The sequence below is a fragment of the Maribacter sp. 6B07 genome (assembly GCF_002700155.1).
GTDB lineage: Bacteria > Bacteroidota > Bacteroidia > Flavobacteriales > Flavobacteriaceae > Maribacter > Maribacter dokdonensis.
In genome coordinates this window covers 461374-519044 of the sequence record NZ_PDUT01000004.1, presented here as the reverse complement: position 1 = coordinate 519044, position 57671 = coordinate 461374, and the positions used below count along the sequence as shown (strand labels likewise).

60 protein-coding genes and 1 riboswitch (2 of these 61 only partly in view) are annotated in these 57671 nt (G+C 35.0%); of the genes, 33 read left to right on the top strand and 27 right to left on the bottom strand.

Translation table 11 applies throughout. The annotated features are described in order from the left end of the window. The 3 genes in view from CSC80_RS16540 to CSC80_RS16530 are tightly spaced (at most 46 nt apart) and all read right to left on the bottom strand, a layout consistent with a single transcriptional unit that may run on beyond the window. Positions 1 to 157 carry the beginning of a phospho-sugar mutase gene (locus CSC80_RS16540; RefSeq protein WP_099193100.1) on the bottom strand. 1553 nt of this gene lie to the left of the window's left edge, so only the first 157 of its 1710 coding nucleotides appear in the window; it begins with the start codon at positions 155 to 157; its stop codon lies beyond the left edge, outside the window. Between the two features lie 42 nt (positions 158 to 199). Then, the gene (locus tag CSC80_RS16535) at positions 200 to 1159 is read right to left on the bottom strand and encodes a glycosyltransferase family 2 protein (protein ID WP_099193099.1); all 960 of its coding nucleotides are present in this window, start codon (positions 1157 to 1159) and stop codon (positions 200 to 202) included. Between the two features lie 46 nt (positions 1160 to 1205). Next, positions 1206 to 1727, bottom strand: coding sequence for a DUF4199 domain-containing protein (locus CSC80_RS16530; RefSeq protein WP_099193098.1), 522 nt, complete (start codon positions 1725 to 1727; stop codon positions 1206 to 1208). A gap of 181 nt (positions 1728 to 1908) precedes the next feature. Here CSC80_RS16530 and CSC80_RS16525 point away from each other — a divergent pair, with 181 nt between their 5' ends. The 3 genes from CSC80_RS16525 to mtaB all read left to right on the top strand — a co-directional run bounded on the left by CSC80_RS16525 (position 1909) and on the right by mtaB (position 4905). Beyond that, on the top strand, positions 1909 to 2169 hold the full coding sequence (locus tag CSC80_RS16525) for a type B 50S ribosomal protein L31 (protein ID WP_058103056.1): 261 nt from the start codon (positions 1909 to 1911) through the stop codon (positions 2167 to 2169). A 145-nt stretch (positions 2170 to 2314) separates the two neighbouring features. Continuing rightward, positions 2315 to 3490, top strand: a complete 1176-nt coding sequence (locus CSC80_RS16520; protein ID WP_099193097.1) for a GlmU family protein — start codon at positions 2315 to 2317, stop codon at positions 3488 to 3490. 86 nt (positions 3491 to 3576) lie between these two features. Continuing rightward, the gene (gene mtaB, locus CSC80_RS16515; RefSeq protein WP_099193096.1) at positions 3577 to 4905 is read left to right on the top strand and encodes a tRNA (N(6)-L-threonylcarbamoyladenosine(37)-C(2))-methylthiotransferase MtaB; all 1329 of its coding nucleotides are present in this window, start codon (positions 3577 to 3579) and stop codon (positions 4903 to 4905) included. A gap of 38 nt (positions 4906 to 4943) precedes the next feature. Here mtaB and CSC80_RS16510 read toward each other — a convergent pair whose 3' ends face one another. Continuing rightward, positions 4944 to 5240 (bottom strand): N-acetyltransferase, encoded by a 297-nt coding sequence (locus tag CSC80_RS16510; RefSeq protein WP_058103053.1) that lies wholly within the window; start codon positions 5238 to 5240, stop codon positions 4944 to 4946. A gap of 175 nt (positions 5241 to 5415) precedes the next feature. On the opposite strand from CSC80_RS16510, the gene CSC80_RS16505 reads away from it, so the two are divergent. After that, entirely contained in the window at positions 5416 to 6078 is a 663-nt protein-coding gene (locus tag CSC80_RS16505; RefSeq protein WP_099193392.1) for an alpha/beta hydrolase, read from the top strand. A 64-nt stretch (positions 6079 to 6142) separates the two neighbouring features. Beyond that, the gene (locus CSC80_RS16500) at positions 6143 to 7099 is read left to right on the top strand and encodes a lytic transglycosylase domain-containing protein (RefSeq protein ID WP_099193095.1); all 957 of its coding nucleotides are present in this window, start codon (positions 6143 to 6145) and stop codon (positions 7097 to 7099) included. A gap of 4 nt (positions 7100 to 7103) precedes the next feature. Here the strand turns inward: CSC80_RS16500 and CSC80_RS16495 are convergent, their stop codons facing one another. Then, on the bottom strand, positions 7104 to 7619 hold the full coding sequence (locus CSC80_RS16495) for a hypothetical protein (protein ID WP_058103051.1): 516 nt from the start codon (positions 7617 to 7619) through the stop codon (positions 7104 to 7106). Between the two features lie 267 nt (positions 7620 to 7886). Between CSC80_RS16495 and rpmH the strand changes: the two genes are divergently transcribed. Continuing rightward, complete coding sequence (gene rpmH, locus CSC80_RS16490; protein WP_036155072.1) at positions 7887 to 8048, top strand: 50S ribosomal protein L34; 162 nt, start codon at positions 7887 to 7889, stop codon at positions 8046 to 8048. A gap of 89 nt (positions 8049 to 8137) precedes the next feature. Continuing rightward, positions 8138 to 10990, top strand: a complete 2853-nt coding sequence (gene carB, locus CSC80_RS16485) for a carbamoyl-phosphate synthase large subunit (RefSeq protein WP_099193094.1) — start codon at positions 8138 to 8140, stop codon at positions 10988 to 10990. Positions 10991 to 11037: 47 nt separating this feature from the next. Here carB and CSC80_RS16480 read toward each other — a convergent pair whose 3' ends face one another. Continuing rightward, positions 11038 to 12663, bottom strand: a complete 1626-nt coding sequence (locus CSC80_RS16480) for a long-chain fatty acid--CoA ligase (RefSeq protein ID WP_099193093.1) — start codon at positions 12661 to 12663, stop codon at positions 11038 to 11040. Positions 12664 to 12877: 214 nt separating this feature from the next. Between CSC80_RS16480 and CSC80_RS16475 the strand changes: the two genes are divergently transcribed. Further along, positions 12878 to 14155, top strand: coding sequence for a hypothetical protein (locus CSC80_RS16475; protein ID WP_236973421.1), 1278 nt, complete (start codon positions 12878 to 12880; stop codon positions 14153 to 14155). 61 nt (positions 14156 to 14216) lie between these two features. Next, positions 14217 to 15440 (top strand): Pycsar system effector family protein, encoded by a 1224-nt coding sequence (locus CSC80_RS16470; RefSeq protein ID WP_099193092.1) that lies wholly within the window; start codon positions 14217 to 14219, stop codon positions 15438 to 15440. A 7-nt stretch (positions 15441 to 15447) separates the two neighbouring features. On the opposite strand, the gene CSC80_RS16465 is transcribed toward CSC80_RS16470, so the two are convergent. Genes CSC80_RS16465 through gndA form a run of 3 tightly spaced genes read right to left on the bottom strand, consistent with a single transcriptional unit; the run spans position 15448 to position 17781 of the window. After that, positions 15448 to 15786 (bottom strand): GIY-YIG nuclease family protein, encoded by a 339-nt coding sequence (locus tag CSC80_RS16465; RefSeq protein WP_099193091.1) that lies wholly within the window; start codon positions 15784 to 15786, stop codon positions 15448 to 15450. A gap of 50 nt (positions 15787 to 15836) precedes the next feature. After that, on the bottom strand, positions 15837 to 16370 hold the full coding sequence (locus CSC80_RS16460) for a DUF3124 domain-containing protein (RefSeq protein WP_099193090.1): 534 nt from the start codon (positions 16368 to 16370) through the stop codon (positions 15837 to 15839). Between the two features lie 10 nt (positions 16371 to 16380). Then, entirely contained in the window at positions 16381 to 17781 is a 1401-nt protein-coding gene (gene gndA / locus CSC80_RS16455) for an NADP-dependent phosphogluconate dehydrogenase (protein WP_099193089.1), read from the bottom strand. A gap of 186 nt (positions 17782 to 17967) precedes the next feature. On the opposite strand from gndA, the gene zwf reads away from it, so the two are divergent. Further along, positions 17968 to 19500: a glucose-6-phosphate dehydrogenase gene (gene zwf / locus CSC80_RS16450; protein WP_099193088.1), complete on the top strand. Its 1533-nt coding sequence runs from the start codon at positions 17968 to 17970 to the stop codon at positions 19498 to 19500. 32 nt (positions 19501 to 19532) lie between these two features. Then, positions 19533 to 20258: a 6-phosphogluconolactonase gene (pgl, locus tag CSC80_RS16445; protein WP_099193087.1), complete on the top strand. Its 726-nt coding sequence runs from the start codon at positions 19533 to 19535 to the stop codon at positions 20256 to 20258. Here the strand turns inward: pgl and CSC80_RS16440 are convergent. The 6 genes from CSC80_RS16440 to CSC80_RS16415 form a co-directional block, all read right to left on the bottom strand. Next, positions 20239 to 20784 carry an acyl-CoA thioesterase gene (locus CSC80_RS16440; RefSeq protein WP_058103043.1) on the bottom strand — a complete coding sequence of 182 codons (546 nt, stop codon included), beginning with the start codon at positions 20782 to 20784 and terminating at the stop codon, positions 20239 to 20241. The genes pgl and CSC80_RS16440 overlap by 20 nt on opposite strands. Positions 20785 to 20809: 25 nt before the next feature. After that, complete coding sequence (locus tag CSC80_RS16435; protein ID WP_058103042.1) at positions 20810 to 21175, bottom strand: hypothetical protein; 366 nt, start codon at positions 21173 to 21175, stop codon at positions 20810 to 20812. Between the two features lie 20 nt (positions 21176 to 21195). After that, positions 21196 to 22557, bottom strand: coding sequence for a DNA recombination protein RmuC (rmuC, locus tag CSC80_RS16430; RefSeq protein WP_099193086.1), 1362 nt, complete (start codon positions 22555 to 22557; stop codon positions 21196 to 21198). A gap of 112 nt (positions 22558 to 22669) precedes the next feature. Beyond that, positions 22670 to 23383, bottom strand: coding sequence for an ABC transporter ATP-binding protein (locus CSC80_RS16425; protein WP_262497249.1), 714 nt, complete (start codon positions 23381 to 23383; stop codon positions 22670 to 22672). 83 nt (positions 23384 to 23466) lie between these two features. Beyond that, positions 23467 to 24498 carry an iron ABC transporter permease gene (locus CSC80_RS16420; RefSeq protein WP_180268632.1) on the bottom strand — a complete coding sequence of 344 codons (1032 nt, stop codon included), beginning with the start codon at positions 24496 to 24498 and terminating at the stop codon, positions 23467 to 23469. Next, positions 24499 to 25671 (bottom strand): ABC transporter substrate-binding protein, encoded by a 1173-nt coding sequence (locus tag CSC80_RS16415; RefSeq protein WP_236973420.1) that lies wholly within the window; start codon positions 25669 to 25671, stop codon positions 24499 to 24501. Positions 25672 to 25717: 46 nt separating this feature from the next. After that, positions 25718 to 25925, top strand: a riboswitch (cobalamin riboswitch). A gap of 33 nt (positions 25926 to 25958) precedes the next feature. Here CSC80_RS16415 and CSC80_RS16410 point away from each other — a divergent pair. Together CSC80_RS16410 and CSC80_RS16405 are read left to right on the top strand one after the other, a co-directional pair. After that, on the top strand, positions 25959 to 27785 hold the full coding sequence (locus CSC80_RS16410; RefSeq protein WP_099193083.1) for a TonB-dependent receptor: 1827 nt from the start codon (positions 25959 to 25961) through the stop codon (positions 27783 to 27785). Between the two features lie 2 nt (positions 27786 to 27787). Further along, positions 27788 to 29206, top strand: a complete 1419-nt coding sequence (locus CSC80_RS16405) for a DUF5074 domain-containing protein (protein ID WP_099193082.1) — start codon at positions 27788 to 27790, stop codon at positions 29204 to 29206. A gap of 177 nt (positions 29207 to 29383) precedes the next feature. Here CSC80_RS16405 and CSC80_RS16400 read toward each other — a convergent pair whose 3' ends face one another. Together CSC80_RS16400 and CSC80_RS16395 are read right to left on the bottom strand one after the other, a co-directional pair. Next, entirely contained in the window at positions 29384 to 30853 is a 1470-nt protein-coding gene (locus CSC80_RS16400) for a S41 family peptidase (protein ID WP_099193081.1), read from the bottom strand. 27 nt (positions 30854 to 30880) lie between these two features. Next, positions 30881 to 32407 (bottom strand): S41 family peptidase, encoded by a 1527-nt coding sequence (locus CSC80_RS16395; RefSeq protein ID WP_099193080.1) that lies wholly within the window; start codon positions 32405 to 32407, stop codon positions 30881 to 30883. Positions 32408 to 32628: 221 nt separating this feature from the next. Between CSC80_RS16395 and CSC80_RS16390 the strand changes: the two genes are divergently transcribed. From CSC80_RS16390 to CSC80_RS16365, 6 genes are all read left to right on the top strand, one after another. Beyond that, entirely contained in the window at positions 32629 to 33138 is a 510-nt protein-coding gene (locus tag CSC80_RS16390) for an RNA polymerase sigma factor (protein ID WP_058103033.1), read from the top strand. Then, a complete protein-coding gene (locus CSC80_RS16385; protein ID WP_099193079.1) occupies positions 33125 to 33562 on the top strand; it encodes a hypothetical protein in 438 nt (145 codons plus the stop codon). Before CSC80_RS16390 ends, CSC80_RS16385 begins: the two co-directional genes overlap by 14 nt. Before the next feature lies 1 nt (position 33563). Further along, positions 33564 to 34118 carry a DUF4252 domain-containing protein gene (locus CSC80_RS16380; protein ID WP_058103031.1) on the top strand — a complete coding sequence of 185 codons (555 nt, stop codon included), beginning with the start codon at positions 33564 to 33566 and terminating at the stop codon, positions 34116 to 34118. Positions 34119 to 34224: 106 nt separating this feature from the next. Then, positions 34225 to 34767: a DUF4252 domain-containing protein gene (locus tag CSC80_RS16375; protein ID WP_099193078.1), complete on the top strand. Its 543-nt coding sequence runs from the start codon at positions 34225 to 34227 to the stop codon at positions 34765 to 34767. A gap of 61 nt (positions 34768 to 34828) precedes the next feature. Then, positions 34829 to 35368 (top strand): DUF4252 domain-containing protein, encoded by a 540-nt coding sequence (locus CSC80_RS16370; protein WP_099193389.1) that lies wholly within the window; start codon positions 34829 to 34831, stop codon positions 35366 to 35368. A gap of 161 nt (positions 35369 to 35529) precedes the next feature. Further along, the gene (locus CSC80_RS16365) at positions 35530 to 36339 is read left to right on the top strand and encodes a mechanosensitive ion channel domain-containing protein (RefSeq protein WP_058103028.1); all 810 of its coding nucleotides are present in this window, start codon (positions 35530 to 35532) and stop codon (positions 36337 to 36339) included. Positions 36340 to 36445: 106 nt separating this feature from the next. Here CSC80_RS16365 and CSC80_RS16360 read toward each other — a convergent pair whose 3' ends face one another. The 3 genes from CSC80_RS16360 to CSC80_RS16350 form a co-directional block, all read right to left on the bottom strand. Then, complete coding sequence (locus CSC80_RS16360) at positions 36446 to 37327, bottom strand: mechanosensitive ion channel family protein (RefSeq protein ID WP_058103027.1); 882 nt, start codon at positions 37325 to 37327, stop codon at positions 36446 to 36448. Between the two features lie 126 nt (positions 37328 to 37453). Next, positions 37454 to 38797 carry an adenylosuccinate lyase gene (purB, locus tag CSC80_RS16355; RefSeq protein ID WP_099193077.1) on the bottom strand — a complete coding sequence of 448 codons (1344 nt, stop codon included), beginning with the start codon at positions 38795 to 38797 and terminating at the stop codon, positions 37454 to 37456. A 107-nt stretch (positions 38798 to 38904) separates the two neighbouring features. After that, positions 38905 to 39486 (bottom strand): adenylosuccinate lyase, encoded by a 582-nt coding sequence (locus CSC80_RS16350; protein WP_099193076.1) that lies wholly within the window; start codon positions 39484 to 39486, stop codon positions 38905 to 38907. A gap of 34 nt (positions 39487 to 39520) precedes the next feature. Between CSC80_RS16350 and CSC80_RS16345 the strand changes: the two genes are divergently transcribed. Continuing rightward, positions 39521 to 39994: a heme-binding domain-containing protein gene (locus CSC80_RS16345; protein WP_099193075.1), complete on the top strand. Its 474-nt coding sequence runs from the start codon at positions 39521 to 39523 to the stop codon at positions 39992 to 39994. On the opposite strand, the gene CSC80_RS16340 is transcribed toward CSC80_RS16345, so the two are convergent. Then, a complete protein-coding gene (locus CSC80_RS16340; RefSeq protein WP_099193074.1) occupies positions 39963 to 40643 on the bottom strand; it encodes an NAD-dependent deacylase in 681 nt (226 codons plus the stop codon). The two genes, CSC80_RS16345 and CSC80_RS16340, sit on opposite strands and share 32 nt — an antisense overlap. 48 nt (positions 40644 to 40691) lie before the next feature. Here CSC80_RS16340 and CSC80_RS16335 point away from each other — a divergent pair, with 48 nt between their 5' ends. Genes CSC80_RS16335 through CSC80_RS16325 form a run of 3 tightly spaced genes read left to right on the top strand, consistent with a single transcriptional unit; the run spans position 40692 to position 42286 of the window. Continuing rightward, positions 40692 to 41348 carry an RNA methyltransferase gene (locus CSC80_RS16335; RefSeq protein WP_099193073.1) on the top strand — a complete coding sequence of 219 codons (657 nt, stop codon included), beginning with the start codon at positions 40692 to 40694 and terminating at the stop codon, positions 41346 to 41348. A gap of 42 nt (positions 41349 to 41390) precedes the next feature. Continuing rightward, entirely contained in the window at positions 41391 to 41924 is a 534-nt protein-coding gene (locus CSC80_RS16330; RefSeq protein WP_099193072.1) for an SRPBCC family protein, read from the top strand. Then, the gene (locus CSC80_RS16325) at positions 41921 to 42286 is read left to right on the top strand and encodes a VOC family protein (RefSeq protein ID WP_099193071.1); all 366 of its coding nucleotides are present in this window, start codon (positions 41921 to 41923) and stop codon (positions 42284 to 42286) included. Before CSC80_RS16330 ends, CSC80_RS16325 begins: the two co-directional genes overlap by 4 nt. Before the next feature lie 8 nt (positions 42287 to 42294). Here the strand turns inward: CSC80_RS16325 and CSC80_RS16320 are convergent, their stop codons facing one another. The 5 genes from CSC80_RS16320 to CSC80_RS16300 form a co-directional block, all read right to left on the bottom strand. Next, positions 42295 to 43986 (bottom strand): alpha-amylase family glycosyl hydrolase, encoded by a 1692-nt coding sequence (locus CSC80_RS16320; RefSeq protein WP_099193070.1) that lies wholly within the window; start codon positions 43984 to 43986, stop codon positions 42295 to 42297. A gap of 51 nt (positions 43987 to 44037) precedes the next feature. Further along, a complete protein-coding gene (locus CSC80_RS16315; protein WP_058103019.1) occupies positions 44038 to 44808 on the bottom strand; it encodes a carboxypeptidase-like regulatory domain-containing protein in 771 nt (256 codons plus the stop codon). A 74-nt stretch (positions 44809 to 44882) separates the two neighbouring features. Continuing rightward, a complete protein-coding gene (locus CSC80_RS16310; protein WP_058103018.1) occupies positions 44883 to 46667 on the bottom strand; it encodes a DEAD/DEAH box helicase in 1785 nt (594 codons plus the stop codon). 160 nt (positions 46668 to 46827) lie between these two features. Continuing rightward, the gene (locus tag CSC80_RS16305) at positions 46828 to 47472 is read right to left on the bottom strand and encodes a DUF4337 domain-containing protein (protein WP_099193069.1); all 645 of its coding nucleotides are present in this window, start codon (positions 47470 to 47472) and stop codon (positions 46828 to 46830) included. Further along, complete coding sequence (locus CSC80_RS16300) at positions 47459 to 48046, bottom strand: non-canonical purine NTP diphosphatase (protein ID WP_099193388.1); 588 nt, start codon at positions 48044 to 48046, stop codon at positions 47459 to 47461. The genes CSC80_RS16305 and CSC80_RS16300 overlap by 14 nt, the downstream gene beginning before the upstream one ends. A gap of 110 nt (positions 48047 to 48156) precedes the next feature. Between CSC80_RS16300 and CSC80_RS16295 the strand changes: the two genes are divergently transcribed. The 6 genes from CSC80_RS16295 (at position 48157) to CSC80_RS16270 (ending at position 53777) form a co-directional block, all read left to right on the top strand. Next, a complete protein-coding gene (locus CSC80_RS16295; RefSeq protein WP_236973443.1) occupies positions 48157 to 48558 on the top strand; it encodes an isoprenylcysteine carboxylmethyltransferase family protein in 402 nt (133 codons plus the stop codon). A gap of 99 nt (positions 48559 to 48657) precedes the next feature. Then, a complete protein-coding gene (locus CSC80_RS16290) occupies positions 48658 to 49263 on the top strand; it encodes a SatD family protein (protein WP_058103015.1) in 606 nt (201 codons plus the stop codon). A 2-nt stretch (positions 49264 to 49265) separates the two neighbouring features. Continuing rightward, entirely contained in the window at positions 49266 to 49961 is a 696-nt protein-coding gene (locus CSC80_RS16285; protein ID WP_071339586.1) for a DUF3307 domain-containing protein, read from the top strand. 55 nt (positions 49962 to 50016) lie between these two features. After that, positions 50017 to 50760 (top strand): alpha/beta fold hydrolase, encoded by a 744-nt coding sequence (locus CSC80_RS16280; RefSeq protein WP_139254419.1) that lies wholly within the window; start codon positions 50017 to 50019, stop codon positions 50758 to 50760. A gap of 140 nt (positions 50761 to 50900) precedes the next feature. Next, positions 50901 to 52793 (top strand): phosphoglycerate dehydrogenase, encoded by a 1893-nt coding sequence (gene serA, locus CSC80_RS16275; RefSeq protein WP_058104257.1) that lies wholly within the window; start codon positions 50901 to 50903, stop codon positions 52791 to 52793. Between the two features lie 165 nt (positions 52794 to 52958). Beyond that, positions 52959 to 53777 carry a type IV pili methyl-accepting chemotaxis transducer N-terminal domain-containing protein gene (locus CSC80_RS16270; RefSeq protein WP_099193067.1) on the top strand — a complete coding sequence of 273 codons (819 nt, stop codon included), beginning with the start codon at positions 52959 to 52961 and terminating at the stop codon, positions 53775 to 53777. 17 nt (positions 53778 to 53794) lie between these two features. Here the strand turns inward: CSC80_RS16270 and rlmH are convergent, their stop codons facing one another. Then, positions 53795 to 54268, bottom strand: a complete 474-nt coding sequence (gene rlmH, locus CSC80_RS16265; protein WP_099193066.1) for a 23S rRNA (pseudouridine(1915)-N(3))-methyltransferase RlmH — start codon at positions 54266 to 54268, stop codon at positions 53795 to 53797. Between the two features lie 65 nt (positions 54269 to 54333). Between rlmH and nadC the strand changes: the two genes are divergently transcribed. The 4 genes in view from nadC to priA are tightly spaced (at most 2 nt apart) and all read left to right on the top strand, a layout consistent with a single transcriptional unit that may run on beyond the window. Next, positions 54334 to 55191 carry a carboxylating nicotinate-nucleotide diphosphorylase gene (gene nadC, locus CSC80_RS16260; protein ID WP_099193065.1) on the top strand — a complete coding sequence of 286 codons (858 nt, stop codon included), beginning with the start codon at positions 54334 to 54336 and terminating at the stop codon, positions 55189 to 55191. Then, positions 55192 to 56160: a YihY/virulence factor BrkB family protein gene (locus tag CSC80_RS16255; RefSeq protein WP_058103009.1), complete on the top strand. Its 969-nt coding sequence runs from the start codon at positions 55192 to 55194 to the stop codon at positions 56158 to 56160. After that, the gene (locus CSC80_RS16250) at positions 56157 to 56597 is read left to right on the top strand and encodes a DUF2147 domain-containing protein (protein ID WP_058103008.1); all 441 of its coding nucleotides are present in this window, start codon (positions 56157 to 56159) and stop codon (positions 56595 to 56597) included. The genes CSC80_RS16255 and CSC80_RS16250 overlap by 4 nt, the downstream gene beginning before the upstream one ends. 2 nt (positions 56598 to 56599) lie before the next feature. Then, positions 56600 to 57671 carry the start of a primosomal protein N' gene (gene priA / locus CSC80_RS16245; protein WP_099193386.1) on the top strand. Its footprint extends 1385 nt past the window's final position, so the window shows 1072 of its 2457 coding nt (coding positions 1-1072); its start codon is at positions 56600 to 56602; its stop codon lies off the right edge, out of view.

Here is a 57671-nt window from a genome sequence, read left to right as displayed (position 1 = left end):
CGCCTCTCATTCCACCGGTTCCAAATTCCATATTTTTATAGAAACGGTCGTTCAATTCTTCTTTGTCGTTGGCAATTAGGTGCTCAATTTCTTTTTTTACGGCTGGATCAAAAAAGTCGGTTAGCCAGGTTTTTGCGGTATCTAGGATGTTATCCATAGGTTTATAGTTTTATGTGCATTTAAGTTAATGAGAATTTTATTATTCTAAAAGAGTCGTATTCAATTCTTTGGAAATAATATATCTCTTTTCTTCTTTTTTAGAACGTATTAATATTTCTCCAATAAAACCGGCCAGGAACAATTGGGTTCCAATTACCATGGCTATAAGGGAAATATAGAATTGTGGTCGGTCCGTAATTAACCTGCCGAATTTATTTATAAATAGCTTGTCAATACCTAAATATATTGCAAATCCAAACCCAATTAAAAACATTAAAACGCCCAATGCTCCAAAAAGGTGCATGGGTCTTTTGCCAAATCTAGAAACGAACCAAATGGTCAATAAATCTAGAAAACCATTTATGAAACGTTCCATTCCAAATTTTGTTTTACCGTATTTACGTGCTTGGTGTTTTACAACCTTTTCTCCAATTTTTGAAAAGCCTGCATTTTTTGCCAATACCGGTATGTACCTGTGCATTTCACCAGATACTTCAATGTTCTTTACCACATCTTTAGCATAGGCTTTAAGTCCGCAATTAAAATCATGTAGGCGCACTCCAGAAGTGCGTCTTGCGGCCCAGTTAAACAGTTTTGAAGGAGTGTTTTTAAAAATGATTGAATCGTAACGTTTCTTTTTCCAGCCAGATACCAATTCGTAACCTTCATGGGTTATCATATGATATAACTCGGGAATTTCTTCAGGGTTGTCTTGTAAATCGGCATCCATGGTAATGGTGACATCGCCACTTACGGCTTTAAAACCGGCATGTAATGCTTGGGATTTTCCAAAATTGCGTAAAAAGTGAATTCCTTTTACAGAAGGGTTTTGCTGTGATAATTCTGTAATGATTTTCCAAGAATTGTCCGTACTACCATCATCTACGAAAAGTATTTCGTAAGAAAAATGATTGGATTGCATTACAAATACAATCCAATCATGAAGTTCTTTAAGTGATTCTTCTTCGTTAAGTAACGGAATTACTATTGATAATTGCATGCGCGACTTCTGGTATTCTCTCCAAAAATACTACAATTACTTAGTATTAATAAGCTGTATCTTCTTTTTTCAGAATTAATCCGGTGATTAAACCTGTGATTAGACCAACAATTACATTCATTATAATCAACACAGGGTACATAATCCAAGCAAAACTCTTATTCATTTCTATACCTTGGTCAATTTGCTCTTCAGTAAGGCTAGGGTTGTCGGCCATGGCTTTAATTTTTCCGATTTCATATACTTTATCCATGTAACCGGGCTCGATTACGTTTGAAAGTAAAAAGAAATATAATAATCCAACAATTGCAGCGATAAGAGCGACACCGGCTCCAACTTTTAATGATTCTGAAATAGTTAAAAATCCGCCACCAGCTTTTTTAAATTGTACGATTGCGAATATAATACCTGCAGCTAAAATTAAGGTCTGGGTAATTTGAATAGCAGCACCTTGTTCGTAGTGCATGTCCATTGCAAAAAGCATAATAGCAAATATTATACCGATAAGACCAGTGAGTATGCCATAGTTTAAAGCGAATTTTCCTGTTTTGGGTTGATTTTCTTCCATTGTATAAAGAGATTATAGGTTGTTTTATCTATTAGTATAGTGGTCCTCAATTTTGTTACAAATGTGATGAAATATTATTTTTGATTTTTTTACGATTTGTAATTGCTCATTTATAGATTTTCACTATTTTTGCAGCCTTAAAATGAGTGCCCGTCGGAATGGGTGCGTTAAAGTTTTTAAAATGAAAAAAGATATACACCCAGAAAATTATAGAATCGTGGCCTTTAAGGACATGTCTAACGAAGAGGTATTTTTAACAAAATCTACAGCGGATACTAAAGAGACTTTAGAGGTTGATGGTGTTGAGTATCCATTGGTTAAATTGGAAATCTCAAGAACTTCTCACCCTTTTTACACTGGTAAAGCCAAATTATTGGATACAGCTGGTCGTATTGATAAGTTCAAGAACAAGTACAAGAAATTCTCGAAAGAAGAGAAATAATCTTTTTCTTTCTTTTATAAATATAGCGCCTTCGAATTTTTTTTCGAGGGCGTTTCTTTTTCTTTTAACTTTTAAATAATGGAAGTCATCCATTATTTAAAAATGCTCAAGGGATAATTGTTAATTTTGAAAAAAATCATCTAGCATGAACTTTATTCTTTTTGATGGTCCGCGTAGAGATCATTTATTACCATTTACTTTTACCCGTCCGGTATCGGAAATTCGAGTTGGTATTTTGACTTTACGAGAAAGGTGGGAGGCTTATTTGAAAGTGGCTGTTTCTTCTCTTACAGAAGATTATTTAAGCATTAAATATCCTGTTAATATTGAAAGTGAAAATATATTTATAGATGCATCGGTTTTGCCTACTCCAGATTTGGTAAATGCCTTAAATGCATTGGAAGATGGGCAAGTCTTGAAATCCAAAAAATTAACGATTGCTTATTGTAGTAGTCATGTCAAGGGGGCGGAAGAGTTGGCTTCATTTTCTATTGTAGAATTTAATAATGATTTAGTCCAGATCAATAATACTTGGGATATTTTTGATAAGAATGCGGACATTTTACAAACGGACTTTGATTTTATTACAAAAGGAAGAAAGAGTCAGCCTATTTCAGAAACCAATCAATTAATACATCCTGAGCGTATATTTCTTGAAGAAGGGGCAAAAGTTGAATTCAGTATCCTAAATGCAACGGACGGACCTATTTACTTAGGTAAGAATGCTGAAATTTGGGAAGGAAGCCTTGTACGAGGTGCTCTTGCACTTTGTAACAATGCAATAATAAAAATGGGAGGTAAGCTTTACGGGGCAACAACTATTGGTCCGTATAGTAAAGTCTGTGGTGAAGTTAGTAATTCTGTTATTTTTGGCTATTCCAGTAAAGGTCATGAAGGCTATTTGGGTAATGCGGTATTGGGAGAGTGGTGTAATATTGGTGCGGATTCCAATAACTCTAACCTTAAGAATAACTACGCAAAAGTGCGCTTGTGGGACTACGCTACAGAGCGTTTTGAGCAAACAGGCCTCCAATTTTGTGGTTTAATGATGGGTGATCATAGTAAAACGGCCATTAATACTATGTTCAACACGGGAACTGTAATTGGGGTAAATTCCAATATTTATGTGCCAGGGTTTCCTAGAAATTTTGTTCCTAGTTTTAGTTGGGGCGGAGCTTCTGGTTTTACAGCTTATCAGCCTGCAAAAGCATTTGATGCTGCTAAGGTAATGATGGCTAGAAGAGGGGTGGAGTTCAATGAAATTGAAGCCGATATTCTTACCCATGTATTCGAGATAACTAAAAAATGGAGAAAGTATTAAGTCTTTAAATCTGAATATCAAATAGTTGTATTTTTTTAAACTAGTTGAAGTTTAAGTATTTTTGCATTCTCAAAAGAGAAGATTAGATGAAGAAAAAAGTGGCATTTTACACTTTAGGATGTAAGTTGAATTTTTCGGAAACCTCTACAATTGCCCGTAGTTTTGCAGATGAAGGATTTGAAAGGGTTGATTTTTCTGAAAAAGCAGATATGTATGTAATAAATACATGTTCTGTAACAGATAATGCAGATAAGAAATTTAAGACTATTGTTAAAAAAGCTCAGAAAATAAATGCAGATGCCTTTGTGGCCGCTGTTGGCTGTTATGCACAATTAAAACCTGAAGAGCTGGCAGATATTGATGGTGTTGATCTTGTGTTGGGTGCTACCGAGAAATTTAAGATTACCGACTATATAAATGATTTAACTAAAAATGACCATGGTCAAGTGCATTCTTGTGAAATTGCCGACGCCGACTTTTATGTAGGTAGCTATGCAATTGGTGACAGAACCAGAGCTTTTTTAAAGGTTCAAGATGGTTGTGATTATAAATGTACCTATTGTACAATTCCGCTTGCTCGTGGAATTTCTAGAAGTGATACCTTGGAAAATGTGCTGAAAAATGCTGCGGATATATCTGAACAAGGTATTAAGGAAATCGTATTGACAGGAGTAAATATTGGCGATTACGGTAAAGGTGAATTCGGTAATAAAAAGCACGAACATACTTTTTTAGATTTGGTAAAGGCGTTAGATGATGTAGATGGTATTCATCGGCTACGAATCTCTTCAATTGAGCCCAATCTTTTGAAAAACGAAACCATTGAGTTTGTTGCTCAAAGTAAAACTTTTGTACCTCATTTTCATATACCATTACAAAGCGGTAGTGATGATCTTTTGAAATTGATGAAGCGTAGGTATATGACCAATCTTTATAAGGAGCGCGTTGCAAAAATTAGGGAGGTAATTCCAAATTGCTGTATTGGTGTAGATGTTATTGTAGGTTTTCCAGGAGAGACCGAAGAACATTTTTTAGAGACCTATCATTTCTTAAATGATTTGGATATTTCATATTTACATGTTTTTACCTATTCGGAAAGAGATAATACGCCAGCTGCCACAATGAATGGGGTAGTGCCTAATAAAGTGCGTAATAAGCGAAGCAAAATGTTGCGAGGTTTGTCTGTAAAGAAAAGAAGGGCTTTTTATGAAAGTCAATTAGGTAATGATCTTACTGTTTTGTTTGAAGGCGAGAATAAAGAAGGTTATATTCATGGATTCACGGAGAATTATGTTAAGGTGAAATCACCCTGGAATCCGGCGTTGGTTAATACCTTGCATAAAGTGAAGCTAACAGAAATAGACAATGATGGTTTGGTTAGGTTCAATTTTGTAAAAGAAGAAGTTGAAGCGTAAAAAAAAAAGCCTTTCCGAAGAAAGGCTTTTAAATTTTGTTAGATGCGTATACCTATAGGTAGCATCTCTTTGTATTGTCTTCTATTTTTACGTAGAAATCCTGCAATATGAGGACTTGTTGGAACAACTCTAAGATTTCTTTCTTGAATAATACTTAGAACGGCTTTGATGAAGTTTTCCCTAAAACTTTCGTCTGTAATTTCTTCTGGAACTACCAATTTGGTAAGAAAGACTTTTCGTTCTTGAGAAGAATATTCTATTCTAGCAAGATGACCGTTTACCGTAGTTTCAAACTGGCGCAGAAAAGAATTGTCATTAATGATAACATCGTTCATATAGGTAATTTTAGTGTTGTTAGACAAAAAAATTACGATGCTCTCAAATCGTAATTTTGTCGTTTAGAAATGCTATAAAGATTAAAACACAATGAAAAGAAAGTGTTTTTCACATTCTCTTACAAAACTAGTTAAAAAATACTTAATTTCCTAGTTTTTACTACGTTTCATGGCTATGGAAGATAATAAAATTCATTTGTATTGTATGCCGGGTATGGCTGCGAGTTCTTCAATTTTTGAATATTTAAATTTACCGAAAGAGACATTTGTAGTTCATTTGCTGGAGTGGGATATTCCTACAAAGGGTATATCCTTTACTGATTATGCAAAGAAAATGAGCGAAAAGGTAAAAGAGGATAATGTGGTTTTACTGGGTGTTTCCTTGGGTGGTCTTTTGGTGCAAGAAATGGTCAAATATATCCAAGTAAAAAAGGTTATCATTGTTTCAAGTGTAAAATCGAGATTTGAATTACCTAAAAGGATGTTATTTGCAAGATATACCAGTATACATAAATTGCTTCCTACCGGGCTCGTCAACAATGTGGAGTTAGTTGCCAAATATGCATTTGGTGAAAGTGTGACAAAAAGGTTGTCTTTATACGAACGATATTTGTCCGTAAGGGATAAGGGTTATATAGATTGGTGCATACATGAATTGGTGAATTGGACGCAAGAAGTACCGTGTGATAATTTGGTTCATATTCATGGGGAGAAAGACACGGTATTTCCCATGAGCAATATTGCTCATTGTATACCTGTTAAGAATGGGACACATACCATGATCATACATAGGGCAAAATGGTTTAACGAGAACTTGCCAACAATTATTTTGGAATAAGATAGTTCTATATATACCTTTGGTAGACTTATAATTGGAAGAAATAATTTAAAATATAAAATTCATGAAAACTATTAAGAATATATTGATGTTGTTAGGGGTTGTTTTTGTTGCGGGTACATTGATATTTGCGGTGGGTAATACCAACAATACGGCTGTAGTAGATAATGTTGTGGTTAATGATAGTGTTCAAAAAAATGTAGCTAAATCATATAAAATATCATCCATAGAAATTCCTGAAAACTTAAATTTTGCAGGAGAGGTAGTTCCTCAAGAAGACCCGGAAATTTTAGAACGTATTGATAGGGAGTTTTTGGTAAATACCTATTGGCAGTCAAATGCAGTTTTGCTAATTAAGAGGGCTCATAAGTATTTTCCTGTAATAGAGCCAATTTTGGCAAAAAATGGTATTCCAGATGATTTCAAATATTTGGCAGTTGCAGAAAGTGGCTTAACCAATGTGGTGTCTCCTGCAGGTGCTACCGGTTTCTGGCAAATAATGAGAGATACGGGCAGGGAGTATGGTCTAGAAGTTAATTCAAATGTAGATGAGCGCTACCATTTAGAGAAGTCAACAGAAGTTGCTTGTAAGTATTTAAATAGATGGAAAAACAAATATGGTAGTTGGGCTTTGACCGCTGCGGCATATAATGCCGGTCCAGGAGCAATTAACAAATATATGGGCATACAGCAAGTAGATAATTATTGGGATCTCTTATTGGGTAGTGAAACCGGTAGATATGTATTTAGAATTATGGCAATAAAAGAAATACTGTCTAATCCTGAAAAATATGGTTTTCATATAGAAAAAGAGGATATGTATGAAGCTGTGCCAACGTTCACTGTAGAAATAGATGAGCCTGTAAGTGATTTTGCGGATTTTGCTCAAGAATATGAGATAAACTACAAAATATTAAAGCGCCATAACCCATGGTTGAGAGAGGCGCATTTAAATAATAGTTCTCGTAAGAAGTATGCTATTGAAATACCTAATAAGGGGTATTACCATATAGGTAAATGATAAATTAGATTTTTTTCATCTGTTGCTGCATCATTTTAATTTGATCGGTCAACATGTTGTTTTTGTCTAATTTCTTAGCCTCGTTCAAGAGGGTAGTTGCTTCTCTTTTACGTCGTTTCTGCATAGATATACCAGCTAAGCTTAGTTTTGCCATGGCTACATCGTAATCCATCGTTAGACCAAGCTTTAAGGCTTTCTTAAAGTATTTTTCCGCTTGGGTCAAATTGGTCTGTGAAAAAATGATACCGTGCAGGTAATTGTAATAACCTTGTTGTTTAACGGTTAGTGCAGCCTCGGGATTTTTAATCTTGTCCAACCAGTTTTTAGTACCGGTCAGATCTTGCTTACGCATTCTTAAAAATGCTAAAAGAATAATTTCATTTCTAAAATAAAGAAATATAAAAATTAAGGAAAGTAGGATTAGAAATATACCATTTCCAATATTACCTTCTATAAATTGGTACACGGCATAGGCAATTATAAGTCCTGCAATGATTAATTTTAAATTTTTATTGAACATATTTAATTTATTTTAATCTAATAGATAGTTAAGAAAAGTTTTGGGTTTTTATTGAAACCCTATTAAAATATAGTGATTACGGCGCTAAATTTCAGTTCGGGCAAAATTAATCAAAAGCTTGGTTTTGAGACGTACGGATTTATAAAAATATTTTTTTTCATAACCCTTGCTAAAGCAAAAACTCTTTGTATATTTGCGCCCAGTTTTACCTGTCCCTTGAAAAGGACAAATTTCAAAATTAATACAAAGCATTTAATTATATAGGCGATGAGCAAGAGAACGTTTCAACCATCAAAGAGAAAAAGAAAGAACAAACACGGTTTTCGTGAGCGTATGGCTTCCGTAAATGGAAGAAAAGTTCTTGCAAGAAGAAGAGCAAAAGGAAGAAAGAAATTAACTGTTTCCTCTGAACCAAGCCACAAAAAATAATGATTTCATTGTTTTAAAAATATTTAGGTGTTACTTTTCTGAAAGTAGCACCTTTTTTTTGTCCAATTCCCATATTAAATTGTTATAAAATGCCAAAAAGAAAAGATTTAAACTCTATTTTATTAATAGGATCAGGTCCTATAGTTATCGGTCAAGCATGTGAATTTGATTATGCAGGTAGTCAATCATTACGTTCATTACGTGAAGATGGTATTGAAACTATTTTGATAAATAGTAACCCGGCAACTATTATGACAGATCCATCAATGGCGGATCATGTATACTTAAAGCCACTTACCACAAAATCTATTGTAGAAATTTTAAAAGCGCATCCGCAAATAGACGCCGTTTTACCAACAATGGGAGGTCAAACTGCATTGAATTTGTGTATAGAGGCAGATAAAAAAGGAATTTGGGAAGATTTTGGAGTAGAATTGATTGGTGTTGATATTGATGCAATTAATATTACTGAAGATAGGGAGCAGTTTAGAGAGTTGATGTTGAAAATAGGAGTGGGCATGGCACCACAAGCCACTGCGACCTCTTTCTTGAAAGGAAAAGAAATTGCTCAAGAGTTTGGTTTTCCTTTAGTAATTAGAGCTTCATATACTCTTGGTGGTGCAGGTGCATCTATAGTATATAAACCGGAGGATTTTGACGAACAGTTAAGTTACGGTCTGGAAATTTCACCCATACACGAGGTAATGATAGATAAAGCCCTTATGGGGTGGAAAGAGTATGAGTTAGAGCTTTTACGTGATAAAAATGATAACGTAGTTATTATATGTACTATTGAAAATATGGATCCAATGGGTATACATACCGGAGATTCCATTACAGTAGCCCCAGCTATGACATTATCCGATAGGACTTTTCAGAAAATGCGTGATATGGCCATCAAAATGATGCGTAGTATTGGAGACTTTGAAGGAGGGTGTAACGTTCAGTTCGCTGTGAGTCCAGATGAGGAAGAGGATATTATTGCTATTGAAATTAACCCACGTGTATCTAGATCTTCAGCTTTGGCTTCAAAAGCTACCGGTTACCCAATTGCAAAAGTTGCTACAAAATTAGCTATAGGTTATTCTTTAGATGAATTGGATAATCAAATTACAAGGTCTACATCGGCGTTATTTGAGCCAACGTTGGATTATGTAATCGTAAAAATTCCACGATGGAACTTTGATAAGTTCGAGGGTTCTGACCGTACCTTAGGTCTTCAGATGAAATCTGTTGGAGAGGTAATGGGAATAGGTCGTTCTTTTCAAGAAGCCTTGCACAAAGCAACCCAATCCTTAGAAATTAAGAGAAACGGTTTAGGTGCAGATGGTAAGGGCTATAAGAATTATGAGCAGATCATTAGTAAACTAACTATACCAAGTTGGGATCGCGTCTTTGTAATTTATGATGCTATCCAAATGGGTATTCCATTAAGTCGCATTCATGAAATCACTAAGATTGACATGTGGTTCTTAAAGCAGTATGAGGAACTGCACTTTTTGGAAAAAGAAATTTCAAAATATACCATTGCTACGCTTTCAAAAGATTTGTTGTTAGAAGCAAAGCAAAAAGGATTTGCCGATAGACAAATTGCGCATATGGTAGATTGTTATGAGAGTGAAGTATACAATAAGCGAACAGAACTTAATATTAATAGGGTATATAAGTTGGTTGATACTTGTGCAGCTGAGTTTAAAGCTATGACGCCATACTATTATTCTACCTTTGAAGCTGAAATTGAAAAGCCAGATGGTACACGTTATGTGGAGAATGACAGTGTAGTTACTGATAAAAAGAAAATAGTAGTACTTGGTTCCGGACCAAACAGAATCGGTCAAGGTATAGAGTTCGATTATTGTTGTGTACACGGAGTATTGGCAGCAGCTGAATGTGGTTATGAAACCATAATGATCAACTGTAACCCAGAGACTGTATCTACTGATTTTGATACTGCGGACAAATTGTACTTTGAGCCGGTATTCTGGGAGCATATTTACGATATTATCCGTCATGAGAAGCCAGAAGGAGTAATTGTTCAACTAGGAGGGCAAACGGCACTTAAGCTTGCTGAAAAATTATCCAAATACGGTATAAAAATTATAGGAACAAGCTTTGAAGCTCTAGATTTAGCAGAGGATAGAGGAAACTTCTCCGATCTTTTAAAAGCAAATGATATTCCATTCCCAAAATTTGGTGTTGCAGAAACAGCCGATGAAGCTTTAGCGCTATCGGATGAATTAGACTTTCCCTTATTGGTAAGACCGTCCTACGTTTTAGGTGGTCAGGGAATGAAGATTGTTATTAATAGGGAGGAGTTGGAAGAACATGTAGTGGATCTTCTTAGAAAAATACCAAACAATAAACTGTTGTTAGACCATTACCTAGATGGTGCAATTGAAGCAGAGGCTGATGCTATTTGTGACGGCGAAGACGTTTATATCATTGGTATCATGGAGCATATTGAACCATGTGGAATTCACTCGGGTGATTCTAATGCAACATTACCGCCATTTAACCTTGGTGAATTGGTAATGCAACAAATAAAAGATCATACTAAGAAAATCGCTTTGGCATTGAATACGGTTGGTCTTATAAATATTCAATTTGCTATAAAAGATGAGGTAGTGTATATCATTGAAGCAAACCCAAGAGCATCTCGTACGGTACCGTTTATTGCAAAGGCTTATAAAGAACCTTATGTGAATTATGCGACCAAGGTAATGCTAGGGGAGAAGAAGGTGAAAGACTTCAACTTTAATCCTCAATTAGAAGGATTTGCAATTAAGCAACCAGTATTCTCTTTCAATAAATTCCCAAATGTGAACAAGAATTTAGGGCCTGAAATGAAGAGTACGGGAGAAAGTATTTTATTTATTGACAGCTTAAAGGATGATGAATTTTACAATCTTTACGCTAGACGTAAAATGTATTTAAGTAAATAGTCTAGTAATTAGACTAATATTGTAAAGCAAAGGAAAACTCTAAATTTTTAGAGTTTTCCTTCTGCATACAACCTTCTTATTTCTTTCTTGTTAAATTTCCCTACACTTGTTTTTGGTATCTGTTTTATGGTAATGTATTGATCTGGTATTTGATACTTTGCAAAGTCTTTAGATAAATATTCTTTCAATTCTTCGCTAGAAACAGTACTACTTTCATTGGTTAAAACTAAAGTTGCCAAAGGTCTTTCAGACCATTTTTCGTCAGGAATGGCAATTACGGCGGCTTCGCTAATTTTGGAATGAGACATTAGGGCAGATTCTAGAGCTACACTTGAAATCCATTCACCTCCACTTTTTATTAAATCTTTGGTGCGATCGGTAATCTGCATATATCCATCAGCATCAATGGTGCTTACATCTCCAGTTTTGAACCATCCATCGTCAGTAAAGTTATCTCGGCTATTAGTCTTAAAATAAGACTTAATGACCCAGGCTCCCTTAACTTGTAATTCTCCCATGGTTTCACCATCTCTAGGTGCTATATTTCCATTTTCATCTATAATTCTCATTTCTATTCCAGGAAATTCAAATCCTTGTTTCGCACGAATTTTCAATTGTTCTTTTCTGGTCAATTTTTCATGCTTTTTCTGTAGTCTACTAGCGGTACCTAAAGGAGATGTCTCCGTCATTCCCCATGCTTGAACACCTTTTATCCCAAAATCTTTTTCAAAATTCTCTATTAGACTTGCAGAGAGGGCAGAGCCACCTACCAAATATTCTTCTAAGGCTAATTTTGTTTTGGGCGGATTTTTTTTCATTTCTTCGTACACCCCTCTCCAAATAGACGGTACGCCATTTGCTTTGTTGATCTGTTCACTTTCAAGAATATTAATGATTGCTTTAGGTTGTAAATGAAGAGATGGCATCACCATATCAGAACCGGTCAATAGGCACATGTAAGGAAATCCCCAAGCCATGACATGAAATTGTGGTACAATTAATAAAATTTTATCACTAAAATTATAATTGCCGGCATTGGGTGAAAGAATGGTCATAGCATGCAAATATGTAGACCTGTGGGAGTATAGTACACCTTTGGGCATGCCTGTGGTTCCACTTGTGTAACACATGCCACTTGCATCGTTTTCATTTATTTCAGGCCAATCTATGGTGTCTAACTGTTCGCCAATTAAATCTTCATAATGTAAAACGTTGCCAAGGCTGGTACTAAAGTTTTTTGTGGCGTTTATTATTACATATTTTTCAACGGTTTCTAGTTTAGGTGCAATTTTTTCTAAAAGAGGAACTAAAGTAGCGTCCACAAAAATGACTTTATCTTCAGAATGGTTGATAATAAATTCTATTTGCTGAGCTGATAGTCTAATATTTATAGTGTGACAAACAGCGCCAATACCTGGAATTCCATAATATAGTTCAACATGCTGATAATGGTTCCAAGCGAAAGTACCGACCATGTCACCTTTCTCAATTCCTAATTTATTTCTTAGCCCATTGGCTAATTGACAACAGCGTTTGTAAAGCTGTGCGTAAGAATACTCATGTCTAGAACCATCGGGTAAGTATGATATTAATTTTTTATCAGGAAAAGCACTATTTGCATAATTTAATATGGTGGTCGTAGTTAGGGGATAATCCATTATTAGTCCATTCATGATAATTAGGTGTATTTCTTTGTTGATTATTAAAGTAAAATAAAACGAGTGTTTAATCTAGTCTATAATCAATAATTTAACATTAAATTTTCAATAAATACATTGTTTGTGAGGGAATTGTGATAAGGCTGTTTTTACGGTTAAAAATTAATTTTATCAGGTAATCTAGTTTTTGATTTTATAGGTAAACTTGAAAGAATTAAAAGAGTATGCGTTGAAAAAATTACTATTAGGTCTTGGTGTGTTGGTGTTGGTCTTTTTGGTGATGACTTATTTTTCGCTATCAAGTACTTCAAAATCATTTAAGACTTGTGAGATTTTAGAATTGCCCGATGTTGATCAAATTAATTTTCGGGATTATGATTCAGTATTTGTTGCAGCAAGTACTTTATACGAAGGCAATGGGGTCAAAACCATAATGCAAGGCGAGCAATATAGAAAAGCCTGGTCTACTCCGGTAAAGGTTCCAATTTTGTTTCTAAATAAAATGGAAGGTAAGGTAACAATCATGGAAGAAGGAGGAGGCAAGCAGACACATTCTTTAAAATTACGACTAGAAAATGGTGTGTTAATGACATTAAGAAGTGTGACTAAAGACCCATCTCCTTTAGTGCCTAAAGTAGCGGAGACTTTGGGAATAGAAAACATAATTGTTGACGGTATATCGGCTCAGCACCCTTATGCGGCATTAGTTGTTGCTAAACTTTCAGATACCGCGGGAATATTGAATACTAGACCAAAATTAGTGTTCGTGCCAAAGCAAGAGCAGCTTGCAGAGTATAATGATAAATTTGGTAATAGGTTGTTTCTCTTAGAGTATGAAACCGAAGGAAATGCTCAGTGGTTAGAATTAAAGAATGTTGATTCTCTTATAGATACCGATAACCTACAAAAGCTTAAAATTAAGAACTCAAACAAAGTAGTTCTTAATACCGAAGCACTGGTAAAGGCAAGATTGTTTGATTTGTTGATAGGGGATTGGGATAGGCATGCCAAGCAATGGGGATGGGCACTTGAAAATAAGGGCGATTCTTTTCTGGCAACACCGCTACCATGTGATCGGGATAATGCCTTTTTTAATTTAGAAGGAATACTGCCGACACTTATATCTAATAATGTCTTTTTGCCGGAAGTTCAAAGCTTTGAAAATGAAATAGACTTTTTACCGGGATTGATTTCTTCGTTCGATATTTATTTTATGCGAGGCATCCCAAGGACAACATTCAAGAATGAAGCGGAAAAATTACAATTGCTGTTGACAGATGAAGTTATAGAGGAATCTTTTTCAGTATGGCCGGAATCTATTTTTGAATTAGATGGAAAGGAATTGATATCAAAAATTAAGCATAGGCGCAATCAACTTGTGGAATATGCTGGGCAATTTTATGATCAATTGGATAAAAGTGAAAAACTGACTACAGCATTAAAAGGTTCAGAAGATATAGAGATGACCAATGAGGAAATGGAATGCTTTGATTGTGTTGATAATTAAGCTTCAATAAGTAATAATCAACGCAGTGTAATCTAATTAAGGGCAATTATAAAGGAATATTATGACCAACAATCTAGTAAATACAACTGAAAAATTCGTTAAGAATTTATTGGCGGAACAAATGAACAAGAATTTTCTTTTTCATACCCAGGGTTATGCCTTGAAGTCTATAAACAAGGCAAAGAAAATATTGGAAACAACTGATGTTACCAATGTTGAGGTCAATTCTATTTTAATTGCAACATGGTTTATGCATTCTGGTTTTGCGGTGAATTATGAAAATCATTTAAACGAAAGCTTAAACTTAGCCACGGATTTTTTAAAAAATAATGGTATTGATAATGAAAATATCAACAAGGTATTGGGGTTGATTACGAGCGCTTGGAGCAAAGATGAACCTAAAAGCGAATCAGAAAAAATTCTGAAGGATGTGCGAACGTGGTTTTATGCATCTAGTGATTTTGAGGAACTGTTACAGCTATTAAGACTTGAGCTTGAAAATTTTAATAAATCCGTTCCCGATATAGATACTTGGCGATTAGATTATGTTGAAGAACTTAGGGTTAGGCATAGGTTTTATTCTGATTATGCCAAGGAAAATTGGCAAGAGCAGAAAGAGGATAATATACTTTCTTTGATCTCAAGATTACAAAAGGCGGAAAAAACAGAAAAGAAAGAAATTTTAAAGGCTAGATTAAAAGATGAGAGCCCGCAGAGGGCTATTCAATCATTATATCGAATAGAACTTAGAAATCATATAAAGCTGAGTGATATAGCGGATACTAAAGCCAATATTCTTTTATCGGTAAATGCCATTATAATTTCGCTCTTATTGGCTAACCTTTTACCTAAGTTAGACTCGCCTTCAAATTCATACTTAATTTATCCCACCGTAATATTTGTACTATTTAGTATAGCTTCTATGATAATGTCGGTTTTGGCTACAAGACCAAAAGTGGATAATGCCGAGGTGGTTGAAAATGATATTAATAAAAAGGATACGAATTATCTGTTTTTTGGAAATTTCCACACTATGGAAATTAAGGACTTTAAAGCAAAATTAAGGGATATCATTAAAAGCAAAGAATCTATTTATGATTCATTAAGTATGGATCTGTATTACTTGGGCAAGGTGCTACAAGAAAAATATAGGTTGTTAAGGTGGACCTATACGGTGTTTCTTGTGGGTATAATACTTTCTGTAATTGCCTTTGGTTTCGCATTAAAATATTATGGAATGGAAGACGAACTATTAGATGCCGTAACGCCTTTGCCAAAAGAATGAGCTATGGCTAATTAAACCAAACAGCATACTTCATTCTTCTTAATTCCAGTGCTAACTCTTTTTCAAGTTTTAAAGCTTCGGCTCTGGTTTGTACAGGGTCAATGTGGTTAAATAAACTACCACGTAAGTAAAGGCCATATTTTTCTACAATTTTTGAAGAAATATTGTGTCCTTTTTTGCTTAAACTACCACTTTTATGCTGTTCAAAACGTTCTTTTGGAGTTTTACTGGTCATGCCAACGTAAAGGCACTCAAGAACCCCATTAAATTGTGGATTGGCTTCCCTGAATTTTTTGTTCTCGGAGTATACTTTTTTAGATAATTCTATGACATAAACAGTATACATAAAAATAGGTATGAAAAATGGACTTTAATATAAATATTAGGTTTTGATTATTATTCAAAAATTTCAATACCTTCAGTAGTGAATGAAAATGCCTGTGCTCCCAAACCACCCACCATAACAGCTTGAAATAATGGATTTAATTTTCTCTTGGCATACCAATCAATCATAAAATTTGCGCCACTACCACCAGATGTATCTTGTTGCTCAATAACATAATCAATAGATTCCATTGGAGTAAGGTAAATAGGGGAGTCTATATAACTTCTTACAAGATCACCTTCTGTATTGTAATAGTCGATCTTACTTACGAACAAACTATCTTTTAAACTGGTATTTCTAATGCTCAAAGTAGCGGTCAATAAAGTTCTGGTATCTCTTGTTTGATTATAGATATCGGAATAAATAGGTACGTAAACCTGTCTTTTCAGAGAATCGTTTGAGATGGTATTTGCCTTTCTGCTCAGGGTGTGGTTGTCCAAAATTTCAATAGGAACATTTTCCGTAGAATTTTGTTTGCATGACATTACGTTCATAGCAAAAACCAACGAAAGACAAATACCACCTATAAACTTTATATTTTTCAAATGTTATTTTTTAATTTTCCCATTCTGTATGAAAAATACCTTCACGATCTAAACGCTCATACGTATGAGAACCAAAATAATCTCGTTGCGCTTGTATTAAATTTAAAGGTAGTTTACTTGAAGTATAGGCATCAAAATAAGTAAGTGAATTTGAAAGCCCTGGTAATGGAATTCCGTTTTGTGCTCCAAATGCCACTAATTCTCTAGCCGCATCTACCGTTTCTTTTATTTTGCTTACAAAATTAGGAGAAAGTAAAAGATTCGGTAATGTCGGCTCAGCTTTAAAAGCTTCGGTAATATCAGCTAATAAACCTGCACGAATAATACAACCTGCCCTCCAAATCTTTGCAATTACGGCAATGTCTAGATTATAACCATATTCTTTTGATGCATCTGCCAATTGGTGCAATCCTTGAGAATAGGTAATAATAAAAGAGAAGTACAAAGCTTTTTCGGTAAGCGCTTCTAATTTCTCTTTATCCATATGAGCAACGGTAGGTCTATCATAAAGTGCATCTGCTTTTACTCTCTCGTCTTTTAATGCGGAAAGTTCTCTCATGCTTACCGCAACATCAATAGATGGTACAGGTATACCCAAGTCCATCGCATTTTGGCTCGTCCATTTACCGGTACCTTTTTGCTTTGCCTTATCTAAAATTTGATCTACTAAACGTCCTTTGGTCAAATCATCTTCTTGTTCAAAAATTTCAGATGTAATTTCAACTAAGAAAGATTGTAACCTACCAGAATTCCATTTGGCAAAAGTGCTATGTAATTCATCATTATTGTAATCGCCTCCTTTTTTAAGTACATCGTATATTTCTGAAGTCAGCTGCATTAAGCCGTATTCAATACCATTGTGAACCATTTTCACATAATTCCCTGCAGATTTTGGACCTAAATAGGCAACACATGGCTCTCCGTTGTATTTAGCGGAAACCGCTTCAAAAATAGGTTTAATATGCTCGTAAGCAGATTTAGAACCTCCGGGCATAATGCTAGGTCCTTTTCTTGCACCTTTTGCACCACCGGAAACCCCTGCACCAAAGAAGTTGATAGCCCTTTCTTGCAATTGCGCTTCTCTTCTGTCCGTATCGGTAAAAAACGAGTTACCGCCATCAATAATAATATCGCCTTTATCTATATGTGGTAAAAGAGATTCTATAACGCCGTCAACAATTTTACCTGCAGGAACCAAAAGCATTATTTTACGAGGTTGCTTTAAGTTCTTTACAAAGGTTTTTATGTTGCTAGAGGCATTGACTTTTTCTACATCTCCACCTAAAGTCTTTAAGGCCTCTACTTTTTCATCATCTAAATCATATCCAAAAGCAGAAAAGCCATTATCTGCTACGTTAAGGATAAAATTTTGTCCCATTACCCCAAGACCTACTAAACCAAAATCGTACATAAATTGTATGTTTTATAATTAAAAGACATTAAAATGTTACAACACTTTAGTTATACTTTGTTGCTAACATAATGTGAATCAAAAATAATTTAAAATATTGACTTTAAATCTAAATAACATCTTAAACAAGCCTAATAATGGCTTACTTTTTAAGATATTTACAAATAAATAGAATTTCAACCTATAATGAAAAAGACAGAAAATCATATGCTCGTAATATTTGGGGCATCTGGAGATTTAACGGCAAGAAAACTGATACCTGCCATATTCAATTTATATAAAGGAAATGATCTTCCTGAAAATTTTGTGGTACTTGGCGTTAGTAGGAGTGATTTGGGCGATTTAAAGTTTAGGAATAAGGTAGTTTTAGAAAGTCCCTATCTAGAAGATGAACGAAAGGAGTTTGATGAGGATTATATTCAAAAATTTGCCGAAAAATTGTTTTATGAAGATTTAGGTTCTGATTACGACACATCATATGAACGATTGGAAAAACGAATTTCAGATTTAGATCAGAAATACGGTACGAACGGAAATCATATATTTTACCTTTCAACACCACCAAGTTTATATGAGCCAATAGCTAAAAACTTGTCCGATCAAGGATTGAATGATGATTCTAATGGTTGGCGTAGACTAATTGTAGAAAAACCATTTGGTTATAGCTTACAATCTGCTAAAGAATTAAATGACGGACTACATACTTACTTTAAGGAAAATCAGATTTTTAGAATTGATCATTACTTAGGTAAAGAAACGGTACAGAATCTACTGGTAACCCGTTTTGCCAATAGTATTTTTGAGCCTCTTTGGAACAGAAACTATATACACCATGTGGAGATTACAAATGCTGAAAGCGTGGGTGTTGAAAAAAGAGGTGGCTATTATGATAAATCTGGGGCATTACGAGATATGTTTCAAAGTCATTTATTGCAAATTGTTGCTTTGATCGTCATGGAGCCGCCATTAAGTTCCGATGCCGAAGAAATTAGAAATGAGAAGTTAAAAGCGTTAAAGTCGTTAAAAATAATGAACGATGAGAAAACGCTTTTTGATAATACCATAAGAGCACAATATGTTGCTTCTAAAATAGATGGTCAAGAGGTAAAGGGATATCGCGAAGAAGAGGGTGTAGATGAAAATTCCACGACAGAAACTTTTGCTGCAATTAAATTTTTTGTAGACAATTGGCGTTGGGCAGATGTACCGTTTTATGTAAGGACAGCCAAACGTATGCCTACCAAAGTGACCGAGGTTGTTATACATTTTAAAACACCGCATCATCAAATATTCAAAGAGTCGGGTATTAGCAATAAAGACAATAAATTAATTATTAGAATACAGCCCGATGAAGGCATTCTAATTAAATTTGGAGTAAAGGTTCCAGGTCAAGGTTTTGAAGTAGAGCGTGCCAATATGGATTTCTACTATTCTAGTTTAACCGAAACTCATGTGATGGAAGCTTATGAAAGATTACTATTAGATGCAATGCAGGGTGATGCAACCCTATATGCAAGGGCTGATGAAGTTGAAGCTGCATGGGCATTTGTAGATCCAATTTTAGAGTATTGGAAAAATGGTAAGGATGTAAAAATGTACGGTTATGCAGCTGGTGTTTGGGGACCTGAAAACGCAAATGATCTTATAGAAGGTGTAGGAGAATGGCGTAATCCAAGTGAGAATCTGGCAGATGAATCTGGCTATTGTGTTATTTGTTAGTCAAAGCGCAAGAAATAATATTAAAGTAAAAAATGGAATTAAAAGTATATCAAAATAAAAATAAGGTAGCAGAAGAGTTTTCTAAGTACTTAATTGAAAAATCAGGTACTCAGAAGGCTTTTCATATTGCCTTATCTGGTGGAAGCACCCCAAAAATAGTTTTTGACGTTCTTGCTGAGCAATTTTCAAAGGATATTGATTGGAACAGCATTCATTTATATTGGGGAGATGAAAGGTGTGTGGAACCCACGGATGCTGAAAGTAACTATAAAATGACAGTAGAACACCTTATTTCTAAGGTTGATATTCCAGAGGGAAATATACATAGAATTAAAGGTGAGGAAGATCCAAAAGAAGAAGCTAAGCGTTACGGAGCGTTATTGGAGGAAGAATTGCCAAAGGCATTAGGTTTACCACAATTTGATCTGGTTATTTTAGGTATGGGAGATGATGGTCATACAGCTTCTATTTTTCCACATGAAATCAATTTATGGGTATCACCGGATAATTGCGAAGTCGCTATTCACCCAGAATCTGGTCAAAGACGAGTATCTCTTACGGGTAGGATAATCAATAATGCTAAAACAGTAGCATTTTTGGTTACAGGCGAAGGTAAGGCAGAGAAAGTAAAGGTAATTGTTGATAGGGAAGAGGGGTATTTAGAATACCCGGCAAGTCACGTAGCACCTAAAACAAAAGACTTGGTCTGGTTTTTAGATGCTGCCGCGGCAAAGCTTCTTACTTCATATCGATCTTAATATTTTCAGATTCCAATTCTTTGATATAATCTTGAGAGTTAAAGGATTTTGACTCGAATTTAGTGTCTCTTTCTTGAGCTTCTAGTTTGCGGTATTTGCTTCTTGCAAATCTTCTGACCCCTTGATCATCTGAAATTATAAGACCGGGCACGGGAACATTTTTACCATCTGTTCCCTTGGCTACCATTGTAAAGTAAGATGAGTTGCAATGCTTTTTGGTGCCAGAGGTAATGTTTTCCGATTCTACACGAACACCAACCACCATAGAAGTACGGCCGGTATAGTTAATACTGGCTTTAAGGGTTACCAATTCTCCTACTTCTATAGGGTTTAGAAAGTTTACACGATTTACCGAAGCTGTTACACAATACTGTTGTGAGTGTTTAGAGGCACAGGCAAAGGCAATTTGATCCATTAAGTTTAATATATGGCCACCGTGTACCTTGCCCCCAAAATTGGAATGGGACGGCAGCATCAATTCTGTTATAGAAACTCTTGATTCTTTTACGCTTTTAAACTTTTCCATAAACTTCTCGCTATAATGTGGTTATTTAATTTCTAAAATGAGGAGATTTTTCTGCATGAACCTCTGTAATAAAGTATTTAGTGTCTCCTAGCCAAAAGAAGGTAGCATAGCGCTCAACATAACTTACTTTTACATATTGCCCTTGATATTCCTTTAATTTGTCTATAACTTCCTTGTCTTTGTCCAATACCGAAAATGAAAATATCTGAGCACCAGAGATTCCTTGGCTTATTTCGCCTTCCCAAGTCTTCACTAATACACCTTTGTGACTAATTTTAATAAGCTCGCCAGATCTAACACCTTCACTGAAGGTTACAAAGTAGATAAAGGCATAATATAAAGCTCCTATGAGTACTATGCCCAATAAAAGTAATGATACTATTTTTTTCATGTGTTTAATTTAAAATTGAATTAATGGTTGTTATCTAATGATTTTATAGGTTCTTCTTCATGTTCATCATCTTCGCTAGCACGATTTAGGATGGACTCAGGAATTGATTTTTTTGCTTTGGCACCCATTTTTTTCAGCTTCTCTATGCTGGTAACAATATTACCACGGCCTTCTACTAATTTGTTCATTGCTCCACGGTATTCACCTTTGGCCTCATCCATCTTTTTGCCAACTTTGGTCAGGTCATTTACAAAACCTTCAAATTTATCATAAAGAGCACCTGCTTGTCTTGCTATTTCAATAGCATTTCGTTGTTGCTTTTCATTGTTCCACATGCTATCTATAGTACGTAAAGTAGCCAAAAGGGTAGAAGGGGTAACAATAATAATGTTCTGCTCAAATGCTTTATTGTATAAAGAGCTATCTTGGTTTATGGCTATTGCAAACGCAGGTTCAATGGGAACGAACATCAATACAAAATCTGGACTCTCCATCTCATAAAGGTCTTCGTATTTTTTGGCGGATAATTGGTCTACATGCCTTCTTAGGGAGTTTATATGGTCTTTTAAGAATTTCTCCTTAATATCATCTTCTGAATTAACATAGCGTTCGTAATCGGTAAGAGATACTTTAGAATCGACTACCATTTTTTTACCATCGGGCAAATTAATGATGACATCTGGTAGCACACGACTACCATCTTCTCGTTTAAAACTTTGCTGAACTATATATTCGCGGTCTTTCTCTAATCCAGATTTTTCAAGAACCCTTTCTAAAACCAATTCTCCCCAATTACCTTGCATCTTGCTATCACCCTTTAATGCCTTGGTCAAATTTTCGGCTTCTTGGGTAATTTTAATGTTCTGGGTTTGTAAATGTAGTAGCTGTTCTTTTAAAGCGGAATGGATACTGATATTCTCTTTCTGACTTTCTTCTACCTTCTTTTCAAACAGAAGAATTTTTTCATTTAAGGGAGTAAGAATATTCTTGATGTTCTTCTCATTACGTTCCGTGAATTTTAAACTCTTTTCTTCCAATATTTTATTGGCAAGATTTTCAAACTCCTTTGTGAATTTTTCTTGAAGCTTTTCAACTTCTTCTTTTTGTTCTTTGTTCTTTAATCGTAAATTATCTAAATCAGCTTGATAACGCACTATTTGGTTTCCCAACTGTTCTTTATCCTTTTGTAATTTAAATTTTTGGTTTTCACTTTCCTTTAATCTATCCTGAAAGACAGAAAGGTTGTTTAGCATTTGCTGCTCTCGTTCCTCTAAAGTGCTTTGGCGCGATTTTGTTTTTAGAAGCTGTATATAATTACCCAAAAAATATCCTATGGCAAGACAAAGGATAGCGATAATTAAGTAAATGTAAATCTCGTTCATATGTGCACTGCAGTAATCATGTAAAGATACTTGATTGCTCAATAAAGTTTAAAAGAGCTGGTCTGTTTTTAATTAACATACCTGCTTTAATTTCTTATAAATGTTGAAAAACCTATTTTTTAATCTTAAAAGAGCCCGTATTGGAGTCAAAAGAAATCATATCGGTAGGGAATAGTGTATCAAAATTCTTGTTCTTTATGAGATTGCATGGTTGGTCAAAAGCATTGTTGACTCCGTCTAAAATCAGCATTTTATCACTTAATTGAATAGCCAATTCAATTTCATGACTAGTATATAAAATAATTTTATTTGTGCTGTGCGCAAGGGTCTTCAGAAGTTTTAAAATAGATACCTTATGATAAAGGTCCAGATGAGAGGTTGGCTCATCAAGTAGAATAATATCTGTATCTTGAATAAGGGCCCGGGCAATAAGAACACGTTGCAATTGCCCGTCACTAAGCTGATAGCATTTTTTGGATAATAACGGTTCAAGAGCTAAGAGTGCAACACTTTTTTTGATAATGGCAGTATCATTAGCTGCCAATTTACCCAACCAATTGGTGTAAGGTTGTCTGCCCAGCGCCAATAACTCATACACAGATAAGTTTTTAGAGGCAATAGGTTCCGTTAAAACGACACTGACCTTAGATGCAATTTGCAATTCACTATAGTCTGTAAGTTCTTTTCCTTCAATTTGTATGGATCCAGAAAGTTTAGGTTGAAAATTACCTAAGGTACGTAACAGTGTAGATTTGCCAATACCGTTTACACCAACTATAGCAGCAAGTTCCCCTTTCATTAAATGAATTGAAATGTTAGAAAGCACTATGTTATCATCATAACCAATATCAAGGTCGTTGACAAGAAATGTGCTATTTGATGTATTCTTATTGATAATCCTGTTTTTAATTAAAAAATCATTTTTCTTTTACGTAACAATAACCATATAACCACTGGTGCACCAAAAATACTGGTAATGGCGTTAATTGGTAAAACACTCATATAACCTGGTAATTGAGCAATAGTATCGCATAACAACATTAAAATGGCTCCGCAGATAAGTACAGCGGGAATTTGAATTTTATGGTCGGTCGTATGAAATATCTGTTTAGTGATATGGGGAACCGCCAGACCTACAAATGCAATAGGACCGGCAAATGCAGTAATTGATCCTGAAAGGAGTCCGGTGGCAACTATAATAATGTACCGAGATTTTTTTAGAGCAATGCCTAAACTTTTAGCGTAGTTCTCACCAAGTAATAATGCATTTAAAGGCTTAATGGAAACAATGCTAAGCGTAATTCCTAAAACCGTACATAAGGCAACGATACTTAATTGTAGCCAGGATAAATTTCCTAAACTGCCAAAGGACCAAAATATATACTGCTGTAGTTTTTCGGCCTTTGTAAAATAAGAAAGTACGCTGACTATGGCAGCAGTAATACTACCGAACATTAGACCAATAATTAACAATGCCATGGTATCCTTAACCTTTGCGGCCACGATCAAGACCAAGAATAAAACTAAAAAACTACCAAGGCTAGATGCAATTGCAAGTGTAAAGTCGTTAAAAGCGGAAAAACTGAAGACTGCCGAGAATAGTGAAGTGCCCATTATTAAAATTGCCGCTCCTAAACTGGCTCCAGAGCTTATGCCCAGAACGTAAGGTCCTGCCAAAGGGTTTCTGAATAAAGTCTGCATTAACAACCCGCTTAATGATAAACCACCACCAACCATAACGGCCGTAATTGCTTTTGGTAGCCTATACTCCCAAATAATATAATAGCTAGAAGATTCTTTAAGTGTAGAGCCAAATATAATTTTAAAAGTATCTGCTAAAGGAATAGCAACAGATCCCAGACAAATATTAATGGAAAGGCAAACTATTAATAGAATTAAAAGTAAAATGAACTGTAGGCTATATGTAGTTTGTTTAAACAATTAAAGCAGTGGTTTAAAAAAGTATGGTGTATAGTTGGGTAACAATCCAGGGTGTAAAATATGAATTAAATCCTTTAAAACTAGATCAGGTCTTTGTGGTGCCAGTTCGTAATATAACGTGCCACCTGTTTCTCCTTTTGTATTTGCCGTAGTAAATACTTTTCTTTTTTTAAAGGCATCAAATCGCATGTAGTGCTCGCTTGCGTCTTGCATTTCTTGGTAAGTGGAAAATTGAGCAGGTCCTATCCAATACTCGGCATGTTGCCCAACATCTAGGGCACTTTCCCAACTTAAAGAAAGACTTCCGTTTTCATCGGTAGAATTCCATAAATACAGGGCATTGGCATCTTTTAGAAAATTGGCTGCCCAGCTTTTGCCTCCCGGCAAATACCAAACATCATTGTACATGGCACCACTAAGTACGGTAGGTTTGCTTTTAGCCCCAGCAGCTAGTTTTTTGGCTTCTAGATAGGATGTTTCAATATTATTAAAGATAGCATCTGCCTTTTGGGTCTTGTTAAAAAATGGAGCAAAAAATTTAATCCATTCCGCTTTTCCCAAGGGTGTTTCTTCAACCCAATCACCATTATAAACTACGGGGATATTAGCGCGTTGTATGGTTTCATAAGTGCTGTTGCCACCGTTTATGGCAAAGCCAAAGATTAAATCTGGTTGCAATGCCAGGACAGCTTCGGTATTTATACTTTCGTTGACACCTAATTCTTTAATTTTTCCGGCATCTATTAATTTTCTTGTTGCTGTAGAAGAAATGTACTTGGTATCTGGAAAGCCAATAAGTTGGTTTAAAGCTCCTAATTCTTCTAAAGCGGGAATATGAGTAGTTGAGGTCACCACAATATGTTCAACAGGCGTTGAAATTATAGCGTCATATTCATTTTTGTTTAAAGTGACACTTGCTTGTAGTTCTTTAGGAACCAAAGCGTAGGTGTATGTAGTTTTGGCATTTGCCCAAGGTTTTAATACCCTGATAATGGTAATGCCGTTACTTTGGTTTTGAATTGAAAAACCATTGGCATATTTTATTAAAGTGCTTTTTGTATTGGTTTTGTTTACAATTGTTTCTTTTTTCTCCTGCTTGCATCCGCATAACAAAAGAAGGTAACTAATAAAAAGCAAGCGTTTTAACATGGTAGTAATTCGTCTATTTTTCAAAAGTAGTATTATAAAAGTTTACTTAGAAAGATTAAACTAAATGTTTACTTTCGCCATGAATTTTGGTTTTCATTGTTTTTTGTAATGAAATTAAAAGGGAATCTAGTGAAAATCTAGAGCTGTTCCCGCAACTGTAAGCTTAGTCTTTGTTTTAAAGATGGCTGCTATTTCTTCGGTACCACTGTTATTAGTTTAATGGGAAGGTGAATAGTAGTACGTAAGTCAGGAGACCTGCCATATTTTTAATTTAAATGCGATGGACTTTCGGGTAAAAAGTCGTTGTTGTGATGAAAAAGTTAATTTCAATAGTACTAGTGTTATGTGCTACAGCTGGGTATGCACAACGAGATTCCATTTTAAAGTTGGATGAAGTTGTGGTGTCCGATAGTAGAGTTAAGCAGTATGCTGAGGGGTATAAAGTAACTGTATTACAAGACAGTATAATACAACGTACTAACGGATCTCTTACCTCTTTACTGGCATTTAATTCTAACATTTATTTTAAAGAGAATGGATTTGGAATGGTTTCTTCTCCTGCTTTTAGAGGAACCAATGCGTCTCATACCGCAGTTATATGGAATGGTATAAATATAAACTCACAGTTAAACGGACAAGTAGATTTTAATACCATAAACCCATTTAACTACAATTCTATTAGCATTCGTAGTGGCGGTGGAAGCGTGCAGTATGGCTCAGGAGCTATAGGCGGTAGTATTCATTTAAATAGCGATTTATTATTTAAAGAGCACTTTGATAATCAAGTTTCTATTGGTTATGGAAGTTATAAAACAAAAAAAATAAATTTTAATCAGAGTTATGGTAGCCGATTAATGTCCTACAGTTTAGGGGTTAATTATAATGCATCGGATAATAACTATAAGTATTTAAACACCGGTGAGGAGAATAAGAATGGCGAGTTTAATAATCTAAATTTAAATTGGAATATAGGTTATGTTCTTTCTGAAAATCAGATACTGAAGTTATACCATCAAACTTTTATTAGTGATAGAAATTTGTCGGGAAACTTGGTGGTTTTAGGTAGAAGTAAGTATAAAGATAACCAGTATAGAACTCAGTTAGAGTGGGGGAGTTATGGACCAAAAGCGATATCTAAAATAAAACTAGCCTACTTGCAAGAAGAGTATAAATATTTTGAGAATAAAGATGCGGCTATTTACTCCTTTGGGAAGGTGTCTAATTTTTTAGCTAGATATTCTCTGGATTATAAGCTTTCCAAATTTTTTAGACTTAACTCTTTTTTGGAATATAATAACTATAAAGGCGCGGGGGATAGTTTTGGAAGTCCAAAAAGGGATGATTTTTCTGCGACGGCCCTATTAAAACATATTATTTCATCTACAATAGCCTACAATTTGAGTGTTAGGCAAGACTTTTCTTCAGATTTCTCAAGTCCGTTGGTTTTTTCGTTTGATGGTAGTTATAGTCTTACGGACAATTACCAGGTAAAGATAAATGCATCAAAAAATTTTAGGACTCCCACCTTCAATGATTTGTATTGGCAACCAGGTGGAAATTTAGAGCTTGTTCCTGAAAAATCATACCAGTTAGATTTTGGGAATGTTTTAAATATTGGGGCTGTCTCTATGGAATATAACGGGTATTATATTTCAACAAAAGACATGATTAAATGGTTGCCCAATAATGAAGGGGTTTGGTCTCCTATAAATATAGACGATGTTGAAATTTACGGAGCCGAGGCAAAAATAGAAGCAAATTATTCTTTAGGTAAAAACCAAGAGCTGGGGATTAAGACAAATTATGCCTATACCGTCTCAGAAGATAAGAGTACTAATGAACAGTTAATTTATGTGCCATTCCATACGGCAAACGGTTCGTTAGAATATAGAATAGCAGACTTAAATTTGTTTTATCAGCATTTGTATAATGGTTCTGTATCTATTGTTGGAGGGGAATTGAAAGAATATCAAGTAGCTAATCTTGGGGCAACTTATACAGCGGATATATTGAAAAAAGATTTAAAATACACCATAGGAGTTACTATTAACAATGTGTTTAATTCATATTACGAAAACGTAGCATTACGTCCTATGCCCAACAGAAATATACAAACACAATTAATATTAAATTTTTAAAAATGAAATTGAAACACTTTATGTTAACAGCGGCTTTCGCCTCATTTATACTTACATCTTGTAGTGATGATGATGATATGCCAACACCGGGAACAATAGGAATAGCTACAACAGAAGATAGTTATGATGAGGGAGAAGGAACAGTAGGAATAACCATCAGTACTACAAGCGTAAATGCTATGGATGTAACCATTAATTATGAAGTAACAGGAACAGCCACTGAAGGGGAGGACTATCAATCTTTATCAGGGTCGGTGGTTTTACCGGCAGGGGAAACATCAGTACAAGAAAGTTTAATTTTAATTGATGATACGGAGGTGGAATCTTCAGAAGAGGTAATTTTTACTATTACATCTACTAATAATGAAGAGGATATTGTGGGAGCTAATAGTTCTTTAATAGTAACAATTACGGATAATGATTCTTACCCATTTGAAAATGGAATATTGGTTTCTCATGAAGGAAATTTTATGCAAGGAAATGCTTCTATTTCTTTTGTTTCGGATGATTTAGCCACTGTGGAAAACGATATTTTTAAAACAGTAAATGATGCAGATGCATTAGGGGACAATGCACAGAGTATGTCCTTTTACGAAAATATGGCTTATATAGTAATGAATGGTTCCCAGAAGATAGAAGTTGTAAATCGTTATACTTTTGAGTCTGTTGCCACAATTGGAGGGCCAAGCGAGACAGATTTTTTAAACCCTCGTTATATGGCAATAGCTAATGGTAAAGGATATGTTACAAATTGGGGAGACGGTTCTAATCCTGATGATGATTATGTTGCTGTGATCGACTTAGAAACAAATACCGTAGAATCTACTATTTCAGTTGCGGAAGGACCAGAGAAAATTATAGTGAAGGATAATACCGTTTATGTAGCGCTCCAAGGAGGGTTTAATCAAAATAACGGGGTTACTGTAATTGATGCTACCACCAATACGGTTACTACGACCATTACAGTAGGAGATCGCCCTAATTCAATGCAATTAGATGCTAGTGGAAATCTTTGGGTATTATCAAGTGGAAATCCATCTTGGACCGGAAATGAGACTGCCGGACAAATAGATTATATTAATACTACGGATAATACGGTTACAACAACTATGAATTATGCAGTTACGGAACATCCAGGTAATTTAGAAATTGATGGAGCTACTCTTTATTATTATTCTGGAGGGTCTGTGTATGCTATGGATACTACAACAAGTGTATTGCCAACAACTGCGGAAATTGAAGGTCTTAATTTTTATGATATGGCTGTTATTGATGGTAAACTTTATGGGGTAGATGCCAAAGATTTTGTCAGCAATGGCTCTTTAGAGGTTTATGATTTATCAGATAATACCTTATTGGCTTCTAAAACAGTTTCTATTATTCCAGGAGGTATATATTTTAATGAAACAGCAGCAAGATAAAATCTAATTAAAAAGTACAATTTTCATTAGTCTAAATAACAGATTATTGTAAAATTTAATAATATAAAAAGCTGAACAATGATACTATTGTTCAGCTTTTTTTAAATCGTTTTTTGGCTTCTTGTATTTAAAAGCGCAATATTAAAGCCAATGCTTTAAATAACGTATTGGAATAGGTTAGAACTCTAAATCATAAACGGTATCATCCACCATCTTATCGCTCATCAAACTATTTTCTTTAGAACTGCTAATAATATTGATGGGGTATTTAACCGTAAAGTCGCGTTTACCGGTAGTACCGGTAATTACCTCAATGGCTTTTGCCAATAAAGGTTCGTTTTCTTCCCCAATAATACCAAGGTTGCTATAATCTTCTTTCAACTCATAATCTGGTTGTAAACCGCTTGTAAAATCATAAAAACCATCGGCATTTTCATTCCTGCCAATTAAGGGTTGTATTGCCCATTGATTGTCCGGGTTAATATTGTTGACTCTTGATGGTGTGTATAAATATGAGTTTTCCCTATCATCTACCAATGTGGTGGAAAATTCATTTTTACCTCTGGTAACATCACCAATTTGAATAACATCTATATAAGGCTCCAAGCTATTGATCAATAATTCACTGGCAGAAGCAGAACTAGCAGACGTAATAACATATAATTTGTTAAAGCCTAAAGAATTAATGGTCTCCCCATTAATCTTATCGGCAAAATATACCTCTAACTGACTATCGTTAAATTGTTCTTGTAGTTTATCGTTGTATCTCTTTCTAAGAAAAATATCGGATGTGTTGGTGCCATAAATCATACTGGCTAATAATCTTGTAGTATTTACAGATCCACCTGGGTTGTAGCGTAAATCCATAACTAGATTGGTAATACCGGCAGATTTCAAATCTTGAACTGCAGCGTACAGGTCGTCATCATATTCATTGGTAAATTGGTTGTACATGATATAGCCAATGTTTTCTCCGGCAATGGTAAAAGATTTGGAAAGAAAAACAGGATTTTCAGCCAGACCTTCTTCTTTTGTTAAGGTTACCTCTTCTTCGTTAGGAACAATATTACCATTCTCAAAGTCTGCCATGTTCAAGGTATACGTATCATTATCGCCAAAAAGCAGACCAATGTAATTGTCAATGGTCAATGTTTGGCCATCAACTCCGGTAAACAGATCTCCACGTTGAATATTGGCAGAGGTCGCATTGGAATTTGGAACAATGTAGCGAACAAATCCAAAAATTTCATCGCTATCTTGAAATTGGACAAGACCAAACTCCAGGCCATTACTTTTAGAAATACCTGCCAACGAATTTGTAAGCTCACGATAATCTTCATTAAAAAAGCTAAATCTGTCTTCTATATATTGTAGTTTATTCTCGAAAAATGATGCAGGGTCATCTTCAGAATCTAAAAATGCGGTATAGGCAGCTCTACCTTCTTCCGTATTTTCAAAACGATCATCTGCTAAGTCATCTACGTTAGCTTGCCAGAAATACCAAAAGTTCATGGCCTTCCACATGAAATCCTGTACTTCTACATCTGCAGAGCCATCTGGGTCTACCGTATTTGGTAATGAAAGATCATCATCTTTTGAGCATGACAATGCTAGTACGGCAGCAAACACTATTATTATCTTCTTCATACTAAGTGTAACTAAAATGTTTTGATTTTATTTCTTTTCAGATACAGGTATTTTAGCAACAGGAACACTGTTGTTCAATAATAGTGTTGTATTTCTCGGGTTATATAGTTTTGAACTAGAAACAACATTGGCTGGTAAAATCACATCAAACTTTCTTCTAGCTCCATTACCGTTGATTTCCTGTATGGCTCTTGCCAATAGAGGTTCATTTGCATCACCCAAAACTCCTAAGTTGGTAACATCTTCTGAAAGTTCAATATCAGGAATTAATCCATCCACATAGTCAGAAAATCCAGCACTATTTTCAACCCTACTTATTATTGGCTGAAGTCCCCACTGTACATTAGGATTAATATTATCAACTCTTTCAGGGTCATAGACATTACCACCTTCTGGATCATCCACAAATAGTACAGAGCCTTGGTTTTTACCAACGGTAGTACCACCTATATGTACTACATCAATATAAGGTTCCAAACCAACCATCACTAATTCACTAGCAGATGCAGAAGCTTCTGTAGCTATGATATACACTTTATTTAAATTTAATGTATTCAACGCCGCACCTGAATTACCATCTGAAGTACCGGTGGTGCTAACAAAATAATTATCCGTTAAACTACTATCAAATTCTGCTTGTAATTTGGCATTATAGATTGTTTTAAATAAAAGGTCGTTGGTGTTGGTGCCCTTGATTAAACTGGCCAAAACAGCAGCAGTAGATCCTCTACCACCTGGGTTATAACGTAAATCCAATACCAGTTCATTTACACCTTGTGCTATGAAATCCGCAAAAACTGAATTAAGGTTATCTTCAGATCCAGATACGAATTGGTTGTACATTAAGTATCCAATTTTTTTGTCTCCAGATGTAATAACGGTATTTACATGGATAGGATTTTCAATTAATCCTTCAGTTTTGGTTAGGGTTACTTTTTTATCACTAGGGCTTATGCCACCATCAACAATATCAGCCATGTTAAGTGTGTAGGTATCATTATTCCCAAAAAGTAATTCTATATAATTATCAAGGTTTAATGTTTGACCATCAACCCCAATAAATAAATCGCCTCTTTTAATGTCTTTGCCCGAAGCATCAGAATCCTTTACAATGTACTCTACAAAACCAAATACGTCTTCGGTACCAGAGATAAGACCTAAACCAAATTGTAGACCGTTACTTTTAGAAATACCTGCAGAACTGTTTACCAATTCGGTATAATCATCGCTATAAAAGGTAAATCTATCTTCGGAAAACAACAATTTGTTTTCTAATAAAGCAACCGGATCATCATTTTCTGCAAGATATTCTTCGTAAGCAGTCTGTGTATCAAATCGATCATCTGCTAAATCTGGTACATCTCCTTGCCAGAAATAATAAAGGTTCAGTGTTTGCCAAAAAAAGTTTTGGACTTCAATGTCAACTTCTACCGTTTCTTCTTCCTCTTCAGGATTTTCAATTTCTTCTTCTTCAACTACGGGGTCGTTATCATCATTACTACATGACATTGTAATAAGACCTAGACAAAGGAGGGACAAGAAAAATTTTTTCATAGTTATTTTTAATTTTAATTAAAGTGTACTGCTTTAGCCAATTTATAAGCTATCATAAACTATACCGAAAACAGAAGTTTAAATAAGTACGTATATAATTAGTAATAGGATGTTAAATTTACTTACAAGTCAAGGAAATAAAAATTAATTGTAACAAAAATCGTTCAGCGTCGTCTTCTTTTTATAAACCTGTAAGAAAGGTTACAGACAGCCAAACCAAAATGAAACAAACGGAGTTTTTAAATATTGTATTACCATTTAAGGATAAGTTGTTCCGTATGGCCAAAAGGTTGTTGGTGTCTACAGAAGAGGCAGAAGATGCAACTCAAGAGATACTGATAAAGCTTTGGTCAAAAAAGAATAAAATGGAAAGTTATAATAATGTAGAGGCATTTGCCATGACCATGACCAAGAACTTTTGCTTAGATCGTTTAAAATCTAAACAAGCGGGAAATTTAAAATTGGTACATAGTAATTATACCGATGCCAGTACATCTTTGCAAAGCGAATTAGAGGCAAAAGATAGTATTGATTGGGTTGAGAGAATTATGGCGGAATTACCTGAGCAGCAGAAAATGGTATTACAATTACGGGATGTTGAACAATATGAATATGAAGAGATAGAAAAATTATTGGATATGAAACCTACGGCCATACGGGTAGCTTTGTCCAGAGCAAGAAAAACGGTAAGGGAAAAATTAATGGAAAAGCATAATTATGGAATTGCATAACATAGAAAAATTAATAGAAAAGTATTTTGATGCGACCACTACGATTGCAGAAGAAGAAATACTTAGGAAGTACTTTTCAGAGGGTAACATTGCTCCGCACTTAGAGCAGCATGCACCTATGTTCAATTACTTCACAAAAGCAAAAGAAGAGCGCTTTACAAAGCAGGTGCCATTAAAACCTAGAAAAAATTATTTGAAATGGGCATCCGTTGCTGCAATTGCAATCTTTATGGTAGGGCTATATTTTTATGAACCTACACCACCTCCGGTTACTTTGGCAGATGAGTACACCCCAGAGGAAATAGCATCTGCAAAAGAGGCCTTGGCCTTATTGGCAATGAATTTTAATAAGGGTACAGAGCAACTGAACCATTTAAATGAATTTGAAAAGACAACGAATAAATTTTTAACGAAAAGTAATTAAAATGAAAAAGATACTAGTATTAACACTGTTGGTGTTAGCCCCGGTAATAATTAACGCTCAAGATATTTTTGAAAAATATGAGGATAATGATAAGGTAACCTTTGTTGCCATGCAGCCCAAAATGTTTCAAATGTTGGGTAAAATGAGTGTAAGTTCAGACGATCCGGAGGCAAAGGAATTTTTTGAGTTAGTAAATTCCATAACCAGTTTTAAGGTAATCACAACTGAAGATGCGGCAATTTCCAAAGACGTGGATAGTTGGGTAACCAATAGACTTAAGAGTTCTTCTTTTGAAGAGTTGATGAGAGTACGTGACGGTAGCTCTAATGTAAAGTTTTATGTAAAAGAAGGTAAGGACAGTGATCACGTTAAAGAACTATTGATGTTCGTAACAGGGTTAAAAGACATGGATATAGATGTAAATGGTAAGAAATTGGAAACAGTCCTGTTATCCTTGACCGGAGATATCAATTTAAGGTCAGTATCTAAGTTGACCGATAAAATGGATTTGCCGGGTGGTGACCAACTGGGTAAAGCAGCTAAAAACGGAAATTAAAAATGAATTAAGTGTGTTATATTTTACAGGGCACGCTTAATTATAAGTCAATAATTCATCAATCACCAGATCCTGTAACGGGTGAAGGTATTTAAAATCAACAATCATGAAAAAAGTAGCAGTAGTATTTTTAATGGCAATTTTACCCGCGTTGGGTTTTTCACAATCCGTATTCGATAAATATGAAAATATGGATAACGTAGGGTCCGTAATAGTAAATAAGGGTATGATAGACCTTGTATCTAAATTTGGAAATCTTAGTGATGACAAAGAGGCTCAGGAGTTTATGGAAATAGCCAGCGGATTAAAAAATGTGAAGGTCTTTATGACTGAAGATGCAAACGTATCTGCAGACATGTCATCTACGGTAAAGAAGTACCTGAAATCTTCTAAACTAGAAGAATTAATGCGGGTCAAGGATAAAGATGTAAATGTAAAGTTCTATATAAAAGACGGTAAAAAGAAAGACCATGTCTCAGAATTGTTAATGTTCGTTAGTGGTTTGGAGAATGTAGATGTTGGTCATAACGGTAGAAAACTTGAAACCGTACTTGTAAGTCTTACAGGAGATATAGATTTAAATAAAATAGGAACATTGACCAGTAAAATGGACCTGCCAAAGGATTTGAACAAAGCATCTGGAAAGTAAAAGTTTAATGAAAAGGTCTTCTATATATTTAGGGGACCTTTTTCCTAAAAAAAAACATAGTATGAAATATGTATATTGGATGATGGTTGTAATTTTTGGTTTAACCATGTCATCGTGTTCATCTGAACAAAGTTTACAAGAATATTATATTGCCAATGCAGAGAATCCGAATTTTATGTCTTTTGATTTGCCTTCCAGCTTATTGAATTTGGAAAAGGCAAATTTGAGTGCATCTGAAAAAGAAGCGGCTTCTTCCCTTAAGAAGTTGAATATTTTGGCATTTCAAAAAAAACCTGATAACGAAGCAGATTATCTGGTACAAAAAAAGACTATTAAATCAATACTGAAAGGTTCAGATTATAGTGAGCTGATGAAAATGAATACCCCTTTTGGTAAGGCGACTCTACAGCTAAAGGAAGTTGGAGACACTATTGATGAGGTTATTATTTACGGTGATAACGATGAGAAAGGACTTGTTTTGGTTCGTGTTTTAGGAGATGACATGAATCCGGCCAGTTTTGTTCAATTAATTCAGGCAATGGAGAAATCTAATTTTGAAGGTAAAGGTTTAGAACAACTTGGCGATTTAATAAAAGGTTAAGAACAAGTTTTATTTTGTTTAAGAACAGCCCGTTACGTTTACGTAACGGGTTTTTATTTGCTGTAAAATTGTGCAACGGTTATTTTTAATGTGACCATTCAAACAAATTGGTGTCATAATAAATGAGAACAATTAAATAACAACCTAAACAAAAATTAAAAATGGAAAAAACACAAGTATGGATTGACAAAGGGATTGAATTAGCCATGGAATACGGTCCTAAAATTATATTAGCTCTTTTAATATATATTATTGGTTCCTGGATAATCAAGAAATTGATAGGAGTTGTAAATAAAGGAATGACCAAGCAACAGTATGATGAGTCGCTTAGAAAGTTCTTACTGAATTTGGCGAAATGGGCACTTACCGTATTTTTGATAATTACCGTTATTTCAACGTTAGGAGTAGAGACAACAAGTTTTGCAGCGGTTATTGCGGCGGCTGGTCTTGCAATTGGTCTAGCGTTACAAGGGTCACTTTCTAATTTTGCGGGCGGTGTATTGCTTATCATCTTTAAACCTTATAAAATAGGGGATTTAATTGAAGCTCAGGGTGTATTGGGTAGTGTAAAGGAAATAGAGATTTTTACCACCAAACTAATAACCCCGGAAAATAAATTGGCAATAGTACCTAATGGTGCAATGGCAAACGGAAACATTGTAAACTATACTGCAGAAGGTAAAATTAGAGTAGATACAACAGTAGGTGTAGATTATGGTTCTGATTTACAGAAAACAAAAGAAGTGTTACAGGCAATGTTAGAAGCTAATCCAAAAGTGCTTAAAGATCCGGCTCCATCTGTAAATGTATCTGAATTGGCAGATAGTTCAGTAAACTTGGCCGTACGCCCTTTCTGTAAGCCAGAAGATTACTGGGATGTTTACTTTGCCACCATTGAAGGTACTAAGAAAGCATTAGATGGTGCAGGTATAGAAATACCTTACCCACATGAAGTTCAAATTAATAAATAATATAGTCTAGTTAGTTAATAAAAAGCCCGTTGAACTTGCTCAACGGGCTTTTTTAATTTTATTCGATAGTCTCATATAAAATACTTTGAGCCTTATCTTAATTCATTTAATCTTTTGCAATTTGTAGATTATTTTTTCCAAAATCCAAGGTTCTAATAGGGAACGGAATGTTGATGTCGCGTTCGTCAAAATGTTTCTTGATTATTTTAATGGCTTTGTGTCTTGCTGCATGTTCCTGTTTTACATTTACACAGTCTGCCCAAAAGCGCACCATAAAATTGATGGAACTATCTCCAAATTCCGTAAAAAAGAATTCTACATCTTCACCGTCGTTTTGTTGAAAGTTGTCGCTGATAATTTTTACGGTAAGGTCTTCTACCATTTGTAAGTCGCTTTCATAGCCAACACCACAGTTTACAAAGATTCTATTTCTATTGTTCATAGAATAATTGGTGAAAGATCCATCTATAAATTTGGAATTTGGAATCACCACTACATTATTGTCGGGTTTTTTTAGAATTATGTTTCGTAAGCTAATTTCCGTAACAAAACCAGATACACCATCTGCCGTAATAAAGTCATTTATTTTTAGCTGTGGCATGAACGAGAGTATGAGTCCGCCAAAGGTATTGCTCAAGGTACCTTGTAGAGCTAAACCAATTGCTAAACCAACTACACCTGCACCTGCTAAAATACTTGTTAAAACCTTATCTAAGTCCAAAACCCCAAGGGCTATAAAGAAACCTATTAAAATAATGACAACAAAAACTACTTTGGCTATAATTTCTTGAATAGAAACTTGTGATATTTTTCTTAGTATGGTCTTCTTAAGTAATTTCCGTATTCCTCTTGCTAGAAAATAAAATAAGAACATTACCAAAACAGCCATGGCGAAATTTGGTAATTTTAAAATGATGGATTCTAGCCATCCATCTAATTTATCCCATAAATTACTTATGGATTCTTCAACTGAGAAATTTGTTTGCATACAATTTTAGATTTGTGTTCGTAAGGAATATATAGGATACGAATCACAATCTAAAATGCAAATCGCCCAAAACGGGCGATATGAAGTCTTTGAATTAAAGAAAAATTTTAATGCATTAAAATTGGCTTAAATGCCGGTATAATTACTTGGTGAAATTTGCTTTAATTCATTCTTAATACTGTCAGAAACCTCTAAAGTGTCTATGAAATTTGCAATGGAATCTCTATTTATTTTTTCATTGGTACGTGTTAGACCCTTTAAGGCTTCGTACGGATTTGGGTAACTTTCACGTCTTAAAATCGTTTGAATGGCCTCAGCAACTACCGCCCAATTGTTCTCTAAATCCTGTTCAAATTTTTCCTTATTCAAAAGTAATTTGTTCAAGCCTTTTAAAGTAGATTGAAAAGCGATGATTGTATGCGCAAAAGGAACGCCAACGTTTCTTAATACGGTACTATCGGTTAAATCTCTTTGAAGTCTAGATACTGGTAGTTTAGCCGATAAATGCTCAAATAGGGCATTGGCAATACCAAGATTACCTTCGGAGTTTTCAAAATCTATAGGGTTTACTTTATGTGGCATAGCAGAGGAGCCCACTTCGCCCGCTTTAATTTTCTGTTTAAAGTAATCCATGGAGACATAGGTCCAAAAATCTCTATCTAAGTCTAAAATAATAGTATTAATGCGCTTTAGGGTATCGAACAATGCGGCCGTATGGTCATAATGTTCTATCTGTGTTGTGGGGAACGAATGTTGCAACCCTAATTTCTCTTGAACGAATTTTTGACCGAATGCTTTCCAGTCAATAGAAGGATATGCCACTAAATGTGCATTGAAATTACCGGTTGCCCCTCCAAATTTGGCGGCACTAGGTATATCGTTCAATAAATTAAACTGTTCTTTTAAACGGGTTACAAAAACCATTATTTCTTTCCCTAAACGAGTAGGGGATGCTGGCTGCCCATGTGTTCTTGCAAGCATTGGTATATCTGACCATTCTTTGGTCAATTCTTCCAATTTTTCTACAAGTTGAAAGTATTGAGGAACAAAAACATTGTTCATTGCTTCTTTAATGGAAAGCGGTATTGCCGTATTGTTTATGTCTTGTGAAGTCAGTCCAAAGTGAATGAATTCTTTAAATTCCGATATTCCTAAATTGTCAAAAGCTTTTTTGATAAAGTACTCAACCGCCTTTACATCATGGTTTGTTGTTTTCTCTATTTCTTTTATTTCCTGCGCATCGGCAGTTGTAAAATCGGTATATATTTTTCTAAGTGTTTCAAACTTTGAAGAATCAAAGGAAGATAGTTGCGGAAGTGGAATTTCACATAGAGCGATAAAATACTCTATTTCAACTCTTACCCTATATTTTATCAACGCTTCTTCTGAAAAATATGCAGATAAAGAATTGGTTTTAGAACTATAACGACCGTCAATTGGAGAAATGGCACTTAATGCGTTGAGAGACATAAACAATGGTTAAATTATTAAGGGGCAAATATACCTATTCGAATTAAAGTTTAAAACCATAAATGCTAATAGTTATATGTATCGGCATCATTTTTAAGGTTTGTAACTTAATCTTTGTTAGAAGACATTTTTTCCAGAATTTTAAGTGTTTGCCTGGCCCTAGCTTTATAAGCGGCACTTCCACCTTCATAATTCTGTTTTAAAATGGGAATTAACTCAGGGTGTATCCAATCAATTTTAAAACCAAGCCATAAAAGAATGGTAATGGAATAAGCCTTAGGAGCAATTTTATGTTCTCCGATCAGCCAATCAAATGCAGCTTCCGTGATGGCATTTAAATGTTCATTATTTAATTTTGGATTACATATTTTATTTTTTTCTGAAAATTCGTTCAATACTAACAGTTCACAAATTTTAGCGGCGGGTCTTATTGATGATTCCAGTGAAATACTGTTAAGTATAGTAATGAAATCATTGATGTAAATTAAAATTGGTTTTAGGTCTTTGTTGGCAACGTATTCTAAAATCCAGCTGGCTTTACAGGATACCGGGTTGATGTCGTCTTTTATGATTGAAATTAGAATAGGAACTAATTTAGGGTCTGCTAGTATAATAGAAGCCATTTTACTCCGTTTTTCCCTTAAAGCGGTAACATAATTCAGTGCTTCACACAGCTCTATCTTATTCATAAAATTGTATCTTTATTACTTATTTCCCCCAAATATGAAATTACTAAAAAGAATTAGCTTACTTGTAGTGGTCGTATTTATAGCCATGCAATTTTTTAGTCCTACCAAAAATGTATCTCCAGGTAACCATACCAAAGTCTTTATAACGGAAACGAACCCAACGCCAGAACTTCAGAATATTTTTGAGAACTCTTGTTATGACTGTCATAGTAATAATACGGAATACCCTTGGTACAATAATATAGCGCCAATTTCATATTGGATGGCAAACCATGTTAATGAAGGTAAGGAACATTTAAATTTTTCTGAATGGGAAAAATATTCCTTAGATAAAAAAGATCATTTATTAGAAGAGATAGAAGAGGAAGTAATAGAAGGTAAAATGCCTTTGTTAGAATACACTTACACTCATGGCGATGCAAGACTAACCGAAGGTCAAGTTAATGATCTTGTTGAGTGGGTAAAGCAAACAAGAATTATTTATCAATTAGGGAAGCAACCAAAGTAGAAACGCCATTAACAGCGGTATCTGCAATTACCGTAACATTGTTTTTATTCGCCAATGCGGGTTTTGGGTCTATAAAAAATACAGGAGTGCTTGGTTTTACAAAGTCAATTAGACTGGCTGCAGGATAAACTTGCATTGAAGTTCCTATAATTATTAAATAATCCGCATTTTTGGTAATTTCAATAGCCTTATCTAAAAGCGGTACAGCTTCGCCAAACCAAACTATGTGTGGTCTAAGCTGATAACCATTTACACAAGTGTCTCCCAATAAAATATCATTCTTGCAATCTAAAATTTCATTTTCAGAATTTACACTTCTAGCCTTTAAAAGTTCGCCATGTAGGTGAAGTACATTTGAGCTACCTGCGCGCTCATGAAGGTCATCTACATTTTGAGTAACGATATTGACGTTAAAGTGAGACTCTAAATCAGCCAATGCTTTATGCGCACTATTAGGTTCAACGGTCAACAGTTGTCTTCTTCGTTGGTTATAAAATTCTAAAACCAATTCAGGATTTCTTTCAAAACCTTCTGGGGTAGCAACTTCCATAACATCATGACCTTCCCATAGACCATTGGAATCTCTAAAAGTTTTCAATCCGCTTTCTGCTGAAATTCCTGCACCTGTTAAAACCACTATATTTTTCATGATCATTTGAAATTAAGCTTAAAAATATACTTTTCTTATCTTGGTTGCATGATAGATATGGAGCTTTTAAACTATTTAGAAGAGTTTATTTCAGAAAACAGAAAAGAAAGGTTTACAGAAATTCTGAGTCAACGTACCAATTATATCACTGTTGCTGTTGAAGATGTATATCAAATGCACAACACAAGTGCGGTAGTTAGAAGTTGTGAGTCTTTTGGTGTACAAACCGCTCATTTGATAGAAGGCAAATATGGTAAGAGATTAGATGAGGAGATTGCCATGGGGGCACAAAAATGGGTAGATATCAAAAGATATCAGAACTCAAAAGAAGCTATTGATACATTGAAAAATAAAGGTTACAAGATTGTAGCCACTAGTCCGCATGCAGATAGCTCATTGTTACAAGATTTTAAATTAAATGGCAAAACAGCATTGTTTTTTGGAACCGAAAAAAATGGTCTTAGTGATTATGTTCTTGAAAATTCAGACGCTTCTTTAAAAATACCCATGGTTGGTTTTACTGAAAGCTTAAATATATCAGTATCGGCCGCAATTATTTTACAACATGTAACTACGCAGCTAAAATCTTCTAATATAGATTGGCAACTGACGGAAGATGAGTTGTGGGAAAGACGATTAGATTGGACAAAAAAATCAATTAAAAGTATAGATGATATTTTAGAAAGGTACAAGTCAGATAATTAAAAAAAAAGATTAACTTGTTGGTCAACAACAATTTAAAAAGATATGTATACCGTATTAATTATTCTTGGAGTGTTAGTGGCCTTGGTTATTCTACTAGCATTGATTGCCCCTAAAACCTATCATGTTTCTAGAAGTGTAATTTTAGACCATGATCCTGTTAAAGTTTGGCCTCACTTAAAATTTTTAAAAAAACAACAAGAATGGTCACCTTGGGCCAAAAAAGACCCAAATATGGAACTGACATTTACGGGAGTAGATGGTGAAATTGGTGCAATTAGCCATTGGAATGGTAATAAAGATGTAGGCGAAGGTGAGCAAGAGATTACAAAAATAAAGGAAGGGGAAAGAATAGAGCAGGATCTACGTTTTTTTAAACCATATAAATCACAATCTGATTGCTATATGAATTTAGATGCTGTGGATGGAACTAAAAGTAAGGTCACCTGGGGCTTTTCAGGTAAAAATAAATTTCCCATGAGTATTATGATGCTCTTCATGTCCATGGATAAAATGGTAGGTAAAGATTTTGAGCAAGGACTGCAAAATTTAAAGAACAACTTAAATAGTGATATATGATTTCTTGGTTTGAAATTCCGGTGCAGCGTATGCAGAGAGCACAAAAGTTTTACGAAGACATATTTGGAATTACAATTACGGTGAACGAATTTGGCGAATTTGTAATGGGGTTGTTTCCAGATAAGCAAAGTATGGGGCAATCTAGTGGTGCTTTGGTGGAACATGAACAATATGTACCTAGTATGACACACGGTGCCATGGTTTACTTTGCATGTGATGATGTAGCCGTTGTGCTCGATAAAGTTGAAAAAGCAGGCGGACAAGTATTACAGCCCAAAACCGAGATTGGTGAAGGGCATGGATTTATGGGGCTTTTAAGGGATACCGAAGGTAATAGAATAGCATTGCATTCTAATAGCTAAATTAAAGCTTACTTGAGCAGTTCCAATAATACTACATCATTTTCATTATTTAGAATTACCTTATTGTTATCAACAACAACTTCTGTTTCAGAATAGCGATCGTACAATTTTGTTCCGTCGCCAAAAATACCTTTGACCGATATTTCTTTTTTGCCTTTAGGAGCATCTAAGGCGATCACAACCTTATCCACAAATTCGTCTTTAGCAAAGTATCTGCTAAAAACATAGGGAGATTTTGTAATTCTTTTATGAATACCTGCACCAATTGAGGGGTGGTCATTACGGAACGTTCCTAATTTTTGCCAGTACGCCAAAATTTCTTTGGTTTTTGGTAAACTATCTAACTCGTTCCAATTCATGAAAGAACGTAAGGTAGCGTCGCCTTCCGTGCCTTCTATGGTTAAGCTACGGGCTGTTTCATCTCCGTAGTATATTTGTGAAGCGCCAGGGGTAAGTAACAACACGTTTGCCGCTCTTTTTGGGTCTTTTCTATCTTTATCAAATGGCTGACCATCATCATGAGAGGTTAAGTAGTTTAATACACTCTTTTCTTTAAACTTGGTGTGTAGTAATTTGCTGTATTTCGTAAAAATGGTTTCATAATCTTTTTCGGCATCGGTCTTTAATTCAAAATTGATAAGACTTTTGAATCCGTTATCAAAGTAATTGACTTTTTTATCGCCTAAATCAAATTCTTGTCCGCCAGAAACGCCATAGTTGTACACTTCGCCAACCATATAAAAAGGATTGTTGTCCATTACCTTATCTTGGTTTTTCTTTTTCCATAGTTCAAAAGCGGCAGCAGCTTCTTTATATAATTCTGCCCAAGAATTTTCATTGGCATGCTTAACCGTGTCTACCCTGAATCCATCTACTCCGTATTTGTTAACGTAGTCCGTAAGCCATTTAATAATATAAAAACGAGGGGCTCTTGGGTAGCCTGTTCGATCAAAAAACAATTCAAGTTCATCAAGTTCTTCGCTTAATCTTCCTTCTGATTTCCATTTGGCAAGTAAGGCATCAGGTAAATTTACGGCAGCATCAGATTCCGTTCGTATATCAGGAAGGTTTGCAACCAAGGTACAAGCGGTAGTATTCTCATAGGTAGTGAATTCGCAAGTGGGAGAGGTGCGCACCCATTCTTCTGGCCATACCGGATCTTCATTGGTAACAGGACCAGTGTGATTTAAAACAACATCCAACAAAATTCTAATTCCGTTTTCGTGTGCGGTCTTTATTAAGGTCTCTAAGTCTTTATCCGTTCCAAAGTTAGGGTCTAGCGCTGTCCAGTCTTTTGCCCAATAACCATGGTAGCCATAGCTATTACCGGTACCTTCGTCCGTAGCGCCATGAATTTGTTCCACAACAGGAGTAAACCATATAGCATTGACCCCTAGATCTGAAAAATAACCTTCATTAATTTTCTGGGTTATACCTTGTATGTCGCCGCCTAGAAAACCTCTCAGTTTTCCGGTTTCCTCATCACGTTCAAAATTGATGTCGTTGTTAGGGTTCCCATTATTAAACCTATCTGTCAATAGAAAATAAACGGTGGCAGCTTCCCATTGAAAATTTGGGTTCTTTTTAGGTTGGTGTACAACATCTTGGATATTGGTACTGCTTTCTAACTTTTGTTTGTTGTTAGATTGGCAAGAAATTAAGATAAGTGTGAATAGCCCTAGAAAGAATACGTTTTTCATTTTCCTGTTATTTGCATTAAAGCTATAACAAGGATTTCGTATTAAAAAATATTATTTCTTTCTGTTAAGAACTTTATACTCCTCGTAACAGCTGCTAATGGCGTCAAGTATCTGAAGGTCATTGGCTGTGGTAATAAATGATTTGGAATAATTACAATTGTTAAGGATATCCTGAATATCTACTTTTTCCAGTTGAAGAAATTCGGTAAGTGTTTCTCTATCAAATTTTGAAGCTAATAGATTACGTATGTCATCATCTTCACGCATTTGTCTAAGCTTTCGCATTTGCGCAGGTTTTTTCCCGAATAAATTCCGTAGAAGATCTGCAGGGTTTAGTATTGCCCCCAAAACTTTTGTAACGGCACTAGGGTTTTTGTTACCACCTTCATAACTTACCCCTAAGCCAGATATACTGTATTGGTAGGCATTATTGATAGGCAGGTTTTTAACGTCAATTTCTAAATACCCGGTAAGCTGATAAGGTCTAACAATAACCTCTTCTAATGCATAGGCCAGCTCTGTTAAGGCAATTTCTGTATTCTCAAATTTGAACATATCGTTCGTTACCCTAATTTTTTGAGATTTAAAACCAAGAAAAGAAAAATATAAAGTATCGTTTACAGCGGCAGTAATTGAAAATTCACCTTTGTCATTGGTTATTGTGCCAAATACTTGATTTAGATTGACAACGTGCACACTTTCAAGAAGTTCATCCGTTTGCGCATTTTTTACGACAGCACTAAGACGTTGGCTTTCATTGGTATCTTGCGAATAACCCAAAAATGAAATGACAATAAGTGCGATCGATAAAAAATATTTCATTGTACTAAAGCGTAATTTAAGTTGCAAACAAAATAAAAAAAATACGCCGAAGCGTATTTTTAATATACAATTAACTAAAAGAAGTTACCTTTTCTTTTGTTGCTTCTTCGTTTTCCGGAGTTTGGAGCGCTAGATTCACTTCTGTCCCTTCTTCTTCCTTTAGACTGGGAACCACCATCTTTTCTAGCATTTCTCTTGCCTTTGAAGCCGCCACCGCCGCCGCTTCTGCGTCGGCCGCCACCGCCACCGCCTGGGTTTTTGGATACCTCTACGTTAACAAAACGTCCGTCAACTTTAAAGTCTGTAAACTTGTCTAAAATTTGTTGAGTAACTTCTGCTTCAGTGTTGAAGAAAGAAAAACTCTCCTTAACATCAACCTTAAATACATCTTCTTGACCTAGACCAACGGTATCTCTAATGAAGTCTTTTAAAGACATCCAATCGTAACCATCTCTTTCACCAACATTCACGAAATAACGAACAGAACCACTAGTTGGTATTTCTGCTTTGCCGTTATCACGATCTCTACCACTGTCAGAAGAGTTTAAATCTTTAGATTTGTTATAGTAATTGAAGAATCTTGTGAATTCTACAGATACAATTTTCTTGATCAATTCTTCACGGTCAATACCTTCAAGAACATCGTTAATTGCGGGCAAGTAGGTGTCTACTTCGTCATTAACTTTAGTGTCCTTAATTTTATTTGCTAAGTGATATAATTGAATCTCACAGATTTCCATTCCCGTAGGAATTTTTTTGGATATGAATTTCTGGTTGATCTTATTTTCAATAGCACGGATCTTACGTTGCTCGCTACGTGTAACAATAACCATAGAGATACCAGATTTACCTGCTCTACCGGTTCTACCACTACGGTGCGTATACGTTTCAATTTCGTCTGGCAATTGGTAATTGATAACATGTGTAATGTCATCAACATCTATACCACGGGCAGCAACGTCTGTAGCTACCAACATCTGAATTTGTTTCTTACGGAAAGAGTTCATTACCAAATCTCTTTGGTTTTGGCTTAGATCTCCGTGTAGTGCACCTGCATTGTAACCATCTTCGATTAATTTCTCAGCTACTTTTTGAGTATCACGTTTTGTTCTACAGAAAACAACCGAAAATATATCAGGATTCGTATCTGCCAATCTTTTAAGTGCAGGATAACGATCTCTACCGCCAACAACATAATATTCATGTTGTACCGTTGAAGCACCAGAATTTTTAGCACCTACCGTAATCTCTTGAGGAGAGTGCATAAATTTTTTGGCAATGGTTGCCACTTCTCTTGGCATTGTTGCAGAGAACAACCAAGTAGATTTGTCGTTAGGTGTACCGGAAAGAATATCTTTGATATCTTCCATAAAGCCCATGTTCAACATTTCATCTGCCTCATCAAGTACACAGTAGTCAATTTTAGATATGTCAACAAGGCGTCTGCTGATCATATCTTTCATTCTACCTGGTGTAGCTACGATAATTTGAGCACCCCTTTTTATTTGTCTTGCTTGTTCTGTAATGCTGGCACCACCATAAATGGCAACTACATTAATATTGCGCTCGTATTTAGAATACGCTTGCATTTCTTTGGTAATCTGTAAGCAAAGCTCACGAGTGGGTGAAAGTATTAAACCTTGTGTGGTTCTACTGTCACTATCTATTTTTTGAATTAATGGAAAACCAAAAGCGGCTGTTTTACCGGTACCTGTTTGCGCAAGGGCAACTAGGTCGGTTTCACTTTCCAATAAAATTGGGATTGCTTTTTCTTGTACTTCTGATGGGGTTTCAAAACCCATATCAGTAATAGCATCTAATAAGGACTTTTCTAGTCCCAGTGCTTCAAACTTTGTCATAAATATGTTATACTAAATCGCAAATATGAATGTTGCATAGAGCGATTATCGTTTATAACCTATTTAGACTCAGCGCAACACATGCTATACCAGCGGCGTTAATTAAGCGGCAAAGGTACTGCTAATATTTGGTTCAGTATAATTTAATTGAAAAGTTATGTTATGGAGCCAAAGTATACCCATAAATGGAAAGAAAAGTGCCAATTATACCGAAGATGATCATAAGTACAATTAACCCTTTTTGCAGTGCGGGGCTATCATAAATGATGATACATACGGCGCCAAGTACTATACATATTTGAAAGAATAGAAGGGCATAATCAAATTTCTTGGTAGCGTAGTCATAGGTTTGGGTCAATTGTTCCCATTCTTTTACTCCGGTTATTTTACCCATTTCACCTTCAATGTCCTGTACCCAATTTTCTTTTCCTACTTGTGATGAACCTAAAAGAATCTCGGTTTTTTCAGCATCATACTTTTCTATTTTTTTTTCGACTACAGAAATTTTTTGTTCAATTAAGTCGGTTTTGTCACCAGAAACAATGCCACTTTCAATTAGGGCATGCAAATAATTTAGCTCACTTTCTTTTAAACTTTCTTTGATGCTTTTAGATTGATACCAGCTAGAATAGCTTACTACATTGTTATGGGCGATCATCATTTCTTCCTCTAGCTCGCCGTTCACCATTTGTGATATAGCCATTAGGGCAGCAAACAAAGCAATTAGTACACCACCAATAGCTTCTGCACGTTCAGATGCAACCGATACTTCTACTGTTTCTTTATTGTTTTTACCCTGTAACATGTGTAGTGTTTAAATAATCTATCAATTTTTTAAATGCCTTTGCTCTATGGCTTATGTTGTTCTTAATGGATAAAGGCAATTCTGCAAAGGTTTTCTCATATCCATTGGGTTGAAAAATGGGGTCATAGCCAAAACCGTTATGACCTCGTTTGTTTTCTGTAATTACACCTTCTATTTTGCCTTCAAATATATGGGTTTTACCATTTAGGTTTAAAGCTATTACCGTCTTGAAATGGGCGGTACGGTTTTGTTCATTTTTCAAATTATCTAGTAATTTGTTCATGTTGGCATCAGCATCATTTTGTTCGCCGGCATAACGAGCGGAATAAACACCTGGTTCACCATTAAGGGCCTCTACAAGTAGTCCCGTATCATCTGCAAAACAAGATAATTGGTACGTATTGGTTACAAAGTCTGCTTTGATTTTTGCATTACCTTCTAATGTATTGGCGGTTTCTGGTATGTTGGTCGTACAACCTATGGTTTCTAAATTAATGAGTTCAATATGATCGGGCACCATCTGTTGAACTTCTTTTAATTTGTTAGGGTTGTGGGTGGCAAAAACAAGCTTCATGGGAACAATTTGAAATCTAGTATGATAATTTTCAGTATCAAAAGTAGTAATTTTATAAAATGGAATTAAAAGTGCCGCCGGTAATTGTTTTTTTATGTTTTGGTTCAATAATGTATTTGTTGGATTTAGTATTGCCTATTGGCTATTTTGATTTCTTTGGTAGACTAATGTTGGCTAAGTTTTTAGTGGGTATAGGTATGGTAATTGCCCTTTTGGCACTGATACAATTTAGATTGGCAAAAACCACGGTAGACCCAACAAAACCTGATAAGGCACAAAGTTTGGTAATTAGCGGAGTATTTAAATTTTCTAGAAACCCAATGTATTTGGCCTTGTTACTGAGTTTATTGGCATTGGGTATATTTTTGGGCAATGCTTTTAATACGTTGGTTGCTGCTGGTTTTGTAGCCTATATGAATCGTTTTCAAATTATTCCCGAAGAGCAAATTCTCTTGAACAAATTTGGGCATTCCTTCAAAGATTATTGTATCTTAACAAGGCGTTGGTTTTGAGGGAGTTATTCCTGTATTTGGATTACTGAATTACCTAATAACAGCAAATATTAATTAATTAGCTTATAATTTAATATATTAGCATTTTAACTAATAATCATGATAGCTATAATTACTGGCGATATAATTAATTCTGAAAATCATCCTAGTTCTGAATGGATTGGTATGTTGAAGAATTATTTCAACCAATTTGGCGAATCGCCAATGAATTGGGAGATTTATCGCGGAGATGAATTTCAGCTAAAGGTCACTGAAAAGAATGCTTTATTTACGGCAATTCGTATTAAATCTATGCTTAAAACCATAAAAGGTTTAGATGTAAGAATGGGTATAGGTATTGGCCTAGAAACATATATTGGTACAGGAGTAACGGAATCTAACGGTCCGGCATACCAAAGATCGGGAAGAAATTTTGAAACACTTAAAGAAAGTAAGGTAAACCTAAGCATAGCTACCGGTGATGCTAAAAATGATAGAACGTTAAATTTAATGTTGCGCTTGGCTTTGGACTTTATGGATGATTGGAGTGTGGTTTCCGCAGAAATTGTCACCTTAGTACTCGATAATCCGCATTCTTCACAAAAAGAGGTGGCACAAATGTTAGGTATAAAGCAATCGGCAGTAAGCCAAAGGCTAAAAAGGGCAAGGTTAGACTTGGTTTTAGAAGTCTTGGCATATTACAAAGAATTAATTACCACTGAATAAATATGTTGATTTTTATTAAATTACTACTGGCCCACTTGGTCGGAGACTTTATTTTACAGCCTACACGATGGGTACTCCACAAACAATCCAATAAAATAACATCTAAGTTTTTGTATTTGCATGTGCTTTTACATTTTGTATTGTATATGCTGGTGTTGTGGAATTTGTCACTTTGGAAAATAGCGGCTACGGTAGCGGTACTACATTTTATAATCGACTTGTTGAAGTTATATGCCAATGACATGTTCAAGAATAAAAGTATTCCATTTTTTATAGACCAGGCATTACATATTATAGTGCTTTACTGTTGTGCTTTTTATGCTGATCTGTATGCGCATACCTTGGCTCTTTTTGAAAATTTAGATTGGTATTTAATTACGGCAATAGTATTTGTGACATTTCCGGCTTCAATAATAATGGGAAAGATTTTAGAAGGCATGTCCAACCAAATTGAAACTGATCATAAATCTTTGCCAAATGCCGGTAAGTATATTGGAATTATTGAAAGACTGTTTGTGTTGATATTTATAGTAATTGGTAGGTGGGAAGTTATAGGCTTATTAATAGCCGCTAAATCAGTTTTTAGGTTTAATGATTTAAAGGAGCGAAACAATAGAAAGCTAACGGAATATATTTTAATAGGGACATTAGTAAGTTTTGGTCTAGCAATTTTAGCTGGCTTACTATACGTTTCTTAACTAAACACCGATGTTTAAAAAGCATTTTATAAGCTGCCTTCTTGTCATTGCGTTTATGCAAAAAACAACGGCTCAAGTAAACACATTTGAATCTTTTGATGGAGTTAAAATCGCCTATACGGATGAAGGTTATGGTGAACCGATATTGCTGCTACATGGATTTTTAAATTCTAGAAAATCATGGGACAATACTGTACTTAAACAACAATTGATCAATACGGGGTACAGGGTGATCATTCCAGATTTAAGAGGTAATGGAGATTCTGATAAACCTAAAGATGAAGGGGCATATGGGAATGGGGCAGAGATTAAGGATTTGGTGTTATTAATGAACCACCTAAAAGTTGAAAAATACAAGGCGGTAGGCTATTCAAGAGGAAGTATTGTTTTAGCGAAACTATTAACGGAGGATAATCGTATTGAAAAAGCGGTTTTAGGTGGCATGGGCATAGATTTTACAAATCCTGAATGGGATAGAAAAATAATGTTCGCTAACGCTTTCAAGGGTGAAGTGAACCAACTCACCAAAGGCGCGGTAGATTATGCAAAGTCCATAAATGCTGATTTTCGTTCACTCTATTTACAACAAAAATATCAACCTGTAACTTCTGTAAAAGAGCTAAATGAATTGGTCATCGAAATTTTGGTGATATCCGGCACGGACGATTTGGATAACGGAAGTGCAGAAGACTTAAAAAATAGCTTTGTTAAAGGTAAATTGGAGAAAGTCCCCGGTGATCATAATGGCACATATAAGACTGAAGCGTTTTCAAATTCCATAATTCGGTTTTTGGAATAAATAGGGGTATTTTGTTAATTTACATCATAACATATCCTTTTTGTTTTATTTACAAAATATCACATATCAGGATAAATTAAATTTTTACTTTTGCTTCTTATTTTTAGAAACTAATATTCCTATCTAACCAAAAGAAAATGATGGTAGAAGTAAGTAGAAAATATGTTTTTGATTTCGATAGTACATTAACAAGGGTAGAGGCTCTAGATGTACTTGCTGAAATGACTTTAGAGGGAAGATCCAATAAAGAGGAGGTTATTCAAGAAATTCAGAAAATCACCAATTTAGGTATAGATGGTGATATTTCGTTTACTGAGTCTTTAGAGCGTCGTATTAAGTTGTTACATGCCAAAAAGGAAGACTTAGATGGTTTGGTAGAAAACCTTAGAAATAAAATTTCTAAATCTATTGCGGCCAATAAGGAGTTTTTTGAAAAATATGCAGATGATATTTATGTAATATCTTGTGGTTTTAAAGAGTTTATAGACCCCATTGTAAAAGAATATAATATACCTTCTGAGCGTGTTTATGCAAATACGTTTAAATTTGATGAAGAAGGTAATATCATCGGTTTTGATGAAAAAAATGTACTGTCTCAGCATAATGGTAAAATTGATTGCCTAAAACAGATGAATTTGGACGGAGAAGTTCAGGTTATTGGAGATGGTTATAGTGATTATGTAATGCGCGAAGCGGGTATAGCAGATAAGTTTTTTGCTTATACCGAAAATGTGCATAGAGAAAAAGCCGCTAACAATGCGGATTATGTTACACCAAGTTTAGATGAATTTTTATTTGTGAACAAGTTGCCAAGAAATATCTCGTACCCAAAGAATAGGATTAAGGTCCTTTTATTAGAAAATGTGCACACAGCTGCATTTGATAATTTGTCAGAAGACGGTTTCTCCGTTGAGCTGATCAAGCATAGCTTGCCAGAAGAAGAGCTGATAGAAAAGATAAAGGGCGTTCACGTGCTTGGTATCCGTTCTAAGACCCAAGTAACAAAAGCTGTTTTAGACGCAGCCGATAAGTTATTGGTGGTTGGTGCTTTTTGTATAGGTACTACGCAAATAGATCTTGAAACTGCCAAGAAAAAAGGTGTTGTTGCATTTAATGCCCCTTATAGCAATACCAGATCTGTAGTAGAATTGGCTATAGGTGAAATTATCATGTTGATGAGAAGTGTTTTTGACCGTAGCAGGGAAATACATGAAGGTCAATGGCAGAAGACGGCTGCTGGTTCTCGCGAGGTTCGTGGTAAGAACTTAGGTATTGTAGGTTACGGTAACATTGGTAAGCAATTATCTGTATTGGCCGAGGCAATGGGTATGCGCGTTTATTACTATGATGTAGATGATAAGTTGGCTCTAGGTAATGCGGTTAAGTGTAATTCATTAGAGGATTTATTAAGTGTTTCTGATGTTGTTACTTTGCATATAGACGACAATAAGGCAAACAAGAACTTCATTGGTGAGCGTGAATTGAACCAAATGAAAAAAGGAGCCATGCTAATCAACCTTTCCCGTGGGTTTGTTGTTGATATTGATGCGTTGGCAGAAAGCTTAAAATCTGGTCAAGTAGGTGGTGCGGCTATAGATGTTTATCCAGACGAGCCAAGAAGTAACGGAGACTTTAAGACCAAATTACAAGGTTTTCCCAATGTAATTCTTACTCCTCATGTAGGTGGTAGTACAGAAGAAGCCCAAAGAGATATTGCGGATTTTGTACCTAATAAGATCATGGATTACATTAATTCTGGTAATACTGTAGATGCAGTAAACTTCCCTAATATTCGTTTGCCAAAGCAAAACAAATCGCACAGATTCTTGCATATTCATAAAAATGTGCCGGGTATCATGGCGAAAATTAATAAGGTTTTGGCGCAGTACGAACTGAATATCAATAGTCAATACCTTTCTACGGATAATGAGGTGGGTTACGTAATTACCGATCTGGACAAGGAGTATAATAAAGAAGTGATCAAAGAATTAAAGAAAGTAGAGAACACTATTAAATTTAGGGTGTTGTACTAGTATTCGTTAGCGAAAGCTTCATACATTTAAAAAGTATATATAAAAAAGTGCAGGTTTAACTACTTGCACTTTTTTTGTTTGTGTTATTCAAATTTTTTACAACATTTTTTACACAAAATAGTTATGGTATAGATACATGTTATTTTGTAGGAAATATCTTTAGTTATGTTTAAAAAGATTTTGTCGAAACTAAAATCTGGTAAAAATTTTAATAATTATTATCTACTGGTCTTTACGGTGATAATATTAACAATATTAATACAGTCAATTATTCAATATTCTTTGTCAAGACAACGTCAAGACTCTCTTAGGATCAATGAGGCGGGTAGGCAAAGAATGTTATCGCAATCAATAATGAAACATGTTTACGAATGTAAGTATGGCACATGTGATTTTAGTAAGTTGCGTTTAGCAATGAATAAATTGGCCAATGCAAACATTGCTTTGCAAATTGGGAATGAGGCTACAGGCATTCCTGAATTGAACAATGAGGAAATTCAGAGAAATTTTGATCTTCTGCAGCCGCATTTAAACTATATCATTGAAACTTTAGACGATTTCAATCAACTGCAGACTGTAGATATGGAAAAACTGTCTGCTGAAACGGATAAGTTTTTGGTTTTGATGGATACCATTGTTGGTCAATTTCAGAAAGCATCCGAAGAAGATATAAAGACGTTGATGATCATTGAATTGGAGTTGGCGGTTTTTTCTTTGATCATATTAATTATTGAAATATTTTTCTTTATCAATCCGTCCATAAAGAAAATGGCTATTCAAAATCAGAAGTTAAAAGAAATTAATTGGCACCAAACACATGCCTTTCAATCGCACATGAAGAATATCAAAAATTACAACCATGTGCTAAAAATTGAAAAGAATACGGCGCATAAAGAAGAGCTAATTTCATATTTAATGGAAGAGCTTACGGATTTAGAGGGAGTTTCAGATAATATGGTGAAATCCCTTGAAAAACAAGCTTGATTAATGGCGATTCACAATTATCTGTGATGATATGGTTCATTTTTTAGAATGGTAAATGCCCTATATACTTGCTCGGTAATGAACAAGCGAACCATTTGGTGAGAAAAGGTCATTTTTGATAGACTAATTTTACCAGATGCCTTGGCGTACACAGCATTGCTAAATCCATATGGCCCTCCAATTAAAAAGACCAACTGTTTTATACCAGAGTTCATTTTTTTCTGTAGATATTGAGAAAACTCAACAGAGCTGAATTGTTTTCCTTTTTCATCAAAAAGAACAAGAACATCTGTAGGTGCTAATTTTTTCAGAATAAGCTCACCTTCTTTTTCTTTTTGTTGGTCTTCAGACAAGTTTTTGGTTTTCTTAAGATCGGGTATAATGTCTATTTCAAAATTTACATAATGCTGTAATCGCTTTTCATATACTTCAATAAGCTCTTGTAATTGACCGTTGTCGGTCTTGCCAATGGCTAAAAGTTTTATAGTCATATGTCAAAAGTAAATCAATTTCGCAAATGGATTTGTAAATTAGCAATACAATAGATTTTAAATATATGATTTCAGAAGACCAGTTTAAAGAAGAGATAAAATTAATCATAGCAAATGCCATTCGTGAAGATGTTGGTGATGGCGACCACAGTTCACTGGCGTGTATACCGGATAGTGCAACTGGCAAAGCAAAATTGCTGGTTAAAGATGAAGGTATTATTGCCGGAGTAGATTTTGCTGAACTTGTTTTTTATTTTGTAGATCCCAATTTAAAGATAGAAGTATTGATCAAAGATGGTTCTCCAGTAAAACATGGTGATATTGTGTTTTATGTAGAAGGAAGCTCGCAAAGCATTTTAAAGGCTGAGCGCCTTGTACTTAATGCCATGCAAAGAATGAGCGCTATTGCTACCAAAACCAATATGTTCGTCAATTTATTAAAGGGTACGGGCACAAAAATTCTTGATACCAGAAAAACGACACCGGGTATACGGGCTTTAGAAAAATGGGCAGTGAAAATAGGTGGTGGTGAAAATCATAGGTTTGCTTTATACGATATGATCATGTTGAAAGATAATCATATTGATTTTGCTGGTGGCATTACAAAGGCAATAGAAAAAACCAAAAATTACTTAAAAGAAACGGGTCGCGATTTAAAAATTATTGTTGAGGCGAGAGATTTAGGGGAAATTGAAGAGATTCTACAGTCAGAAGGTATATATCGTATTTTGATAGATAATTTTAATTATGAAGATACCCGTAAAGCGGTCCAGTTGATTGGTGATACTTGTTTGACCGAGTCCTCTGGAGGTATTAATGAAAAGACCATACGTGAATATGCGGAATGTGGTGTAGATTTTATTTCGTCAGGAGCGTTAACACATTCCGTTTATAACTTAGATTTGAGCTTAAAAGCCGTGTAGATGTCTTTAGAGGTCGAAGAGAAACTTGAAAAAATACCTGTTGTAAATTGGGTGGTCAGATTTTTAAAACAAATCAGGTTACCAGGATTTGAAGGGCTTTCTATTTACGACCTTTTAGAAATGTATGTTTTGGGGGTTTTAAAAGGTACACTCTCTACAAGAGCCAGTGCAATTGCCTTCAGTTTATTTATGGCATTGTTTCCATTGATCATATTTATGGTAACATTGGTGCCGTTTTTAGTGTCGTACATTAGTATTGAGCATGGTGATTTCGATGTTCAGTTTCAATTGTTCTTAGAGTCGTTTTTACCAAGTGCAACAGGTGATTATTTTGGAGAAGTGTTTACTCAGATTAAAGATCAAAAGCGTGGAGGTCTATTGTCTTCGGCATTTTTGTTATCCATTTTTTTAATAGCAAATGGGGTGAATTCTATTTTTGGAGGATTTGAAACTTCATATCATATAGAACTTACGCGCCATTTTTTTAGACAATATCTATATGCTTTAATGGTAGGGTTAATATTGGCTATCCTAATTATTGTAGGTTTTGTAGCTTTCATTTATTTTGAATTCTACGTGCTTGGCTACCTATCTGAGTTTGCGGCAAAGCAAGGAGGCTATATTTTAGGCGAAGACGAGGTAATAGGCGTGCAGATCGCCAAAGTGCTTTTCTTTATCATTCTATCATATTTTACAACGGCTATTCTGTATTATTTTGGAACCAGAGAGGGTAAGCAGGCAAAATTTTTCTCTGTAGGGGCATTAATGACCACTATATTGTTTTTAATTACATCATATCTCTTTGGTATTTATGTTGAAAAATTCGCTAGATACAATGAATTGTATGGGGCATTAGGAGGATTATTGATTTTAATGGTCTACATCTGGTTAAATTCTAATATATTGCTACTTGGGTTTGAGTTGAATGCATCACTCAATACATTACGTAAAATCACAAAAAAAGAATGATAGACAAAACCGTACAATTAAGCATTTTCTTTACATTATTTATTTCAATGAGTATTTCTGCACAATCTGTATTTGGAACGTGGAAAACCATAGATGATCGTACGGGTAAACCAAAAGGCCTTATTGAAATCTATGAAAAGGATGGATTAATGTATGGTAAGGTGGTTGATATTCTAGAAGAGGGAAAAGAAAATAAGGTTTGTGATAAATGTGATGGGGATTTAAAGGATAAGCCTGTAAAAGGAATGGAAATTATTACTGGCGGGGAAAAAAATAATGATGGTGAATGGAAGGGAAAAAGATTGTTTGATCCAGAACAAGCAATGACCTTTCGTTTTAAAATATGGTTGAACCCAGATAATCCAGATGAATTAAAGGTTAGGGGGTATTTGGCTTTTATCTATAGAACCCAAACATGGTTACGGGTGCAAGGATAGGAATGTTGAACTTTGTTAATGTAATATTGCCAATACCTTTAGAGCGTAGTTTTACTTATGCTATTTCTGATGAAGAAGCATTGGTTTTACAGCCGGGTATGCGTGTGGCGGTTCCCTTTGGGAAATCTAAGATTTATACCGCAATCATCTATAGCGTACACCAGAATCCACCAGAGGCATATGAATCAAAGGAAATTCATGAAATATTAGATGATTACCCAATTGTTACCCCTGTTCAACTAAAACATTGGGAGTGGATAGCTTCTTACTATATGTGTACGCTAGGAGAAGTAGTACGCAGTGCTTTGCCGGGAGCTTTTCTATTGGAAAGTGAGACTTTGATACTGAGGAATACCGCATATGAAATTGATGAAAATGAACTTTTAGATGATGAGTTTTTGGTTTTCGAGGCACTTCAGCATCAATCTATTTTAAAGGTTCAAGAAGTATCGGCAATCATAGAGCGTAAAAATGTATTGCCCATATTGCAAAGGTTGCTTGATAAAAACGTAATCGTACTGAAAGAAGAGGTGTATGAGCAATATAAACCTAAATTGGTCAGGTACGTTAAATTAGGTGCTGAGCATACATCCGATCAAAAATTAGAAGAACTTTTAAATTTATTGACCAGGGCGCCAAAACAAAGCCAGGTAGTTTTGTCATTGTTTCAATTGCAAGGCAAAAGTCAAAAACCTATTAAGGTTTCTGAGTTAGAGAAAGCTAGCAATTCTTCAAAAGCGGTAATTAAATCATTAGTTGATAAGGGGATTTTAGAAGAGTACTTTATTAAGACCGACCGAGTAAATTATGAAGGGGAAAATGACAATTCTGAGTCTAAAGATTTAAATGAATATCAAGAAGCGGCTTTAGCTGATATCAAATCTTCTTTTGAGGCGGGTAAGGTTACGTTGTTAAAAGGTGTGACTTCCTCTGGTAAGACTGAAGTTTATGTGAAATTGATTGAAGAATGTCTGGAAAAAGGCTTGCAAGCATTGTATCTGTTACCGGAAATAGCGTTAACTACTCAACTAATTAGTAGACTCCAAGAATATTTTGGTGAGAAAATAGCCATAT

Coding starts and splice junctions, on each gene's coding strand:
- CSC80_RS16535 (WP_099193099.1), bottom strand. CDS start 1,159: ATGCAATTATCAATAGTAATTCCGTTACTTAACGAAGAAGAATCACTT.
- CSC80_RS16530 (WP_099193098.1), bottom strand. CDS start 1,727: ATGGAAGAAAATCAACCCAAAACAGGAAAATTCGCTTTAAACTATGGC.
- CSC80_RS16525 (WP_058103056.1), top strand. CDS start 1,909: ATGAAAAAAGATATACACCCAGAAAATTATAGAATCGTGGCCTTTAAG.
- CSC80_RS16520 (WP_099193097.1), top strand. CDS start 2,315: ATGAACTTTATTCTTTTTGATGGTCCGCGTAGAGATCATTTATTACCA.
- mtaB (WP_099193096.1), top strand. CDS start 3,577: ATGAAGAAAAAAGTGGCATTTTACACTTTAGGATGTAAGTTGAATTTT.
- CSC80_RS16510 (WP_058103053.1), bottom strand. CDS start 5,240: ATGAACGATGTTATCATTAATGACAATTCTTTTCTGCGCCAGTTTGAA.
- CSC80_RS16505 (WP_099193392.1), top strand. CDS start 5,416: ATGGAAGATAATAAAATTCATTTGTATTGTATGCCGGGTATGGCTGCG.
- CSC80_RS16500 (WP_099193095.1), top strand. CDS start 6,143: ATGAAAACTATTAAGAATATATTGATGTTGTTAGGGGTTGTTTTTGTT.
- CSC80_RS16495 (WP_058103051.1), bottom strand. CDS start 7,619: ATGTTCAATAAAAATTTAAAATTAATCATTGCAGGACTTATAATTGCC.
- rpmH (WP_036155072.1), top strand. CDS start 7,887: ATGAGCAAGAGAACGTTTCAACCATCAAAGAGAAAAAGAAAGAACAAA.
- carB (WP_099193094.1), top strand. CDS start 8,138: ATGCCAAAAAGAAAAGATTTAAACTCTATTTTATTAATAGGATCAGGT.
- CSC80_RS16480 (WP_099193093.1), bottom strand. CDS start 12,663: ATGAATGGACTAATAATGGATTATCCCCTAACTACGACCACCATATTA.
- CSC80_RS16470 (WP_099193092.1), top strand. CDS start 14,217: ATGACCAACAATCTAGTAAATACAACTGAAAAATTCGTTAAGAATTTA.
- CSC80_RS16465 (WP_099193091.1), bottom strand. CDS start 15,786: ATGTATACTGTTTATGTCATAGAATTATCTAAAAAAGTATACTCCGAG.
- gndA (WP_099193089.1), bottom strand. CDS start 17,781: ATGTACGATTTTGGTTTAGTAGGTCTTGGGGTAATGGGACAAAATTTT.
- zwf (WP_099193088.1), top strand. CDS start 17,968: ATGAAAAAGACAGAAAATCATATGCTCGTAATATTTGGGGCATCTGGA.
- pgl (WP_099193087.1), top strand. CDS start 19,533: ATGGAATTAAAAGTATATCAAAATAAAAATAAGGTAGCAGAAGAGTTT.
- CSC80_RS16440 (WP_058103043.1), bottom strand. CDS start 20,784: ATGGAAAAGTTTAAAAGCGTAAAAGAATCAAGAGTTTCTATAACAGAA.
- CSC80_RS16435 (WP_058103042.1), bottom strand. CDS start 21,175: ATGAAAAAAATAGTATCATTACTTTTATTGGGCATAGTACTCATAGGA.
- rmuC (WP_099193086.1), bottom strand. CDS start 22,557: ATGAACGAGATTTACATTTACTTAATTATCGCTATCCTTTGTCTTGCC.
- CSC80_RS16410 (WP_099193083.1), top strand. CDS start 25,959: ATGAAAAAGTTAATTTCAATAGTACTAGTGTTATGTGCTACAGCTGGG.
- CSC80_RS16405 (WP_099193082.1), top strand. CDS start 27,788: ATGAAATTGAAACACTTTATGTTAACAGCGGCTTTCGCCTCATTTATA.
- CSC80_RS16400 (WP_099193081.1), bottom strand. CDS start 30,853: ATGAAGAAGATAATAATAGTGTTTGCTGCCGTACTAGCATTGTCATGC.
- CSC80_RS16395 (WP_099193080.1), bottom strand. CDS start 32,407: ATGAAAAAATTTTTCTTGTCCCTCCTTTGTCTAGGTCTTATTACAATG.
- CSC80_RS16390 (WP_058103033.1), top strand. CDS start 32,629: ATGAAACAAACGGAGTTTTTAAATATTGTATTACCATTTAAGGATAAG.
- CSC80_RS16385 (WP_099193079.1), top strand. CDS start 33,125: ATGGAATTGCATAACATAGAAAAATTAATAGAAAAGTATTTTGATGCG.
- CSC80_RS16380 (WP_058103031.1), top strand. CDS start 33,564: ATGAAAAAGATACTAGTATTAACACTGTTGGTGTTAGCCCCGGTAATA.
- CSC80_RS16375 (WP_099193078.1), top strand. CDS start 34,225: ATGAAAAAAGTAGCAGTAGTATTTTTAATGGCAATTTTACCCGCGTTG.
- CSC80_RS16370 (WP_099193389.1), top strand. CDS start 34,829: ATGAAATATGTATATTGGATGATGGTTGTAATTTTTGGTTTAACCATG.
- CSC80_RS16365 (WP_058103028.1), top strand. CDS start 35,530: ATGGAAAAAACACAAGTATGGATTGACAAAGGGATTGAATTAGCCATG.
- CSC80_RS16360 (WP_058103027.1), bottom strand. CDS start 37,327: ATGCAAACAAATTTCTCAGTTGAAGAATCCATAAGTAATTTATGGGAT.
- purB (WP_099193077.1), bottom strand. CDS start 38,797: ATGTCTCTCAACGCATTAAGTGCCATTTCTCCAATTGACGGTCGTTAT.
- CSC80_RS16350 (WP_099193076.1), bottom strand. CDS start 39,486: ATGAATAAGATAGAGCTGTGTGAAGCACTGAATTATGTTACCGCTTTA.
- CSC80_RS16345 (WP_099193075.1), top strand. CDS start 39,521: ATGAAATTACTAAAAAGAATTAGCTTACTTGTAGTGGTCGTATTTATA.
- CSC80_RS16340 (WP_099193074.1), bottom strand. CDS start 40,643: ATGAAAAATATAGTGGTTTTAACAGGTGCAGGAATTTCAGCAGAAAGC.
- CSC80_RS16335 (WP_099193073.1), top strand. CDS start 40,692: ATGATAGATATGGAGCTTTTAAACTATTTAGAAGAGTTTATTTCAGAA.
- CSC80_RS16330 (WP_099193072.1), top strand. CDS start 41,391: ATGTATACCGTATTAATTATTCTTGGAGTGTTAGTGGCCTTGGTTATT.
- CSC80_RS16325 (WP_099193071.1), top strand. CDS start 41,921: ATGATTTCTTGGTTTGAAATTCCGGTGCAGCGTATGCAGAGAGCACAA.
- CSC80_RS16320 (WP_099193070.1), bottom strand. CDS start 43,986: ATGAAAAACGTATTCTTTCTAGGGCTATTCACACTTATCTTAATTTCT.
- CSC80_RS16315 (WP_058103019.1), bottom strand. CDS start 44,808: ATGAAATATTTTTTATCGATCGCACTTATTGTCATTTCATTTTTGGGT.
- CSC80_RS16310 (WP_058103018.1), bottom strand. CDS start 46,667: ATGACAAAGTTTGAAGCACTGGGACTAGAAAAGTCCTTATTAGATGCT.
- CSC80_RS16305 (WP_099193069.1), bottom strand. CDS start 47,472: ATGTTACAGGGTAAAAACAATAAAGAAACAGTAGAAGTATCGGTTGCA.
- CSC80_RS16300 (WP_099193388.1), bottom strand. CDS start 48,046: ATGAAGCTTGTTTTTGCCACCCACAACCCTAACAAATTAAAAGAAGTT.
- CSC80_RS16295 (WP_236973443.1), top strand. CDS start 48,157: ATGTATTTGTTGGATTTAGTATTGCCTATTGGCTATTTTGATTTCTTT.
- CSC80_RS16290 (WP_058103015.1), top strand. CDS start 48,658: ATGATAGCTATAATTACTGGCGATATAATTAATTCTGAAAATCATCCT.
- CSC80_RS16285 (WP_071339586.1), top strand. CDS start 49,266: ATGTTGATTTTTATTAAATTACTACTGGCCCACTTGGTCGGAGACTTT.
- CSC80_RS16280 (WP_139254419.1), top strand. CDS start 50,017: ATGCAAAAAACAACGGCTCAAGTAAACACATTTGAATCTTTTGATGGA.
- serA (WP_058104257.1), top strand. CDS start 50,901: ATGGTAGAAGTAAGTAGAAAATATGTTTTTGATTTCGATAGTACATTA.
- CSC80_RS16270 (WP_099193067.1), top strand. CDS start 52,959: ATGTTTAAAAAGATTTTGTCGAAACTAAAATCTGGTAAAAATTTTAAT.
- rlmH (WP_099193066.1), bottom strand. CDS start 54,268: ATGACTATAAAACTTTTAGCCATTGGCAAGACCGACAACGGTCAATTA.
- nadC (WP_099193065.1), top strand. CDS start 54,334: ATGATTTCAGAAGACCAGTTTAAAGAAGAGATAAAATTAATCATAGCA.
- CSC80_RS16255 (WP_058103009.1), top strand. CDS start 55,192: ATGTCTTTAGAGGTCGAAGAGAAACTTGAAAAAATACCTGTTGTAAAT.
- CSC80_RS16250 (WP_058103008.1), top strand. CDS start 56,157: ATGATAGACAAAACCGTACAATTAAGCATTTTCTTTACATTATTTATT.